This is a genomic window from Candidatus Thermokryptus mobilis (assembly GCF_900070205.1).
Classification (GTDB): domain Bacteria; phylum Bacteroidota; class Ignavibacteria; order Kryptoniales; family Kryptoniaceae; genus Kryptonium; species Kryptonium mobile.
The window spans coordinates 1-55009 of record NZ_FAOO01000002.1; the positions used below are offsets into that span (position 1 = coordinate 1).

The 55009-nt window shown below is 38.7% G+C and carries 66 protein-coding genes (1 of these 66 cut by a window edge); 31 read left to right on the forward strand and 35 right to left on the reverse strand.

Annotation, left to right across the window (positions count from 1 at the left end):
• Nucleotides 1-918, reverse strand: a 918-nt coding sequence (cas10, locus tag FKZ43_RS11575; protein ID WP_235894656.1) for a type III-B CRISPR-associated protein Cas10/Cmr2, incomplete at its 3' end; no start/stop codon positions are given.
• Nucleotides 902-1768, reverse strand: coding sequence for a CRISPR-associated endoribonuclease Cas6 (gene cas6, locus FKZ43_RS01120; protein WP_140944034.1), 867 nt, complete (start codon nt 1766-1768; stop codon nt 902-904). The genes cas10 and cas6, both read right to left, overlap by 17 nt.
• A gap of 219 nt (nt 1769-1987) precedes the next feature.
• Between cas6 and FKZ43_RS01125 the strand changes: the two genes are divergently transcribed.
• Genes FKZ43_RS01125 through FKZ43_RS01140 form a run of 4 tightly spaced genes read left to right on the forward strand, consistent with a single transcriptional unit; the run spans nt 1988 to nt 6530 of the window.
• A complete protein-coding gene (locus tag FKZ43_RS01125) occupies nt 1988-3256 on the forward strand; it encodes a metal-dependent hydrolase family protein (RefSeq protein ID WP_140944035.1) in 1269 nt (422 codons plus the stop codon).
• A complete protein-coding gene (gene hemH, locus FKZ43_RS01130; RefSeq protein ID WP_140944036.1) occupies nt 3228-4277 on the forward strand; it encodes a ferrochelatase in 1050 nt (349 codons plus the stop codon). Before FKZ43_RS01125 ends, hemH begins: the two co-directional genes overlap by 29 nt.
• On the forward strand, nt 4267-5628 hold the full coding sequence (hemG, locus tag FKZ43_RS01135; protein ID WP_140944037.1) for a protoporphyrinogen oxidase: 1362 nt from the start codon (nt 4267-4269) through the stop codon (nt 5626-5628). The genes hemH and hemG overlap by 11 nt, the downstream gene beginning before the upstream one ends.
• Entirely contained in the window at nt 5625-6530 is a 906-nt protein-coding gene (locus FKZ43_RS01140; protein WP_140944038.1) for a bifunctional enoyl-CoA hydratase/phosphate acetyltransferase, read from the forward strand. Before hemG ends, FKZ43_RS01140 begins: the two co-directional genes overlap by 4 nt.
• A 31-nt stretch (nt 6531-6561) precedes the next feature.
• Here FKZ43_RS01140 and FKZ43_RS01145 read toward each other — a convergent pair whose 3' ends face one another.
• The 10 genes from FKZ43_RS01145 to hrcA form a co-directional block, all read right to left on the reverse strand.
• Nucleotides 6562-6810 (reverse strand): FmdB family zinc ribbon protein, encoded by a 249-nt coding sequence (locus FKZ43_RS01145; RefSeq protein ID WP_140944039.1) that lies wholly within the window; start codon nt 6808-6810, stop codon nt 6562-6564.
• Nucleotides 6811-6881: 71 nt separating this feature from the next.
• Nucleotides 6882-8075, reverse strand: a complete 1194-nt coding sequence (locus FKZ43_RS01150) for a pyridoxal phosphate-dependent aminotransferase (RefSeq protein ID WP_140944040.1) — start codon at nt 8073-8075, stop codon at nt 6882-6884.
• Nucleotides 8075-8578, reverse strand: a complete 504-nt coding sequence (coaD, locus tag FKZ43_RS01155; protein ID WP_140944041.1) for a pantetheine-phosphate adenylyltransferase — start codon at nt 8576-8578, stop codon at nt 8075-8077. The genes FKZ43_RS01150 and coaD overlap by 1 nt, the downstream gene beginning before the upstream one ends.
• 6 nt (nt 8579-8584) lie before the next feature.
• Nucleotides 8585-9139 carry a 16S rRNA (guanine(966)-N(2))-methyltransferase RsmD gene (rsmD, locus tag FKZ43_RS01160; protein WP_140944042.1) on the reverse strand — a complete coding sequence of 185 codons (555 nt, stop codon included), beginning with the start codon at nt 9137-9139 and terminating at the stop codon, nt 8585-8587.
• On the reverse strand, nt 9127-10005 hold the full coding sequence (gene pilM, locus FKZ43_RS01165; protein ID WP_140944043.1) for a pilus assembly protein PilM: 879 nt from the start codon (nt 10003-10005) through the stop codon (nt 9127-9129). The genes rsmD and pilM overlap by 13 nt, the downstream gene beginning before the upstream one ends.
• Complete coding sequence (locus tag FKZ43_RS01170) at nt 10006-10446, reverse strand: hypothetical protein (protein WP_140944044.1); 441 nt, start codon at nt 10444-10446, stop codon at nt 10006-10008. It lies immediately after the preceding gene.
• A gap of 16 nt (nt 10447-10462) precedes the next feature.
• Entirely contained in the window at nt 10463-10912 is a 450-nt protein-coding gene (locus FKZ43_RS01175; protein ID WP_140944045.1) for a ComEA family DNA-binding protein, read from the reverse strand.
• Between the two features lie 50 nt (nt 10913-10962).
• Nucleotides 10963-12099: a molecular chaperone DnaJ gene (gene dnaJ, locus FKZ43_RS01180; protein WP_140944046.1), complete on the reverse strand. Its 1137-nt coding sequence runs from the start codon at nt 12097-12099 to the stop codon at nt 10963-10965.
• A 50-nt stretch (nt 12100-12149) separates the two neighbouring features.
• Nucleotides 12150-12770 carry a nucleotide exchange factor GrpE gene (gene grpE / locus FKZ43_RS01185; RefSeq protein ID WP_140944047.1) on the reverse strand — a complete coding sequence of 207 codons (621 nt, stop codon included), beginning with the start codon at nt 12768-12770 and terminating at the stop codon, nt 12150-12152.
• A gap of 22 nt (nt 12771-12792) precedes the next feature.
• Complete coding sequence (hrcA, locus tag FKZ43_RS01190; RefSeq protein WP_235894657.1) at nt 12793-13854, reverse strand: heat-inducible transcriptional repressor HrcA; 1062 nt, start codon at nt 13852-13854, stop codon at nt 12793-12795.
• 189 nt (nt 13855-14043) lie between these two features.
• On the opposite strand from hrcA, the gene FKZ43_RS01195 reads away from it, so the two are divergent.
• The 3 genes from FKZ43_RS01195 to FKZ43_RS01205 are packed head-to-tail and all read left to right on the forward strand — an operon-like array spanning nt 14044 to nt 16104.
• Nucleotides 14044-14649 carry a LemA family protein gene (locus tag FKZ43_RS01195; protein WP_140944049.1) on the forward strand — a complete coding sequence of 202 codons (606 nt, stop codon included), beginning with the start codon at nt 14044-14046 and terminating at the stop codon, nt 14647-14649.
• 20 nt (nt 14650-14669) lie between these two features.
• Nucleotides 14670-15707, forward strand: coding sequence for a TolB family protein (locus FKZ43_RS01200; protein WP_140944050.1), 1038 nt, complete (start codon nt 14670-14672; stop codon nt 15705-15707).
• Entirely contained in the window at nt 15700-16104 is a 405-nt protein-coding gene (locus FKZ43_RS01205; RefSeq protein ID WP_140944051.1) for a hypothetical protein, read from the forward strand. Before FKZ43_RS01200 ends, FKZ43_RS01205 begins: the two co-directional genes overlap by 8 nt.
• A gap of 4 nt (nt 16105-16108) precedes the next feature.
• Here FKZ43_RS01205 and atpG read toward each other — a convergent pair whose 3' ends face one another.
• From atpG to FKZ43_RS01255, 10 genes are read right to left on the reverse strand one after another with little or no spacing between them, the layout of a single operon-like run.
• Nucleotides 16109-17023, reverse strand: coding sequence for an ATP synthase F1 subunit gamma (atpG, locus tag FKZ43_RS01210; protein WP_140944052.1), 915 nt, complete (start codon nt 17021-17023; stop codon nt 16109-16111).
• 53 nt (nt 17024-17076) lie between these two features.
• Nucleotides 17077-18636 carry a F0F1 ATP synthase subunit alpha gene (gene atpA / locus FKZ43_RS01215; RefSeq protein ID WP_140944053.1) on the reverse strand — a complete coding sequence of 520 codons (1560 nt, stop codon included), beginning with the start codon at nt 18634-18636 and terminating at the stop codon, nt 17077-17079.
• Between the two features lie 23 nt (nt 18637-18659).
• Nucleotides 18660-19208, reverse strand: coding sequence for an ATP synthase F1 subunit delta (gene atpH, locus FKZ43_RS01220; RefSeq protein WP_140944054.1), 549 nt, complete (start codon nt 19206-19208; stop codon nt 18660-18662).
• A 21-nt stretch (nt 19209-19229) separates the two neighbouring features.
• A complete protein-coding gene (gene atpF / locus FKZ43_RS01225) occupies nt 19230-19724 on the reverse strand; it encodes a F0F1 ATP synthase subunit B (RefSeq protein ID WP_140944055.1) in 495 nt (164 codons plus the stop codon).
• Between the two features lie 22 nt (nt 19725-19746).
• Entirely contained in the window at nt 19747-19968 is a 222-nt protein-coding gene (gene atpE / locus FKZ43_RS01230) for an ATP synthase F0 subunit C (RefSeq protein WP_047134272.1), read from the reverse strand.
• A gap of 31 nt (nt 19969-19999) precedes the next feature.
• Nucleotides 20000-20860, reverse strand: a complete 861-nt coding sequence (atpB, locus tag FKZ43_RS01235) for a F0F1 ATP synthase subunit A (protein WP_235894658.1) — start codon at nt 20858-20860, stop codon at nt 20000-20002.
• A gap of 5 nt (nt 20861-20865) precedes the next feature.
• Nucleotides 20866-21255: a hypothetical protein gene (locus FKZ43_RS01240; protein WP_140944056.1), complete on the reverse strand. Its 390-nt coding sequence runs from the start codon at nt 21253-21255 to the stop codon at nt 20866-20868.
• Complete coding sequence (locus FKZ43_RS01245; protein WP_140944057.1) at nt 21245-21511, reverse strand: AtpZ/AtpI family protein; 267 nt, start codon at nt 21509-21511, stop codon at nt 21245-21247. Before FKZ43_RS01245 ends, FKZ43_RS01240 begins: the two co-directional genes overlap by 11 nt.
• A 1-nt stretch (nt 21512) precedes the next feature.
• Nucleotides 21513-21893, reverse strand: coding sequence for a bactofilin family protein (locus FKZ43_RS01250; RefSeq protein WP_140944058.1), 381 nt, complete (start codon nt 21891-21893; stop codon nt 21513-21515).
• Between the two features lie 15 nt (nt 21894-21908).
• Nucleotides 21909-22730 carry a murein hydrolase activator EnvC family protein gene (locus FKZ43_RS01255; RefSeq protein ID WP_140944059.1) on the reverse strand — a complete coding sequence of 274 codons (822 nt, stop codon included), beginning with the start codon at nt 22728-22730 and terminating at the stop codon, nt 21909-21911.
• 172 nt (nt 22731-22902) lie between these two features.
• On the opposite strand from FKZ43_RS01255, the gene FKZ43_RS01260 reads away from it, so the two are divergent.
• Complete coding sequence (locus tag FKZ43_RS01260; protein ID WP_140944060.1) at nt 22903-23610, forward strand: metallophosphoesterase family protein; 708 nt, start codon at nt 22903-22905, stop codon at nt 23608-23610.
• A gap of 6 nt (nt 23611-23616) precedes the next feature.
• On the opposite strand, the gene FKZ43_RS01265 is transcribed toward FKZ43_RS01260, so the two are convergent.
• The 4 genes from FKZ43_RS01265 to FKZ43_RS01280 are packed head-to-tail and all read right to left on the reverse strand — an operon-like array spanning nt 23617 to nt 27571.
• The gene (locus FKZ43_RS01265; RefSeq protein ID WP_140944061.1) at nt 23617-24723 is read right to left on the reverse strand and encodes a vWA domain-containing protein; all 1107 of its coding nucleotides are present in this window, start codon (nt 24721-24723) and stop codon (nt 23617-23619) included.
• A 22-nt stretch (nt 24724-24745) separates the two neighbouring features.
• Entirely contained in the window at nt 24746-25381 is a 636-nt protein-coding gene (locus FKZ43_RS01270; RefSeq protein ID WP_140944062.1) for a flavin reductase family protein, read from the reverse strand.
• The gene (locus tag FKZ43_RS01275; protein WP_140944063.1) at nt 25378-26037 is read right to left on the reverse strand and encodes an MBL fold metallo-hydrolase; all 660 of its coding nucleotides are present in this window, start codon (nt 26035-26037) and stop codon (nt 25378-25380) included. Before FKZ43_RS01275 ends, FKZ43_RS01270 begins: the two co-directional genes overlap by 4 nt.
• Before the next feature lie 22 nt (nt 26038-26059).
• On the reverse strand, nt 26060-27571 hold the full coding sequence (locus FKZ43_RS01280) for a sigma 54-interacting transcriptional regulator (RefSeq protein ID WP_140944064.1): 1512 nt from the start codon (nt 27569-27571) through the stop codon (nt 26060-26062).
• 62 nt (nt 27572-27633) lie between these two features.
• On the opposite strand from FKZ43_RS01280, the gene waaF reads away from it, so the two are divergent.
• Nucleotides 27634-28665, forward strand: a complete 1032-nt coding sequence (gene waaF, locus FKZ43_RS01285; protein ID WP_140944065.1) for a lipopolysaccharide heptosyltransferase II — start codon at nt 27634-27636, stop codon at nt 28663-28665.
• 3 nt (nt 28666-28668) lie between these two features.
• Here the strand turns inward: waaF and FKZ43_RS01290 are convergent, their stop codons facing one another.
• Genes FKZ43_RS01290 through murA form a run of 5 tightly spaced genes read right to left on the reverse strand, consistent with a single transcriptional unit; the run spans nt 28669 to nt 32662 of the window.
• Nucleotides 28669-29961, reverse strand: a complete 1293-nt coding sequence (locus tag FKZ43_RS01290; RefSeq protein ID WP_181180196.1) for an efflux RND transporter periplasmic adaptor subunit — start codon at nt 29959-29961, stop codon at nt 28669-28671.
• Nucleotides 29962-29965: 4 nt separating this feature from the next.
• A complete protein-coding gene (locus tag FKZ43_RS01295) occupies nt 29966-30331 on the reverse strand; it encodes a hypothetical protein (protein WP_140944067.1) in 366 nt (121 codons plus the stop codon).
• Nucleotides 30328-30786 carry an anti-sigma factor family protein gene (locus tag FKZ43_RS01300; protein ID WP_140944068.1) on the reverse strand — a complete coding sequence of 153 codons (459 nt, stop codon included), beginning with the start codon at nt 30784-30786 and terminating at the stop codon, nt 30328-30330. The genes FKZ43_RS01295 and FKZ43_RS01300 overlap by 4 nt, the downstream gene beginning before the upstream one ends.
• A complete protein-coding gene (locus FKZ43_RS01305; protein WP_140944069.1) occupies nt 30783-31367 on the reverse strand; it encodes an RNA polymerase sigma factor in 585 nt (194 codons plus the stop codon). The genes FKZ43_RS01300 and FKZ43_RS01305 overlap by 4 nt, the downstream gene beginning before the upstream one ends.
• 32 nt (nt 31368-31399) lie before the next feature.
• Nucleotides 31400-32662 (reverse strand): UDP-N-acetylglucosamine 1-carboxyvinyltransferase, encoded by a 1263-nt coding sequence (murA, locus tag FKZ43_RS01310; protein ID WP_140944070.1) that lies wholly within the window; start codon nt 32660-32662, stop codon nt 31400-31402.
• Between the two features lie 134 nt (nt 32663-32796).
• Here murA and FKZ43_RS01315 point away from each other — a divergent pair, with 134 nt between their 5' ends.
• Both FKZ43_RS01315 and FKZ43_RS01320 read left to right on the forward strand, forming a co-directional pair.
• On the forward strand, nt 32797-33921 hold the full coding sequence (locus FKZ43_RS01315; RefSeq protein WP_181180197.1) for an SH3 domain-containing C40 family peptidase: 1125 nt from the start codon (nt 32797-32799) through the stop codon (nt 33919-33921).
• A gap of 92 nt (nt 33922-34013) precedes the next feature.
• Entirely contained in the window at nt 34014-35108 is a 1095-nt protein-coding gene (locus FKZ43_RS01320; RefSeq protein ID WP_181180198.1) for a DUF819 family protein, read from the forward strand.
• Nucleotides 35109-35110: 2 nt separating this feature from the next.
• Here FKZ43_RS01320 and nusG read toward each other — a convergent pair whose 3' ends face one another.
• Together nusG and FKZ43_RS01330 are read right to left on the reverse strand one after the other, a co-directional pair.
• Nucleotides 35111-35635, reverse strand: coding sequence for a transcription termination/antitermination protein NusG (gene nusG, locus FKZ43_RS01325; protein WP_140944073.1), 525 nt, complete (start codon nt 35633-35635; stop codon nt 35111-35113).
• 155 nt (nt 35636-35790) lie between these two features.
• Nucleotides 35791-38115 carry a GumC family protein gene (locus FKZ43_RS01330; RefSeq protein ID WP_140944074.1) on the reverse strand — a complete coding sequence of 775 codons (2325 nt, stop codon included), beginning with the start codon at nt 38113-38115 and terminating at the stop codon, nt 35791-35793.
• A gap of 258 nt (nt 38116-38373) precedes the next feature.
• On the opposite strand from FKZ43_RS01330, the gene flhF reads away from it, so the two are divergent.
• The 20 genes from flhF (at nt 38374) to csrA (ending at nt 53791) form a co-directional block, all read left to right on the forward strand.
• A complete protein-coding gene (gene flhF / locus FKZ43_RS01335; RefSeq protein WP_140944075.1) occupies nt 38374-39558 on the forward strand; it encodes a flagellar biosynthesis GTPase FlhF in 1185 nt (394 codons plus the stop codon).
• Nucleotides 39555-40412: a MinD/ParA family protein gene (locus tag FKZ43_RS01340; protein ID WP_140944076.1), complete on the forward strand. Its 858-nt coding sequence runs from the start codon at nt 39555-39557 to the stop codon at nt 40410-40412. Before flhF ends, FKZ43_RS01340 begins: the two co-directional genes overlap by 4 nt.
• Nucleotides 40400-40603 (forward strand): hypothetical protein, encoded by a 204-nt coding sequence (locus tag FKZ43_RS01345; RefSeq protein ID WP_140944077.1) that lies wholly within the window; start codon nt 40400-40402, stop codon nt 40601-40603. Before FKZ43_RS01340 ends, FKZ43_RS01345 begins: the two co-directional genes overlap by 13 nt.
• A 26-nt stretch (nt 40604-40629) precedes the next feature.
• Nucleotides 40630-41388, forward strand: coding sequence for a sigma-70 family RNA polymerase sigma factor (locus FKZ43_RS01350; RefSeq protein WP_140944078.1), 759 nt, complete (start codon nt 40630-40632; stop codon nt 41386-41388).
• Between the two features lie 2 nt (nt 41389-41390).
• On the forward strand, nt 41391-42266 hold the full coding sequence (locus FKZ43_RS01355; protein WP_140944079.1) for an HDOD domain-containing protein: 876 nt from the start codon (nt 41391-41393) through the stop codon (nt 42264-42266).
• Nucleotides 42266-43615 carry a sensor histidine kinase gene (locus FKZ43_RS01360; RefSeq protein WP_181180199.1) on the forward strand — a complete coding sequence of 450 codons (1350 nt, stop codon included), beginning with the start codon at nt 42266-42268 and terminating at the stop codon, nt 43613-43615. The genes FKZ43_RS01355 and FKZ43_RS01360 overlap by 1 nt, the downstream gene beginning before the upstream one ends.
• A 9-nt stretch (nt 43616-43624) precedes the next feature.
• On the forward strand, nt 43625-44092 hold the full coding sequence (locus FKZ43_RS01365) for a hypothetical protein (protein WP_140944081.1): 468 nt from the start codon (nt 43625-43627) through the stop codon (nt 44090-44092).
• A 6-nt stretch (nt 44093-44098) separates the two neighbouring features.
• Nucleotides 44099-44842: a flagellar basal-body rod protein FlgF gene (gene flgF, locus FKZ43_RS01370; protein WP_140944082.1), complete on the forward strand. Its 744-nt coding sequence runs from the start codon at nt 44099-44101 to the stop codon at nt 44840-44842.
• A gap of 178 nt (nt 44843-45020) precedes the next feature.
• Nucleotides 45021-45812: a flagellar basal-body rod protein FlgG gene (flgG, locus tag FKZ43_RS01375; protein WP_140944083.1), complete on the forward strand. Its 792-nt coding sequence runs from the start codon at nt 45021-45023 to the stop codon at nt 45810-45812.
• A gap of 3 nt (nt 45813-45815) precedes the next feature.
• Nucleotides 45816-46502 carry a flagellar basal body P-ring formation chaperone FlgA gene (gene flgA / locus FKZ43_RS01380; RefSeq protein ID WP_140944084.1) on the forward strand — a complete coding sequence of 229 codons (687 nt, stop codon included), beginning with the start codon at nt 45816-45818 and terminating at the stop codon, nt 46500-46502.
• Complete coding sequence (locus tag FKZ43_RS01385) at nt 46492-47085, forward strand: flagellar basal body L-ring protein FlgH (RefSeq protein ID WP_140944085.1); 594 nt, start codon at nt 46492-46494, stop codon at nt 47083-47085. Before flgA ends, FKZ43_RS01385 begins: the two co-directional genes overlap by 11 nt.
• Nucleotides 47086-47103: 18 nt before the next feature.
• Nucleotides 47104-48195 (forward strand): flagellar basal body P-ring protein FlgI, encoded by a 1092-nt coding sequence (locus FKZ43_RS01390; protein ID WP_140944086.1) that lies wholly within the window; start codon nt 47104-47106, stop codon nt 48193-48195.
• Nucleotides 48196-48198: 3 nt separating this feature from the next.
• On the forward strand, nt 48199-49020 hold the full coding sequence (locus tag FKZ43_RS01395) for a transglycosylase SLT domain-containing protein (RefSeq protein ID WP_140944087.1): 822 nt from the start codon (nt 48199-48201) through the stop codon (nt 49018-49020).
• Nucleotides 49007-49348, forward strand: coding sequence for a flagellar protein FlgN (locus tag FKZ43_RS01400; RefSeq protein ID WP_140944088.1), 342 nt, complete (start codon nt 49007-49009; stop codon nt 49346-49348). The genes FKZ43_RS01395 and FKZ43_RS01400 overlap by 14 nt, the downstream gene beginning before the upstream one ends.
• 5 nt (nt 49349-49353) lie before the next feature.
• Entirely contained in the window at nt 49354-50697 is a 1344-nt protein-coding gene (gene flgK / locus FKZ43_RS01405; protein ID WP_140944089.1) for a flagellar hook-associated protein FlgK, read from the forward strand.
• A 19-nt stretch (nt 50698-50716) separates the two neighbouring features.
• Nucleotides 50717-51598 (forward strand): flagellar hook-associated protein FlgL, encoded by an 882-nt coding sequence (gene flgL, locus FKZ43_RS01410; RefSeq protein ID WP_140944090.1) that lies wholly within the window; start codon nt 50717-50719, stop codon nt 51596-51598.
• Nucleotides 51595-52380, forward strand: a complete 786-nt coding sequence (locus tag FKZ43_RS01415) for a motility protein A (protein WP_140944091.1) — start codon at nt 51595-51597, stop codon at nt 52378-52380. Before flgL ends, FKZ43_RS01415 begins: the two co-directional genes overlap by 4 nt.
• 2 nt (nt 52381-52382) lie before the next feature.
• Nucleotides 52383-53132, forward strand: coding sequence for an OmpA/MotB family protein (locus tag FKZ43_RS01420; protein WP_140944092.1), 750 nt, complete (start codon nt 52383-52385; stop codon nt 53130-53132).
• A 15-nt stretch (nt 53133-53147) separates the two neighbouring features.
• Complete coding sequence (gene fliW / locus FKZ43_RS01425) at nt 53148-53543, forward strand: flagellar assembly protein FliW (protein ID WP_140944093.1); 396 nt, start codon at nt 53148-53150, stop codon at nt 53541-53543.
• Between the two features lie 20 nt (nt 53544-53563).
• Complete coding sequence (gene csrA, locus FKZ43_RS01430) at nt 53564-53791, forward strand: carbon storage regulator CsrA (protein WP_140944094.1); 228 nt, start codon at nt 53564-53566, stop codon at nt 53789-53791.
• Between the two features lie 6 nt (nt 53792-53797).
• Here csrA and FKZ43_RS01435 read toward each other — a convergent pair whose 3' ends face one another.
• Both FKZ43_RS01435 and bshA read right to left on the reverse strand, forming a co-directional pair.
• A complete protein-coding gene (locus tag FKZ43_RS01435) occupies nt 53798-54097 on the reverse strand; it encodes a cupin domain-containing protein (protein ID WP_140944095.1) in 300 nt (99 codons plus the stop codon).
• An 8-nt stretch (nt 54098-54105) separates the two neighbouring features.
• Nucleotides 54106-55009 carry the 3' portion of an N-acetyl-alpha-D-glucosaminyl L-malate synthase BshA gene (gene bshA, locus FKZ43_RS01440; protein WP_140944096.1) on the reverse strand. The gene runs 218 nt beyond the window's last position, so the window shows 904 of its 1122 coding nt (coding positions 219-1122); the start codon falls outside the window, past its right edge; it ends in the stop codon at nt 54106-54108.

Consider the following 55009-nt stretch of genomic DNA (forward strand, 5'->3'; position numbering starts at 1 on the left):
ATCATCGGTTTTATTTTCCTTTTCTTTAATTTTCCATTTTTCAAACCATTCTTTAAACTTTGGTTCATCCAAATTTTCAAAAGAAGAATTCTTAGAAATTTCAAGGTAAAGCCATCTATCAACAAGTGGCTGTCTCAAAAGATTTGGAAATATAATAACATCAGGTCCAAGTTCTTCAACGAGCGGTTTCATACTATGCCAAATAAGATATGAAAGCATATAACTTCCTGCCCATAAATCAGATGTCTTTCTTGCTTTTGAAATAAAACTTTGAACAGGTCCAATAGTGAAGAGCAAAAAGGCAGGTTTTGGCAGAGCGGAAACAATAGCGGATGTTTGAACCAAATGATCGTAAATTGAATGATTAGGAGCTCTTGAATCAGCAGGGTGTTTATTTATTTCAGGGAAAATTTCCGGATAAAAACGCCATAAGAATAAAAAAATAAATTTTGCTCTTTCATCCTGTTTTGAAAAATTTAGTTTTCCAAGTTGCTCAAATAATTTTTGAACTTTCTCTGGATCTGGTGTTTGAATGTCCTCTTTATTTTCAGAAAAAATATCCATAAACTTACATTCAATGTAATCTACTTTTGACTTATCTTCAAATTCCTTTTCTTTTTGCTTATCTTGAAGTTGCGGTTTTACAACTATTCTACTCTGAGCTGATGCCAACGAATCAGCATTTTCAACTTCATCACTTTTCACACATTCGCCATCAAGAATGTAATTTAAAAGCTCTTCTGCCCAAATTTCGTGAAGCTCGTGACGATTAGGGTCTCCTTTCGGCTTAGTATTATATCCTATATGAGGTGCCTTTTGAAGATTTATTTTTTGAGTTATTTGTCTTGGTCCCCCAAAAGCCAGGATTTTATACGGCGGGTCGTGAAGTAAAGCTTTTAATTTAAGTTTCCAGTCCATAGTTTAGCCCTTTGACTTTATTTCTTTTTAAATCCCACATTCCAAAACCCATTGAATTTTTTTCGCCAAGACCTATTTCCCAAGAAAACTTCACTAATCGGCGGGTTCCTCTTAATGTAAATGGTGCAAGCATTCCCTTCACTTTCGTCTCCTCAGGGGTGCCCTCTTTTATTGCTATCAACTTCTGCCAGTCGTGCTTAATTAAATAATCCGTTGAAAAATTGAATTCAAAATAATCCTCCGGGATAAACTTGTAAAATGCATTAAATTTTTTGAAAAGGTTTTCCCTAACAAGATATTGAACCTCAGCGTCAAAACAGCCAAGATAAACTTTCCTCCCAAGCGAGTCAACTTTTGAAATAACAAGAGGCGATATAAAAACCCCTTTAACCTCAATCTCCTCTAATGGATCGCCACCAAAAATTTCCGGTTCAAAAACAAGCTCAACTGATTTTAATTCAAACAAATTGGATTTCTTTCCAATCCAAATCCTTGATGTTTTCGTCAAGCCAAGGGCAAAACTCTTAACAAATTCTTCATAAGGTGATGATACGAGAAAGGAAACCTCGCAATTTTGCGGAAGGATAAGATTACCGCCTTCAACATAAGCACCGTCAAAGTAGAAAATTTTTGAAAAAGTAAACGCCTTAAAAATCTTTCCATCGCTCTTGAAACCATCTCTGTGAAGTCTCATCGCAAATTTTCTTGAATGAGCCCCAACTATCCTGTATATCAAACTGGAAAGATAATAATTGTAATTCAAACTGATGCGATTGTCCCTTAAGGAATAAAGATTTACTTCAATCCTCATAAACGGATTTTTAAATGTTTTTATTTCGCCCTTCCCCATCTAATTAAGAAATGCACTGTCAAATCCCTCGCAAAAGCACCTTCGCTCTTTTGAAAGCAATTTTATCTTGCCACACCCAAAAATAAAAAATCAAATTAAAAAATTCAAGAGCAAATCCTGAAAAAACATCATCGCAAAACTATATAGTCGGTGGTTGAATTTATCTTAACGCTGAATTATATTTATCTGTGAAATTTAAAACTAAAAAACCAAGTCGCCATGAAAAGAATTTTGCTTTCCTTGCTAATCCTTGCAACTTCCCTCGGCATCTCCCAAGAGAAGATCAAAGTCATTAAATGTGGTTCATTAATTGATGTAAAAAATGAGCAGGTAAGGAAGAATGTATTAATTTTAATCAAGGAGAACAAAATTGAGAGGGTTGGGACATTTGAAATCCCACCGGAAGCCGAGGTAATTGATCTATCTGATATGACTGTTTTACCTGGTTTGATTGATTCCCATGTCCATCTGTTTTTACACGAGGGAAGCTATGACGAACAACTTTTGAAAGAATCAACACCGTATAGGACGATAAGAGCTGTTGTCCATGCAAAGCAGACACTTGAAGCAGGTTTTACGACCATACGAGATCTTGAAACTGAGGGCGCTGGATATGCTGATGTTGATTTAAAAACGGCAATAAACCAAGGGATCATCCCTGGTCCTCGGATGCAAGTTGCAACAAGGGCGCTATCCACAACGGGTGGTTATGCCTTAATGGGCTACTCTTGGGAAATACAAGTCCCAACCGGAGCCCAACTTGTTGATGGGGTTGATGAGGTTAGAAAGGCGGTTAGGGAACAGATAAAATATGGGGCTGATTGGATAAAAATTTACGCTGATTCAAGGAGGAGAAGAAACGAGGTTGCAGATTCACTGACATGGTATCTCACATTTTCAGATGATGAATTGAAAGCAATAGTTGAAGAGGCACAAAAGATGAATATTAAAGTTGCTGCTCATTGCTACTCATCAATTGCTGCACAAAGGGCGATAAATGCTGGCGTTGCATCCATTGAACATGGCTTGTATCTTGATGAAGCAACCCTCAAATTGATGAAAGAAAAAGGCGTTTATTACTGTCCAACGCTTGTGGCTTATTATCGCTGGTCAAAGAGAGAAGGTCTTTCTCCGGAGATGATAAAAATGATTGAAAACACGGTTAAACTTCACTCTGAGACATTTAAAAGGGCGCTTAAAGTTGGGGTTAAAATTGCCTTCGGTAGCGACTTAACAGAATCACATGGAACTAACGCTGAGGAATTTGAACTGATGGTCAAGTATGGAATGAAACCATTTGATGCAATAAAATCCGCCACTATAATATCAGCTGAACTTCTCGGCTGGCAAGACAAAATTGGAAGCATTGAACCGGGGAAACTTGCTGACATAATCGCAGTTAAAGGCGACCCGCTAAATGATATAAAAGTCCTTCGTGATGTCAAATTCGTCATGAAGGATGGTGAGATATACAAGTTCGCTAAGTAAAAAGGATTCAAAAATGCCAGAATATGGAATTATACTACTAAACCTCGGCGGACCTGATTCAATTAAAAATGTTCAAAAATTTCTTTACAACCTTTTTTCCGATCCTGACATCTTTAAGTTTCCCCTTTCATCAATTACACAAAAACCATTAGCATATCTTATCTCAAAAATAAGAGCCAAAAGAAGCAAGAAATATTATCTTAAAATCGGTGGTCGCTCCCCAATTTTAAGTTACACGCTTGTCCAAGCAAAGGGTCTTGAGAAGAAACTTTTAGACCACCTTGACTGTAAAGTTTACATCGGAATGAGATATTTTCACCCAATGATTGATGAAGCGGTTGAAGGAGCTTTGAAAGATGATGTTAAAACATTCATTTTGCTCCCGCTTTACCCTCAGTATTCAACGACAACGACTGGCTCAAGTTTTAATGAATTCTATCGCATCTTGAAAAAGCTAAACATCACCGATAGAAAAATAGTTGAAATCAAAAGTTATCCCGAGGACGAGCTTTATATAAAATCCGTTGCAGAAAGAATTGAAGAAGCGATGATTAATTTTAACGAAGATGAGATGGAAAATTTTGCAATCGTTTTCAGCGCTCACAGTTTGCCTTTAAAACTCGTTAAAAAGGGTGATCCTTATCCAATTGAAGTGAAAAAGTCCGTTGATGCGGTGCTTAAATATCTCAAAAATAACTCACCAAAGAGTGAATTTTACAAAAATGCCCGTGTTGAAATTTGTTTTCAAAGTAGAGTCGGACCTGTAAGATGGCTTGAACCGACGACAACCGATTTAGTCAAGAAATTAGCCAGAGAGGGAATGAAAAATCTTCTTGTTGTTCCGATAAGTTTTGTTTCGGATAATGTTGAAACACTCTACGAACTTGGTATATTTTTAAAAGAAATAGCAACTCAAAACGGTATAAGTAAATTTGTCGTTGCTGAGCCACCAAACGATTCAGATACTTTTATTGAAGCTTTAAAAAACATAGTTCTGGAGGCGGTCAAAAATGAAAGGTAAAGCAATCGTCATAGGCGCTGGCATCTCAGGTTTAACCACTGCCTATCTTTTAAAAAAGAACGGACTTGATGTAACTGTGCTTGAAGCTGAAAGTGAGGTTGGCGGAACTATGAAAAGCAAAAGGATAGATGAATATCTTGTTGAATATGGACCAAACAGTGCGCTTGAAACAACACCACTTTTCAAAGTTATAATTGAAGACCTTGGTCTTTTAAGCCAGATGGTTTATGCGAACGAGTCATCAAATAAACGCTACATTTTAAGGGATGGAAAACTTCATTTAATTCCGATGAAGCCACAGGAATTTTTCAAAAGTCGCTTATGGAGTTGGCGTGGGAAGTTAAGAGTTCTCCTTGAGCCATTTCACGGAAGAGCGAAGGAAGAAGAAACGCTTGCTCAATTCGTAAGGAGACGACTTGGCAAAGAATTTCTTGATTACACTATAAATCCATTTGTCGCCGGGGTTTATGCAGGTGACCCTGAAAAATTAAGCGTTCGCTCGGCTTTCCCACGACTTTATGCGCTTGAAGAAAAATACGGTGGGCTTATAATTGGAACAATTAGAGGAGCGAAAGAGAGAAAAAAGAGGGCTGAACAATCAAAGGTTTCAGCGAGGATGTTTTCCTTCACAGATGGTATGGGGACATTACCGAAAGCACTGGCTCAATTTCTGGGTGAGAGCGTCATTTTGAATGCAAGGGTTAAAAACATAAAAAAGGGTGAAAAATTCATCGTTGAATTTGAAAGTGAAGATAAAACTGAAAAGATTGAATCTGAAATCGTCGTCGTCTCAACGCCAGCATATGCAGCATCAAAACTCGTCAGCGAGCTTTCGGGAAGTTTATCAAACGAACTTCAAAAGATTCATTATCCGCCGGTCGCAGAGATCGTCTTCGGCTACAAAAAAGAGCAAGTTGGGATTGAACCCGATGGCTTTGGTTTTTTGATACCAGAAAAAGAGAATAGAAAAATTCTTGGCACGCTTTGGAACTCAAGCATATTTCCAAAAAGAGCGCCCGATGGCTTCGTTGAATTTACAACCTTCGTCGGAGGCACAAGACAACCCGAGATGGCGTTGAAAAGCAACGATGAACTTATAAGAATTGTCAGCAATGAACTTAAAGACATAATGAAAGTTAAAGGTGAACCGGAATTTGTTTGGATTTCCAGATGGGAAAAAGCAATACCGCAATATAACATCGGCCATTCAAAAATTATGGAGGCAATTGAAAAATTTGAAAATGAAAATCCCGGGATATACTTCTGTGCGAATTATCGCGGTGGTATTGCGGTGGGAGATTGTCTTATGAGTGCAGAAAAAATCGCAAATAAAATTTTAAGCAAAATATGATTAAAAACTTTTCCGAGCTACTTGAAAAAGTTAAAGGTTCAATGAAAAAAATAGTCGTTGTTTCAGCACATCAAGAAACAGCACTTTCAGCCGCTGTTGAAGCAAGGAAAAAAGAAATTGCGGAGTCAATTTTAATCGGAGATTCAAAAGCCATCTCTCAGATAATTGATGAACTTGGCGATGACCCAACAAAATTTGAAATAATTGATGAAAAAGATATTTCTAAGGCGATTTCAATCGCTGCATCTCTTATCAGGGATGGAGAAGCACATGTAATTTTAAAGGGGAAAGTTGACACGACAACGCTTATGAGGGGAATTTTGAGCAAAGAAGCCGGTTTGAGGACCGGCAGGTTGTTAAGCGATGTGTTTGTCTTTGAATATCCCGAAAAGAAAAGCGAATCAAAGTTTATATTGATGTCGGATGGTGGGGTTGTTTTAAATCCGACGCTTGAGCAAAAGGTTGAAATAATCAGAAACGCCGTTGAAGTTGCAAAAAAACTCGGTATTGAAGTTCCGAAAGTTGCTTTGCTTTCAGCAACTGAGATTGTAATTGATGAGCTTAAATCAACTACCGACGCAGTTAAAATAAAACAAATGAACCAATCGGGGGAAATAACCGGGTGCGTAATTGATGGACCTCTTGCGCTTGACCTTGCAATTTCTGAAGAGTCAGCAATTGAGAAGGGAGTAAAATCCGATGTCGCTGGAAAAGCAGATATATTAATAGTCCCTAACATAGAAAGCGGAAATATACTTGGGAAGAGTTTGACATATTTCGCAGGTTATAAAATTGGTCATGTGATAATCGGAGCTAAAACGCCCATTTTGATTCCGTCAAGGTCGGATAAGATGGAAGCGAAATTAAATTCAATTGCGCTTGGTGTTTTGATGGTGATGTGAAGGGCGGGCTACAAAAGCCCGCCTTTTTATTTTAATCTTTTTCCGATTTTGTTGTCTCTGAGCTTTTCTCCGGCTTTGTCCCATTCCCCGAGGAATTTGAACGCTTGTAATCAGTGATGTAAAATCCAGAACCTTTGAAGATTAGCCCAACGCCAGCACTTATCTTTTTGCTGACATTTCCCCCGCACTTGGGGCAAATTTTTATCGGCTCGTCGCTTATTTTTTGAAATTCCTCAAAAACATAACCGCAATTATTGCATACATATTCATAAGTTGGCATAGTTTCTCACTCCACCTCCTTTTGTTTTTGTTCTTCATTTTATTTAAACCGCAAAATCAAACAAACAAGTTTCAATCACCTAGTTTCTCAATTGCTTTTCTAAATCTCTCCACACCTTTCATAAGTTCTTCCATTGAAGCAGCATACGAAATTCTGACGCACTCATCCATTCCAAAGGCATCACCAGGGACAATAGCAAGTTTTTCCTCTTTCAAAAGAAACTCACAAAAATCGTTTGAATTTCTTATCTCAACACCCTTATATCTTCGTCCATAATAAGCAGATACCCTTGGGAAGACATAAAATGCACCAGATGGGACAAATACATCCACGCCTGGTATCTGCTTAAGTTCCGAGCACAAGAAATCCCGCCTTATTTTAAATTCGTTTACCATTTTTTTCACCGGTTCTTGCGGACCCGTTAAAGCCGCAAGCGCTGCTTTTTGAGAGATTGAGCTTGCATTTGAAGTAACCTGTCCTTGAACTTTATTCGCAAGTTTTATTATATCCTCCCTCGCTCCCATATAACCAATCCTCCAGCCGGTCATCGCATACGCCTTTGAAACCCCGTTTACGGTTATCACTAAATCTTTCAACTCGGGTATTGAAGCTATGCTGAAATGCTTTTCATCGTAAATTATTTTCTCATAAATCTCGTCCGATATGACAAATATATTTTTTTCGTAAACAACCTCTGCGATTTTTTTTATCTCGTCCTCTGTGTAAACTGCGCCGGTTGGATTTGAAGGTGTGTTAAAAATCAACGCTTTGGTTTTGCTCGTTATAGCCTCTTTAAGTTGCTCGGGCGTTATCTTAAAATTCGTCGCTATATCCGTTTTCAAGATTATGGGTTTGGCATCAACAAGAGCAACCATTGCGGGATAGCTTACCCAATAAGGTGCTGGTATTATAACTTCATCCCCGGGGTTACAAATCGCCTGTAAAGCATTAAAAATTGAATGTTTGGCACCGCTTGAAACAAGTATTTGACTTGGTCTATACTCAATGTTGTTATCACGCTTGAACTTTTCAACAACCGCATTTATAAGTTCAGGTATCCCCTGATTTTGAGTATACTTTGTGAAATCTTCCTTTATCGCTTGTATAGCTGCTTCTTTTATGTGATCAGGGGTTGGGAAATCTGGTTCACCGGCACTTAAAGAAACAACATCAATACCCTGTGCCTTCATCGTTTTGGCGATGGCAGATATACGCAATGTCTCTGACTCTGGAAGATTCATTATCTTTTCCGATAACCCTGGCATTATACCTTCCTTCTTAAATTTTGCGTGCTTTTAAATTTTTCTTTCAACATTTTTTCAACTATCTTTGGAACGAAATTACTCACATCCCCACCGAAGGAGGCAATCTCACGGACAATCGTTGAGTTCAAATAAGTATACTTCTCATGTGGGACGAGAAAAACTGTTGTTATGTCACATATTTTGCGATTCATTAATGCCATTTGAAATTCATATTCAAAGTCAGACACAGCTCTCAAACCCCTTATTATAGCAACTGCACCCTTCATCCGAGCATAATCCACAAGAAGCCCATCAAAGCTATCAACTTCAACATTCTCAAATTTTTTAACAACCTCTTTTATCATCTTGACCCTTTCCTCAACCGTGAAAAGTGGAGTTTTAGCGACATTTTTTGCAACTGTAACTATAACCTTGTCAAACAACCTTGATGCCCGCTCTATAACATCAATATGTCCATTCGTTATCGGATCAAATGTCCCCGGATAAATTGCAATCCTTTTCATGGCGGGTCACCTTTTATGTTTAAAAATTGTAATAGCCGTTTTTCCAAAATCACGCCTTGTTTCAATTGCAAAATTGATCATATCCTCAACAAAAACAATCCCCGAATCGTGTTCAAGGACGAAAAAACCAATTTTACTTAACAATTTCCTCTCCCAAATTTTATTCACAAGTTTATCAACATGTGGATACATATATGGCGGGTCAGCGAAAATCAAATCAAACTCAATATCTGCATAATCAATAAAATTCAAAGCGTCGTCTTTAATTAAAACAACTTTGTCAACACAGCCGAGATTCTGTGCATTTATCCTTATTATCTCCACCGCTCTATGATTATTATCAACGAAATAAACCCTTTCAGCTCCTCTGCTTATCGCTTCAAACCCAAGAGCTCCCGTGCCAGCGAATAGATCAAGGACGATGAAACTTTCAAATTCCACTCTGCTTGAAAGTATATTAAAAATCGTCTCCTTAACTCTATCAGCCGTTGGTCTTATATTTTCTCCCCTCGGTAACTTTATCAAACGCCCCTTATATTTTCCCGAAATTATCCTGACCACAGCATCCTCAACATAAGTCCTATATTAGGTGCAAACGCTGGAACGAGCCTGGGCTCAACCTTCACATCAAGAAATAAACCAGTGTCAATTGGATTTAAGACCGAAAATTTCTCCCCAAGCAAACTGCGGATGAAATTAAGAAAGTTCAAATCAAACTTTCCGTAAAAAACAAATTTCTCAAAGCCAGCGGATATATTATCGTTTATCAACTTCACCACAAAATACATCAGGTCTGATTCGCCTCCGATGATAAAGTAAAAATAATTGCGAAACTCATAATTCTTAAAAACGCTCACATCAATTCTCGTCGGTTTGACACCTATCAATATGAAATCACGATAAAAATACCTTGACCTTATCGGGCTAATCCTTTCTCTGAGGCAATTTTCACTTGCAAAGTGATCAATATCAATTATGCTGATTTTCAATTTTAATCTCTCAGCTATCGCTTTTATGAAAGAAATCATCTCCTTTCTAACTCCAACAAGCAACGCTTTACTTAGATTACCCTCGCCAAATTTATACCCTCTCACTGTAAACTTGTGTCCTGACTCGCCCGGGAAATATTGAGACACCTCCCAAAATAAATGCTCGCTTAATTCTTGATCGGAGAGATTCGCATCTACGGGTATAACATTTAAAAAAGCGAAATTTGAATCAATGCAAAAAGAAATTCTCGTGAGCTTTTCATTGATGCGAATTGAAGACGAAATAAAAGAAACTACCGAATCAATTTCCTCGTGCGAAAGCGGGTTGATGTTTAAATCTGCGCTGAAAAAATTTTTTAAAATTAACTTTTTTGAAAGTTCCTCTGCCTCTGCTACATCAACTTTATCCTTATTTAATCTAACGGAGATAAAAATCATTTACTCCCAAGACACTTTATTCACATCCTCTGGTTTATCTTTTGAACCGATGAATCCGTGACCAACTGGGCACTCAAGCCAATAGTATTTCCCTGCTGAGTCGGCACCAAAAATATAAAATGTTTGTGCCTTTGGACAACGGCGCAATGAATCAGGATTAAATTTTTCGGAAACTGTTGAAAAGAAAAGCGAATCGGGAAGATTTTTTGCCTTGATGAACGCAATTAACGAATCAATATTGCCTGTGTACTTGCCGTATTCGTCAAAATATTTGAGCTCCGCCTGTCTTATGTTTTTCATTCTGAAACGGCAAATCTTTTTTAGTTCCTCTTCGGCTCTTATCTTCATCGCCGGGTCATAAATCGTATAAACGAGGACAACCGTTAAAACAACGATTAAAATCTCAAGCAAGATTGAGCCCTTCGCTTTTACCTGCGCCATTTAACCTCCTTAATTTTTAGTTTGTTTTTAAATATCTTTTTATTTTTTCAAACTTCTTTTGCCCTATACCTTTAACATTCATTATGTCCTCAATCCTCTTGAAATCACCATAAAGTTTCCTATGCTGTATTATCCTCTCTGCCGTCTGCTCGCCAATGCCTGGGAGCTTCATCAATTCCTCTTTTGTCGCGGTATTTATATTAACTTTAAAAGTTGAAGCATCAGTTACGCTATCAACATCTTTTGAAACCTTAACATACTTTTCAATCTCCGCTGACCTTTTTTCAAACTCGGAGTCAAAAACAGAGTAATCAAACTTATTAGATGTTGCCTCGTTAACGACATCTCCACGCAAAAATTTGATCAACAACCCGAATACAAAAGCGATTATCAGAAACCAAAAAACAACGCTCTCCGATTTCGTCAAACCAATCACATCGTTTATCTTCTTTAAAAAAGATTTCATTTCAATTTCATTTTAACTTTTCACAAATTTAAAAAACGGATGCAATTAAATCAACCTGAAAGCCCGCGCTTTTTTAACTCTCCAGCGTCAGGTTTTATGTTCTTTCCTTCTTTAAGAAGTTTCTGGAGCAATTCTCTTTCAAAAGCGTTAACCTTATCGGGAACCCAAATATCAACTCTCACTATAAAATCACCTCTTGTGTTTTTATCAACGGATGGCAATCCCTTTCCCTTAAATCTTATCTCTTTTCCGGGTTGTGTCCCTGGTTCAACTTTAACTTTAATTTTTCCATAAAGGGATGGTACTTCAACTTCCGTTCCAAGCACAGCTTCTGGATAACTGATCAAAAGCGTGTAATAGACATCGTTTCCCTTTCTTTCAAAAAATGGATGCGCCTCCTCTTCAATCACAACGATCAAATCCCCAGGAGCTCCCCCCCTTATTCCAGCATCACCATAACCTCTGACGGTTAAATAATTCCCTTCCCTTACACCAGCTGGAATATCAACTTCAATGACGTTTTCACCATAAATCCTTCCTTCGCCACCGCAGACATTACATGGCTCTTTTATAACTTTCCCCTCACCGCCACAATTTGGACAAGTTGTGATGGTGACCATTTGACCGAAGAAAGATTTACGAACTTGTCTAATCTCACCAATGCCATTGCAAACACTACAGGTTGAATATCCACCTTTTGATCTTGCTCCCGTCCCACCACATTCAGGACAAGTCTTAAAATGCTTTATCTTCAACTTTTTTCTAACCCCGGTTGCGATTTCCTCAAGCGTAAGCTTGAGTTTCAATTTTCTATCTGAACCAGGTATGCCCCTTTGAGTTTTTCTCGTTTGTGTTCTCGTTCCAAAGAAATCATCAAAAAATCCCCCACCAAAAGAATCAAATATATCTCTGAACACATCAAATATATCGCGAACATCAGTGAAATGAATATAATCGCTTTCGCTTATCCCGGAGTGTCCATACATGTCATACCTTCTTCGTTTCTCAGGGTCGCTTAAAATCTGATATGCTTCGGTGATTTCCTTAAACTTTTCCTCGGCTTCCTTGTTCCCGGGGTTTCTATCGGGGTGGTATTCCATGGCGAGTTTTCTATACGCCCTCTTTATCTCATCAAGTGTTGCATCTCGCGAAACGCCAAGTATCTCATAATAATCCTTCTTAGCCATCACAATGAAATTTTAATTTCAAAAAGATAAAACCCCAGGGAGGCATGTTTTTAAGCCTCCCCCCGGTGGTCATCGCTGAAGTTAGTTTTTAAATCGTCCTTCTTATCCTCTGTAACCTGTTTCTCAACAGGACTTGAAACAATTACCTTTGCATGGCGCAATACTTTATCGTAATACATATATCCACGCTCAACTTCATCAATTACCGTATCAGGCGGGACATCATCTCTTGGGATTCTAAGCAACGCCTCGTGATAGTAAAAATCAAACGGTTTTCCAACGGATTCAAACGGTTTTACATTGTGAGATTCAAGAACTTTCATCAATTTTGAATATATCATCTTAACACCTTGATAAAACGAATCAAAGTCGGGTTTCTCCTTTCCGCTTGCAAGCGAGCGTTCAAGGTCATCAACTATCGGCAAAATTTCAAGGAAAAGTTTTTCATTGGCATATTTAACTGCATTTGAAAAGTCCGCCTCAAGACGCTTTTTGTAATTTTCAAATTCAGCAACTTTCCTCAACAATTTATCTTTATACTCTTCAACCTCTTTGCGCAAATTTTCAATCTCCGCTTTAAGAGCATCTATCTCCGACTGCGTCGTCCCCTCAACTTTTTCATTTACCTTTTCTTCGTTAGCCATCGCCTTTTCGTTTTCATCCTTTAACATTTTAATGTCTGAAATTTTGTTTTTAATCAATTCCCGTCAAAGATGAATCGGTGGTGCCTGAAAGAGCTTTGCATGTGTAATTAATGATAGAAATCACTCGGCTGTAATTCATCCTCTTCGGACCTATAACACCTATCACCCCAGAAACACCACCAATTCTATACTCCGAAGCAACCAAACTATAATTTTTAAACTTATCTTCTGGATTTTCCTCACCTATTGAAACAATCACCTTGTCTGACTCCATTGCTGATGTCCTTAACATTTGAAAAACTTTTATTATCTCATCCTCATTTTCAACAAGTTCCATTATATCGCGAATCTTTTCCGGACTTTTGAACTCCGGATGGTCCAAAACCTCTGGAACTCCACCGATATGAAGGCGATCAACAACATCATAAAAATCATAAAACAATTTATCAGCTGAACGGATGAAAACATTGATTATTCCACCGAGTTCGCTTTCAACATCGCGAATTCTCTCAATAAATGTCTCTTTTATCTGCCTGAGCGTTAAGCAAGAAAGGCGCTCATTTAAAACAGCCCGGACAAAATCAAGTTTATCCCTTGAAATTTCACTTGATACCTCAAGCACGATCGTTCTTACAAGCCCGGACTTCAAACTTATCACCACCAAAAGTTTCGTATCAGAAATGCTGATTATGTCAAGTTTCGTCAGAATTGCATCGTTAATTTGAGGGGTTGAAGCTATACTTAACTGTTTGGATATCTTCCCGATAAGCTTTGATATGTCCTTCAAAATTTCTTCAAGCTCCTCTTTGCCTTGGACGACGCTATTTATAGCTTCTTTTTCAGCTGGCGAAAGGTCTTTTATTTCAAGAAGATTATCAACATAAAACCGATATCCTTTGTCCGTGGGTATTCTTCCAGCCGATGTATGCGGATGCCATAGATAACCCATATCCTCAAGGTCTGCCATCACATTCCTTACCGTGGCAGGACTAAGCCCGAGATTGTATTTTTTGACAAGATATCTTGAGCCAACTGGTATAGCTGTCGTTATAAATTCCTGCACTATATATCCAAGGATCATTTTTTCCCGAGGTGTAAGCTCACGCTCCATCATCGCTACTTCACCTCCAATCGGTTAAAGTTAAAAATGTGCTTTTTGCATTACAAAAATACGAAAAATTAAGGAGTTTTTCAAGCCATTAAACTTGAGATTTTTTCAATTGCCCCGAAGAAACTTTGAAAATGCAAATGAAAATTCTTACATTTTACACGAGTGAAAACAAAAACGAGATGAACTTTTATGTCAAAAACTTTAATAGCAATACTCGGAACTTTAGGCGTTTTACTTGTCGTAGCCCTTTTGATAATCGGCTGGGTAAGTTCAACTTACAATAAGCTTGTTCAACTTGATGAGCAAATAAATCAAGCGTGGGCACAAGTTGAAAATCAATATCAAAGAAGATACGACCTGATACCAAACCTTGTTGAAACCGTCAAGGGCTACGCAAAACATGAAAGGGAGGTCTTCACGCAGGTTACAGAAGCGAGAGCGAAAGTTGGGCAACTGAACATAAACCCAGAGGTCTTAAAAGACCCACAGGCATTTGCAAGGTTTCAACAAGCGCAAGATGCATTAAGTTCAGCGCTGTCAAGATTACTTGCCGTTGCGGAAAATTACCCGCAACTTAAAGCAAATGAAAATTTCTTACAACTTCAAGCCCAACTTGAAGGGACCGAAAATAGAATCTCTGTGGAAAGGAGAAGATACAACGAGATTGTCCAGCAGTATAACATATATGTTAGAAGATTCCCGACGAATATAATTGCCGGGATGTTTGGCTTTAGAGAAAGACCATACTTTAGAGCCATTGAAGGAGCTCAACAAGCGCCAAAAGTTCAATTTTAAAAACAAAAAATTTGAACGAGATGAAACGCACTTTATTCTTAATTGCCATTTCATTTTTATTCTTCTCATTTGTCAATCGCCAAGATGAGCCACTTAGACATCCACTTGAAAAACACTTGAAGAATATCAAGCAATTGACATTCGGAGGCGAAAATGCCGAAGCATATTTTTCATTTGACGAGACAAAGTTAATTTTTCAATCAACGCGCGATAGTTTTGAATGCGATCAAATCTATATAATGAACATTGACGGGAGCAATTTAAAACTTGTCAGCACGGGCAAAGGGAAAACAACTTGTGCGTATTTCCTTCCAGGGGATACTGAAATAATTTACTCATCAACTCATCATATAAGTCCAAAATGTCCACCAAAACCAGATTATTCAAAAGGATATGTTTGGGGCTTGGATAACTATGATATTTTCAAAGCAAAGGCAGATGGTAGCAATTTAAGACAGTTGACAAATACCCCTGGATATGATGCTGAGGCGACCGTTTCTCCGAAGGGCGATAAAATCGTTTTCACATCAATTCGCGACGGAGATCTTGAAATTTACACGATGGACCTTAATGGCAAAAATGTTAAGCGACTGACATTTGAAAAAGGATATGACGGTGGTGCTTTCTTCTCGTGGGACGGGGAAAAAATTTGCTACAGAGCCTATCATCCGAAGGACTCATCTGAAATCGCCGAATATGATCAACTCTTGAAAGATGGTTACATAAAGCCGATGAAATTGCAAATTTTCGTCATGGATGCGGATGGCAAAAATAAAAGGCAGATAACAAATAACAACGCTGCTAACTTCGCACCATTTTTCCATCCCGATGGAAAAAGAATCATTTTCTCATCAAATATGCACGATCCAAAAGGGCGTGATTTTGACCTTTACATCGTAAACATTGAAACAGGTGAAATTGAAAGGGTGACTTATACACCAGATTTTGACGGCTTCCCGATGTTTACACACGATGGGAAAAAGCTCGTCTGGGCTTCAAACAGAAACAGCAAAAAAAGAGGTGAAACAAATATATTTATAGCCGACTGGGTTGATTGATTCAAACGAGATTAAAAAAATAGAAGAAACGCTTGAAGATGTAATCTTGGGCAAATTTAATGTCCCGAAGATTGAACTTCTATACGAGGGTAAAGATTTAGTGGAAATTTTCGTTCAAAAACTTATTAATTTGAACTTTCAGCCGAAGAAAGTAAACGAAGTTAATGTTGAAATTGGATTTCGCGTTCCTGCTTTCTACATCAAGGACAAAACTGCATATTTCGGGTGGGTCTTTTGGGAAATCTTCACTGAGACAAAAAAGAGGAAACTTTTTGGGTCAGCAATAAAAAATCAACGCGGTGATTGGGAAATTGAGATAACCGATAAAAGCGATGAGGTGATCTTCGTCAACGAATCAAAGAGCATTGAAATAGACCTATCAACAATGGCTTGGTGAAATTTTATGAAGCACCTGCTTTTCTCAATGCCTCAGCTCCACCTGCGATTTCAAGCATCTCTTTCGTGATCAAAGCTTGGCGCGTCTTGTTGAAAAGAAGTTGTAAATCGCGCAGTAATTCATTCGCATTCTCAGTTGCGTTATCCATAGCTGTCATCCTCGCAGCTTGCTCAGCTGCGTTTGACTCAAGAAGGACTCTTAAAATATGTGTCTCCAGATACTTGGGGAGTAAACTGTTAAGTATTTCAATCGGGGCAGGTTCGTAAATGTATTCAACTAACGGAACTTTAACTCCCTTTGATGGTTTTACAGCTTCAAACTTCGGAACTATCGGAAGGAAATCCTCAATTACGATTCTCTGCTGAACTATTGACTTAAACTCATTGTAAACTATTTCAACCTTATCAAATTCCCCACTCAAAAAACCACCAACGACTTTGGACATTATCTCTCTAACATCGGATATTTCAATCGTCCTTTTGAAGACACCCGGATAACCAGCGAATATCTCAATCCCCTTTCTATGTCTGCTAAAATAATCATAACCTTTCTTACCGACGCAAATAAGTTTTATTTTCCCATCCGGTGGTAATTCTTTTTTTCTTTTTTCTATCAAATTCAAAACCGCCCGGATAATATTTGTGTTAAACGAACCACATAACCCTCTATCTGCCGTGACTACAACAATGCCGATGTTTTTAACCTCCCTCTTTTTGAGCAATGGATTTTGTGAGGTTTCAAAAACTGAAACAAACCTTTGTATAATTTCTTCAATTCTTTTCGCATAAGGTCTTGCTGAAATTATTCTCTCCTGTGCTCTCCTCAAACGAGCAGCCGCAACCATCTTCATCGCCTTGGTGATCTTCTGGATACTTCTGACTGCATTTATCCGTCGTCTTATATCTCTAAGAGCTGGCATTTGTCAAACAATTTATTTTTTATAAAAAGCGGGGGAATTGCCCCCGCGGAAAATTACTGCAAGCTCGCTTTAAAAGCCGAGATGAACTCTTTTAAAATTCCGTGAAGTTTTTGCGTTGTTTCATCATCAAGGTCTCTCGTCTCTATAATTCTATCAAGTATGTCCTTATGTTTTGCCCTCATCAATGCAAGGAACTCCGTCTCAAATCTTCTCACAGCTTCAACTGGAAGCTCATCAAGATAACCTTGTGTCCCGGCGAAGATCAAAACAACTTGCTCTTCAACTGGCATCGGTTGATATTGATCTTGCTTTAAAAGCTCAACCAAGCGCTGACCTCGCCTCAACTGTGCCTGCGTCGCTTTGTCCAAATCGGAAGCAAATTTCGCAAACGCTTCAAGCTCCCTATATTGAGCAAGTTCAAGGCGCAATCTACCAGCGACTTTTTTCATCGCTTTGATTTGTGCGTTTCCACCAACTCGTGATACGGATATCCCGACATTTATTGCGGGTCTTACACCAGCGTTAAAAAGCCCTGGCTCAAGATAAATTTGTCCATCGGTGATGGAAATAACATTCGTCGGAATATACGCAGCAACATCACCCGCTTGTGTTTCAATTATAGGCAGAGCAGTTAAGCTTCCTCCACCGAGCTCATCGCTTAACTTTGAAGCCCTTTCAAGAAGTCGTGAATGAAGATAAAAAATATCTCCCGGATACGCTTCTCTCCCTGGTGGTCTTCTCAAAAGCAGGGACACCTGCCTGTATGCCCATGCGTGCTTACTCAAGTCATCATAAACTATCAAAGCATGCCTCCCCGAATCCCTGAAATACTCACCCATAGTGCAACCAGCGTAAGGAGCAATATACTGCAATGGCGCTGGATCACTTGCAGAAGCAACGACGATAATTGTGTAATCCATCGCCCCCTCCTCCTCAAGCTTGGCAACAACCTGAGCAACAGTTGACATCTTTTGACCTATCGCAACATAAATACAATAAACTGGCTTAATCCCTAACTGTTTTGCTCTTTCTGTGTGAGTAAATTTTTGATTTATTATCGTATCAATTGCTATTGCTGTTTTTCCCGTTTGCCTATCACCAATTATCAACTCCCTTTGCCCGCGACCTATCGGAATCATAGCATCAATTGCTTTTATCCCCGTTTGAAGCGGCTCTTTAACTGGCTGCCGATATATAACACCAAGCGCTTTCCTTTCAATTGGCATATACTTCTCAAATTCAACAGGTCCTTTACCATCAAGCGGTTGCCCAAGCGGATTTATAACCCTACCGAGAAGCTTTTCACCAACTGGCACCGAAAGAACTCTGCCAGTCCTACGAACTATATCTCCCTCCTTTACAAGCGTATCCTCACCGAAGAGAATGCATCCAACATTGTCCTCTTCAAGATTCATCGCAACTCCCATAACACCGTTTGGAAATTCAAGCAATTCACTCATCATAACTTTTGAAAGCCCATAAACACGCGCAATTCCATCCCCAACTTGCAAAACCGTTCCAACATCATAAATGTCAACTTCTTTTTCAAATCCAGTTAATTGCTTTCTCAAAATTGCGGATATTTCATCCGGTCTTATTTCAACTGTCGCCATAGCCAACCCCTTTAATTTTCTTTTTAACTTCCGTAAATCAATTGCTCACGCAAAAGTTGAATTCTCCTTCTTATGCTCGCATCATAAACAGTATCTCCAACCCTTATAACAATACCACCAATTATTGAAGGGTCCACCCTATAACTTGCCTTCACCTTTTTAGCCCCAGTCAATTCAAGAATTTTCTGTTCAATTTTCTTTTTCAACCTTTCACCAACTTCAACAGCTGTTATAACCTCAGCGCTAACGATACCCATCTTCTCATCGTAAATCTGCCGATAAACTTTAACTATGTCGTGCAAAATATCTTCCCTTTTCTTCTCAACAAGAAGCATTATAAATTTCAAAGTGACTGGGTCAACACGGCTGTCAGAAAAAATCTCCTTGAGAACCTCTCTTTTCTTGTCCTCTTTTATAATCGGACTTTTAAGAAAAAGTTGTAATTCACGGGAACTTCTTATCAACGAGTCAATGAAAACAACATCATTCGTGATCTTTTCAAGTTTTTTCATCTCCTCCGCGATTTCAAACAATGCCTTCGCATATCTTTTCGCTATTCTCAAATTCGCCATCTTCAAAATCCCGATTTTTTACTAAGCTCTACCACTTGAAGAAATCCCTTGTAAATACTTTTCAACAAGTTCCTTATGCTTTTGCGTTGAGAGCGTTTCATCAATCAATTTTGAAGCCACCTGAAGCGCAAGTTCAGCAACCTGAGCCCTGAGCTGTAACATCGCCTGTTCTCTCTGTCTTTCTATTTCTTCCTTCGCTCTCTCAATCATCATATCCGCTTCTTTTCTCGCTTTCTCAAGTATCTCATTTCTTATCTTTTCAGCTGTCTCTCTCCCTTCACGGATAATCCTTTGCACCTCCTCCTCAGCCCTTGCGAGATTACGCTTGTTTTCCTCCATCAATCTCTCCGCTTCTTCCCTCGCCCTTTGTGCATCTTCAAGCGCCTTTCTGATACTTTCCTCGCGTCTATTCAACGCCTCAGTTATCGGTCCCCAAGCGACTTTCTTCAAAACCGCAACAAGAATCAGAAATGTTACAATCGTCCATATCGCAACACCAGGATTTATCTCTAACATCTTTCTTTGAAAATTTTTTATTTTACTTCAAAGCAAGTATTATACAAATTACCTCAGCAAACAATGTAACGCCTTCAATTAAAGCTGCTGATATTATCATTGATGTCCTAACTTCACCAGCGACTTCTGGCTGACGACCGCTTGCCTCCATTGTCGCTGCTGCTAACTTGCTTATACCATAAGCTGCCCCTATAACCGATAATGCAGCACCGAAACCACCTGCGATGTGTGCTAATTCTGGCATGCTTTACCTCCTTTGTTTTTTATTTTTGTTTTTAATGTTGATGTATTGAAAGACCCACGAACAACGCCGTTAACATAGTGAAAATATATGCCTGGATGAACGCAACAAGTATTTCAAGAAGATTTATAAAAATTGCAAATCCAATTGAGATTGGAGCAACGAGAACGCTTTTGAAGACGAAAATCAAACCTATAAGCGATAAAATAACAATATGCCCTGCGGTCATATTAGCGAACAAACGAACTGTCAAGGCAAATGCTTTTGCAAATAAACCGAGAAATTCAACTATGAACATAATTGGCGCAACAAAACCAGGGACACCGTGTGGGACAAGCCCTTTGTAATAACCGATCAAACCATGTTTTTTTATTCCCGCAAGCTGTATCAAAATAAACGAAAGAAACGCAAGCCCACCTGTGACGGCAAGATTTCCAGTTGCTGTTGCACCATATGGTATCAAACCGAAAAGATTACAAAGAAGAATGAAAAAGAAAAGCGTCAAAAAATAATGAAGATACTTCAAACCCTCTTTACCAATGACCGACAAAACTATTTCATCCCTGATGAAAACGACAAAAACCTCAACTAAATTCGCCAAACCCCTCGGTACAACCTGCTTCCTATAACTTTTTGCAACAAGCGAAAGAACTACGACCAAAACAAGCGAGACAATCCACATAAAGAAAACATGTTTCGTAATTGAAAGGTCTATTTCAATTCCCCCGATGTGAATTGGTGGAAACTGCGGAAGATTTATATGTCCAAATGGCTCAAGGTCAATTGTCCTTGAATCAGCTATGTGGTGAAGCATCCAGCTTGAGCTTTCACCGCCGTGTGCTTCTTCAGCGTGTTTGAGTGTATCACTTGCGAACGCCAGATTACTTAAAAACACCTCGTCTAAAATTCCCTTTTTGTTTTTAATTTCGCAAAAAAGACGATTTCAACCGCAAGGAAAAGGAAATAAAAGAGAAGCAAAGAAATTACAAGCCCGTAAATTTCAAAATTCAAAAACTTCAACAAAATTAAAATTAAACCAGCTATCAAAAACAATCTCAAACCAATACTTCCTATCGTCAATTTAAAGAACTCTCTATCTGACTTCGCCATTCCGTGTTTTATCACAAGAAAACCAACAATGGAGTTAATTAAGCTTATCAAAGAACCGACCGCAAAAGAGGTTATAAATCCATCGCTTCCAAATTTAAAAAGCGGATATAAAATCAAAGCCCATGTAACAAGTGCAACAACCGATATATATTTAACAAATTTCCAGATGTTAATTCCCATCCTTCTTTTCTTTTTTCTTCCCGAGTTCAATCACCGACTTTATAAAGTTATACATCCCAACCGCTATTCCAACCATCGCTCCAACGATCATCCATAGAGGTTGTGTCCCATAATGTTCATCAATCATCTTCCCTATGAACCAGAACAAAACAACCGTAACCGCAAGCTGCAAACCAAGTCCACTATATGGAGCAATTTCTCTAACAGCTCGCCCTATGCTCTGAAGCGTCTTCTCCTTTTTCTCCTCATCTGACATCTTAAGTGGCTTTATTAACTGTTGAAGCGCTTGTCATCACACATTTACCATCAAATATCGCTCCTTCATCAACGACAAGTTTTGATGCTTTAACATCGCCTTTTATAACTGCTTTGCTTTCAAAAACGAGTTTCTCCGCCACGACAATTGTCCCGTTAACCTTCCCGCCTATGATGACATTCTTCGCCTCAATATCACCATTGACCTCCCCTGTTACCCCGATCGTCAAATTCCCGTTAACATGAACATTACCTATAACGCGACCATCAATCCTCATACTACCTTGACTTACAACCTTACCTTCAATCACTGTGCCGTTTGCGATAATGTTAATCTCTACGCTTGAACCCTTGCTTTCCTTGTTCCCTCCAAGCAAAGCCATCTTTAATTGACCTGATTAATTTGGGATGTAAAATTTCGGATTTAAAGGCTTTCCATCTCTCCAAAGCTCAAAATGAAGATGCGGCTCATTCCCCGTTTTACCAGTTCTCCCAACTAAAGCAATTGCGTCTCCTTGCCTGACAAAAACATTCCTTGCCTTTAAATTCATTTGAGCATGCTTATAAACGCTCATATATCCACCACTATGAACCATGATTACAACATAACCGTCATTATAAGTCCAATCTGAAAAAACAACATATCCATCATCAATTGCCCTTATCGGGTCCCCTTCCTTAGCTGCGATGTCAATTCCGTAATGTTGTTTTTCAGAATCGAAACCACGCGTCACAAAACCATTATAAACTGGAAAAATAAACTTCGGTCTGATCCTCTCGCTTTCAACAACTTGAAGGACTTCAAACCCATCCTCTGAAATTTCCCTAGGTCTACGGGAAAATTCCTCAAGGCGTCTCAGGTTAACCTCAATACTATCACCTGTCTTCTCCCCAAGTGCCTGCCTCAAAAGATTGTTATAAAGTTTTACCTTTTCAAGTTCATAAGCGAACATCTCAAGTCGCTGTGAAAGCTCTTGTAACCTTTTAGCCCTTTCTCTGCTCTCAGCAAATGTCTCCGGGAAAACTATGTATTTTATCGGAGTGTTTATCACAATCACAAGGACAACAGCAGAGATAAAAAACACAATTAAAAAAACATATAAAATCAACGCCTCACGGCTTAATTTTATGCCCTTTGGCTTCTCGTCGCTATTAGAAAAAAATAAAATCGTATAAAGTTTTTGCCTTTTTCTCCCAAAACCAAACCTGAATAATCTCATAAAAATCTCGTTTAGGATTTGTAAAATGGGTCTTGGGCTATGTGCCAACTTAAAACTTGTTTTAAATATAACCAAACAAGGCAAAAAAAACAAATAGAGATGTTTTTATTTTTCGCTTCAATTTGTGTAAATTAGAAAAGAATTGGGCTGTAATTAAATTCAAGCTCATCGGATGAGGATAGCTATAATATCGGATATACATTCCAATCTTGAGGCGCTGACAAAGGCGCTTGAAATAATTGATACGAAAAACATTGACGAGATCGTTTGCCTCGGGGATATCGTTGGATATGGAGCAAACCCAAACGAATGCGTTGAGATCATAAAAAAACGCGCAAAATATGTAGTGATGGGAAATCATGATTTCGCTGTGGCGGTTGACCCAACAGAACTCGCTTACTTTAACTCTTACGCCCGCGAAGCAAATCTATGGACGAGAAGTGTTTTGACAGAAGAAAATCTTGAGTTCTTACGTTCACTGCCTTTCACCATCTCACTTAAAAACTTGCTTTTCGTTCACTCTTCCCCAGCACAGCCAAGAGAATGGGAATACATCTTCACCGAAGCACAAGCGAAAGTTCAATTCAAATACTTTACGGAAAAAATTTGCTTTATCGGTCACTCACATCTTCCAGGAATTTTCCCCGAGACGGGCTTTTACAATGGAAAAATTGACAAAAATAACAGATACATAATAAATGTCGGAAGCATTGGACAACCAAGGGATGGCGATTGGAGATTAAGCTTTGGGATTTTTGATACAGATACCTGGACATATGAAAATATCCGCTCTGAATACGAAGTTGATAAGGCATCTTTAAAAATCCTCCAAAACGGCTTACCCGATTTCCTCGCAAGAAGGATAATAATCGGAAGATAAAAAACATCAAAGGTCATATTTCAGTCGCTTTCTTCTATTTCTTATATAATCAACAAACACAAACTCTCCAAGTTTATCAAGCGATGAATAATATGCCCTCCCACGATTAGCTTTGGTAAGTTCTTCAACAAAATTTATCAGATATGGATCTTTTGCCACCATAAAAGTGCAAATCGTTATTTTCTCCCTCCTACAAGCAACAGCTTCATCAAGCGTCCTGTTAACTATTTTAGGATCAAGACCGAAGGAGTTTTTATACAATCTCCCATCCGGCTCAAAAATTGCCGACGGTTTCCCATCGGTTACAAGGAAAATCTGCTTGTTCACACTTCCCTCTTTTCTTAAAATGTGTCTTGCGAGCCGAAGCGCTGCTTTTGTGTTCGTATGATACGGACCAACGCTTACAAAAGGAAGCTCTGACAAAGTTATCAACTTGGCATCGTCGCCAAATACAACTATGTAAAGCTTATCCTTTGGAAAACGCGTCGTTATAAGTTCAGCCAAAGCAAGGGAAACTTGCTTAGCGGGAGTTATCCTGTCCTCACCATACAAAATCATGCTGTGGCTTATATCAAGCAAAATAACAGTTGCACATGAAGTCATAAATTCCGTCTCATAAACTTGCAAGTCCTCTTCCCTTATCGTGAAATCGTCAATCCCATCCCTTATCAAAGCATTCGTAACAGTTGATGTCAAATCAATATTTGTAGGTTGATCACCAAATTGATACGGTCGCGTCTCGCTCAACCTGTCAATCCCCTCACCAGAGTGGGGCGTCTCGTGAAAACCTGAAAGCGGTCCCTTTTTCAAATTCGTGAAAATTTCATTCAATGCATCTTGCCTAATCCTTTGAACACCTTTCGTCGTCAAAATTAACATATCCTTCGCCTCATCTATATAACCGAGCTCCTTTAACTTCTGAACGAAATCCTCAAATGTAAATTTATCGTCAAAAAGTTCATTTTCTTCGCCTATTGCTCTCATCCACTCAAGCGCCTCACGAACATCACCGCTTGTCTTCAAAAGAAGATAACTGAAAAGGGATAACAATTGCTGTAACCTTTGTTCGTCAGTCATTGACTGTTCAGTCCATTTTGAATACCTTATGAACATCGCCAAGTTGAAAATTTAATTTTTAATCGCCAAGCCCATAAATTTGTTTGAATTCGCCATAACTCATTCGTTTCATCTCAAAAATGTTGTCAACCCTTGTGTAAAAATTTCCACCAAGTCGTCCTATAACTTTTAATTTCATCGGGTTCACAACTCCATCCTCAAAGACCTCATCTTTTATATGAAATAAAACGACTTCACCAAAAACAACGGAATTGGGCGAATCACCAAGTTCAACAATTTTTAAAACTTTACATTCAAGATTTATCGGCGATTCAGCGATTCTGGGGGATTTCACAATCTCAGATGCGACGGGCGTTAAGCCAGCAAACTCCGCTTCACTAACACCGAATGGAAAATCAACAGCACATATATTCATCTTCTCCGCTATGTTCTCAGTTACAATGTTAACCACAAAATCACCACTATATTCAATGTTTTTCAATGTATCCTTTTTGTCCCCATCTCTTTTACGATCAATTGAAATATAGATTATCGGTGGTTTTGAACTTATACCGCCAAAAAAACTAAAAGGAGCAACATTCACGAAACCATTCTCACCGATTGTTGAAACGAGTGCTATTGGTCTTGGAATAACCGCACTTATCAAAAGTTTATACACCTGCGACTTTGAAAGCGTCTTTGGATCAACTTTCATTTCCCCTCTTCCCCTTTGTTTATAACGATCTCATTAAAAAAGGGGTTATATCTTTTTTCCTTGCCGACAGTTGTTGATGGTCCATGTCCTGGGTAAACAACGACATCATCATCAAGGACGAAAATTTTATCTTGAATTGATTTTATTATCTCCTCAAACGAACCACCTGGTAAATCAGTCCTGCCGATCGTCCCGGAAAACAAGGTGTCACCGCTAAACAAGACTTTCTCCTTCTCCTCATATAGACAAATGCTCCCAAGCGTATGACCTGGCGTATGAATCACCTTTAAATTTAGGTTTCCAACCTCAATTATATCTCCATCATTTAAAATTATATCTGGCTTTATCCCTTCTATCCTGAAAGGAATTTCATAAACGACTGATTTAGGGTCTTCAAGAAGGCGAGCGTCTCTTTCATGGATTGCGACCTTGGCTGATGTCAAGCGGACAATTTCAGCGTCATCTGCGATGTGGTCCCAGTGCCCGTGTGTATTAATAAGGCAAAGTATTTCGCAATCATATTTCTTCGCTTCTTCAACTATAACTGAAGCTGAATCTTTTGGCGCATCAATCACAACCGCATACCCGCTTTTCTCATCAATAACAAGGTAACCGATAGTTAAAAGAGGTCCTGATTCAAACGCTTTAATTATCATCCGACTTAAACCAAATTTATTTTTAAAATTCCTCCCTCGTCCTGCTTGAAAAAATGCTAACAACCATATCTTTATAAGAGCTCACATTGTCAACCTCATCCTTCGCTATCCTTGAAAATTGATGCAATCCATCAAGAACAAATTCCATCGCCGTAGCCATCGCATATTTATCGCTTTCATCAATTTTCAAATACTTCTTCACGACTTCCTTCAAACCCTTAACTTTGCAAAGTTCAGAATAAAAATCATCTATAGGCATCTCATCTGAAATTTCAATTTTATTCCCATTTTCAAACCAAGCTATTATTTGAGCATACTCTTGATGGCTTGACTGCGTTTGCTGTTTTCCTTTTTCCTCATAGTGATACCTTGTCTTCGGCAGAGGGTCTGGGAAATATTTCCTGAAAACTTCCCGTATTGCCTTCCCTATCAACGCTTTACTCACCTTAACACTTCCCTCCTGCTCGCCCTCAAACACAAGCTCTATCTTCCCCGTTATCCCAGGTAAAACGAAATTCAAATCACAAATCCTCGGATAAACGATCTCCTCATCATACTTTATCGCTCTCCTTTCAGCGTTGCTAACAAGATTTTCCATGCACGAAATCGTTAATCTTGCGCTAACACCCGATTTTTGATCTACAAATTCACTCGTCCTGGCTTGAAAGGCGATCTGCTCTATTATCTCTTTGAAATAATGTGGTATCACAACTTTCTTACCCGAATCCCTATTTATCCATGCCTCCTGCTCAGTTATCTTGATCCCATCTTCAATTGTTCTTGGATAGTGAGTTAAAATTTGAGAGCCGATTCTGTCCTTCAGCGGAGTGATTATATTTCCACGGTTGGTGTAATCCTCTGGATTTGCCGTAAAAATTATCATTATGTCAAGCGGTATCCTTATATTGAAACCTCTTATTTGAATATCGCGCTCCTGCATTATATTGAACAGACCAACCTGTATCCTTGGTTGAAGATCAGGAAGTTCATTTATGACGAAAATCCCTCGGTTTGTCCTCGGAATTATACCCCAATGGATCACACCTTCATGAGAATAATAAAGTTTTTGCGTCGCTGCTTTTATAGGGTCAATGTCCCCAATCAGGTCAGCAATTGTCACATCGGGCGTCGCAAGTTTTTCACCATACCTTCTTTCCCTGGGAAGCCATTCAATTTCAACATCATCCCCGTATTCCTTTACAAGGTCAACACATCTTTTACAAAGCGGTTTGTAAGGATTATCGTTTATCTCACATCCTTTTATTATCGGTATAACCTCATCAAGCAAATTGACAAACATCCTTGCTATTTTTGTTTTCGCTTGCCCACGCAAGCCAAGTAAAATGATATCATGTTTTGAAAGTATTGCATTTATTATAGCAGGAATGACCGTCTTTTCATACCCAACAATCCCCGGGAAAAGAACCTCGTTGTTCTTTATCTTTTGAATGACATTTTTCCTCAATTCCTCCTTCACGGGAAGAACTTTATATCCAGACCTTTTTAACTCGCCTATGGTTGATGGAAGTTTCATCTTTAACTTTTAAATTTGTTTTGTTGTAAATTTTTTTAAACCAAAAAACGCTCAAAGTTGAAATGGATAAAATTTTAATCATAAGGTTAAGCTCAATCGGTGACATCGTCCTATCAAGCACACTTATAAGATTACTTCGCAAAAAATTTCCAAACGCAAAAATTAATTTCGTAGTCAAAAAGGAATTTTCAGAACTCCTGAAATTTAACCCTTATTTGACGAATGTTATTGAGTTTGATGCCAGCAAAGGTTTCAAAGAGCTGTTGAAATTAAAGAAGCAAATTTTAAAAGAAAGGTATGAGCTTATAATTGACATTCACAACAATTTAAGAAGCATTTTTCTTAGAACTTTTTCAGGTGCGAAGGTTGTGAAGATAAACAAGCGAATCTTCAAAAGATTTCTACTTGTAAAATTTAAAATCAATTTATACAAAAATGCAATTCCTGTCGTAGAAAGATACATTGAACCTGTCCAACAATTTTCTATCAAAAATGATAACCAAGGCGTTGAGCTTTTTGTTCCTAATGATGCGATTGAATCAGCAAAATCTAAAACTGCTTTTTCAAACTCAAATATTTACATCGCTATTGCGCCCTCAGCTAAACATGAAACAAAAAGATGGCTTGCTGAAAGATTCGCAGAGCTCGGAGATAAGCTTACAGAAAAGTTTAACGCCAAAATAATTTTGCTTGGAGCTTCTGAAGATACTGAAAGATGCAACAAGGTTGAAAATATGATGAAACATAAACCAATAAATCTATGTGGCAAGACGACACTACTTGAATCAGCTGCAATACTATCGCTGTGCAAGCTACTCGTCACAAATGATTCTGGGCTTATGCATATCGGTTCGGCCATGAAGACAAAAATAGTTGCAATCTTTGGTTCAACAGTCAAAGAATTTGGCTTCTTCCCGTATGGGACAGAAAGCATAGTTATTGAAAAACCCGTCAAATGCAGACCCTGCTCACATATTGGAAGGGATAAGTGTCCAAAGGGACACTTCAAGTGTATGATGGATATTGAAGTTGAAGAAGTATTTCAAGCGTGCGTGAAATTATTAAAGCCCGAGCTAGGGCAAAGCTCGGGCTAAACTCTAAAACGGCGTTCTGCCTCTGAACTGGAAGGGTTGTTGTGTTCGAGATGGATTGTTTGATGCCGTCGGGAAAATATATCCAGTTATAATCTCATCACCCTCCTTTAAATTCCCACCGACGACCTCAGTATAATTCCCATCCGTGATCCCAAGTCTAAGGAAAACGGGTTTGGGATTTTTATTTTCATCAATAACCCAAACAATGGCGCGACTGCCACCTAAAAATTGACCTTGTCTTTGAACATCTTGTCCACCAAATCCACCCTGTGGACCAAAAAACCCAGGGCTTCCACCTTCTTGTTGTCTTCTACGCATAAATTCCTCACGTCTCTTTTGCATTTCCTCCATCGCCTTTGCGAACCGCTTATCCTGTGGGTCTGGCTTAAATCTTAACGCAAGATTCGGTATCCGAAGAGCATTCTCACGCTTATCAATCAGTATTTTAACATTAGCTGTCATACCCGGCTTCAATTTTAACTCTTTATTCTCAACATCAATTATGACAGTGTAATTTATCACATTTTGAACGTTGATCGGTTGAAGGCGAACTTGAGAAACCCTCCCAACGAATTGTTCATCTGGATAAGCATCAACAGTGAAGTAAACAGTTTGACCTGGTTTTACTTTCCCTATATCTGCTTCATCAACATTTGCTTCAACCCTCATTTTCCTTAAGTCGTTTGCGATCGTGAAAAGGGTCGGCGCCTGTAAGCTTGCTGCAACAGTTTGACCGACATCAACATTCCTTGAAATAACTATACCATCTATAGGTGAATAAATCGTTGAATACTTCAGGTTAACGCGAGCCCTTTCAAGCTGAGCCTCAGCTGATTTCAACTGCGCAAGCGCCGTTTCATAATTCGTCAACGCCTGGTCGTAATCTGCTTGTGAGACGAGATTTTTCGCGTAAAGCTCTTTTATTCTGTTTAATTCACGCTGTGCTTGATTGACCTGTGCCCTTGCTCTCTCAACTTGCGCCTCAGCATCCCTGACCTGAGCAGCAAGGAAAGTTGAATCAATTTGAGCCAAAATCTGACCCTTTTTAACCGCATCATTAAAATCAACATAAATTTTAGCAATCGTCCCTGAAACCTGCGTCCCAACCTGAACAAGCGTAACAGGATTTAAAGTCCCTGTTGTCGTCACATAAACCTCAATATCTCCAACATCTACCTTTGCCGTCTTCAACGGATATTGCCCCGAGTTTCTATTATTCAAATAAAATGCAACTGCAAGCCCAGCTGCAACTAAAACCAAAACAAGTATCAAGACACGAATAATTTTTCTTTTCATCGCCTTACCTCCTACCATTTTTTTCTGTTTCTTTGATCATTTTTTCAAACTCATCTAACTGTTCCAGGGTCAAAATTGAACGAATTGAATCACGAACCACATTTCTTAAGGAATCAAACTTCGGCTTAAATTCCTTACTTAACTTTTTAAATTCCTTTTGCGACCACCCGAGTATCGTATCAAGCTGAACTTGTTGCTCTTTTGACAGGTTCAACCTCTTGATGAGTTCTCTTCTATACTCCTTTAACCCATCTCTTTTCTCACCATGATATATTCCCTTCAAAGCAACCCTGTCAATCACAACTCCAAGGGCAAACCCAATCAAAACACACACAATTATCAAAATTATAGCTTTCGTCTTATTGCTCATTTTTTCCTATCCCCGTTTATTGTCAATGTCAGCTCAAGTACTTCATCTTTTGTCAATTCCCCACCCGAGCTCATAACTTTCTGAATTGACGGTGTATCGCCCAAAACCGCTTCCTCAATTCTAACCCGAGTCCCTCTTGATATAAGCTCAAATCCAAGCAAAAGCAAGAAGATGAAAACCAAAGCGATCGCAATCTCACGAGCAAATCCAATTACATAATCCCAAACACCTTGCTTCAGTTTTCGTTCGCGAATCCTCGCCAGAACCTTTGTGAAAATATAAGGAGAAACCTCAACTATACCCTCACTCATAACCTCACGGACAAGATTATGAAGCTCAACCAATTGAGAACACTCATCACAAGATTTAAGATGCTCCTCAACAAGTTCAATATTCTTTTTCAATTCACCATCAATATACTCAGAGACCAACTTTTTAATTTTCTCGTGCTTCATTTCAAAATTTCCCTGTATTCTTTTAAATGTTCAGCCAAAAGTTTTCTTGCCCTGAAAATTCTTGATTTAACGGTTCCAACGCTGACCTTAAGTATTTTTGCGATCTCTTCATATTGAAGGTCTTCAAACTCACGAAGTATCAACGCAGTTTTGTATTCAATTGGAAGTTTTGAAACCGCCTTCTCAATTATTTCCCTTAACTCTCTTCTTTCCGCCGATTTCTCAACCGGAGAATAAGAAGGTTCAGCCTTCGGGTTTTGACTTACAACTTCAGAGAGTGACAAAGTCCTGTGTCGTTGTCTTCGTCTTATCTCGTCAATGCAAACATTAACTGTTATCCTGTAAATCCAAGTGTAAACGGCAGAACCGAATCTATAATCTTTCAGTGACTCAAAAACTTTTAAGAAAACCTCCTGGGTCAAATCATCAACAACGCTTGAATCTCCGACGATTTTAAAAATCAAATTTCCAACTTTGTTTTGGTATTTTTTAACTATAAACTCAAACGCTTTTTCGTCTCCTTCAATCGCCTTTTTTACGATTTCAACTTCATCAATTCCTTTAAATTCTTTCAATGTCATAGATTTTGACGCCTCAGTTTTATCAAAGTTCCTTAGTACTCATCTGTTTTCTCACGCCAAATTTGCGCCCCGAGGCGTTGCAATTTTTCCTCAATCCTTTCATATCCACGGTCAATGTGATAAATTCTCAAAACCTCGGTTTTCCCCTCTGCAACAAGTCCTGCGAGTATCAACGAGGCGCTCGCCCTTAGATCTGTTGACATAACCTTTGCGCCTTTAAGCTTTCGCACTCCGCGAACTATCGCCACATTTTCATTTACTTCTATATCCGCACCAAGTCGCACAAGCTCTGGTACATGCTTGAACCTGTCATAAAAAATCGTCTCCGTTACAACCGATGTCCCATTTGCAATTGACATAAGCGCAATCCATTGTGCCTGCATATCCGTTGGAAAACCAGGATAAACCGCGGTTGTGACATCAACCGGCTTTATCTCGTCGGGCGCTTCTATCTCAACAAAATCATCTCCAACATTTAGATAACATCCAGCATCTTCAAGTTTAAGGAGCACTGCCTCAAAATGTTTGGGGTTACATTTTTTAATTTTAACTTTACCTCCCGTTATCGCTCCGGCGATAAGAAAAGTCCCCGCTTCAATCCTGTCTGGAATTGTCGTGACATCCGCTGGCTTAAGTTCATCAACCCCTTCAATCTCAATTGTATCCGTCCCAAGCCCGGTAATTTTAGCTCCCATTGAAATCAGAAACTCGCCAAGTTGAACTATTTCCGGTTCTTTCGCCGCGTTCTCAATCAATGTAATCCCTTTAGCAAGGACAGATGCCATCATAACATTTCCCGTCGCTCCAACGCTTGGCTTATCAAAATGAATTTTAGCACCATGAAGTTTTTTCGCCCTCGCAACTATGTAACCGGAATCAAGTTCAACTTCAGCTCCGAGTTTCTTTATCCCCTCAATATGAAGGTCAACAGGCCTTGGTCCCCAAGCACAACCCCCGGGCAAGGAAACCTTCGCATAACCAAATCTACCTACCAAAGGTCCAAGGACATAAATTGATGCTCGCATCTTTTTGACAAGCTCATAAGGAGCTTCATACTTTGAAACATTTTCGGTATTGATCGTCAAGATGTGATTTTCAAAATTAACATTAACCCCAATTTCAATTAAAACTTGCGACATCGTCTTGACATCTCTTAGATCAGGGGTATTGTAAATTTTATAAGTTCCACTTGCGAGCAAAGTTGCAGGCATCAAAGCCAGAACTGAATTTTTTGCACCGCTTATCTCAACCTCTCCACTGAGTTTTTTCCCTCCGATGATGACAAATTTCTCCATCGCCTGTCGGTTTTTAATTTTTAGGGTCAATCAAATTTTCTAAAATAAAACCAAAAAACAAAAAATTTTACGCAACTCAATCTTGCAAAATTGAACCGACATTTTTAACTTCTACAAAAAATACGAGAATGGAAATGCGAAAACTTGTCTTGTTCCTCTTTCTAATCTCAATGACACTCAAAGCTCAATCCCAATACGATCAAATCATCTCCGAAATTTCAAACAAGTACATACCCGACAAGAGAACGGGGGTATTTGAAATTTTCATCCAAGAGGTTGACGGGAAAATCGTTGTAAAAGGCGAAACCACGAACATATCGGCGAAGGAATCATTGATAAACGCTTTGGTAAAATTTGAAAAGCAAATAATTGACAGCGTCCTGATTTTGCCTTCACCAGATCTAAAAGGTAAAATTTTCGGCATCATTTCAGTTAGTGTTGCTAATATGAGGGCGAAACCCTCTCATCAATCTGAACTTGTAAATCAAGTTCTTTTAGGTAGCACTGTCAAAATTTTAAAACGCAGTGGCTATTGGTATCTCGTTCAAACTGAACCACCCGAAAATTACATCGGCTGGATTGAAGAGGGCGGTTTAGCAATCAAAGATAAAACTGAATTTGAAAGTTGGCAAAGTAAAAAGAAGATAATTTTCACGGACTATTTCGGATTCGTCTACTCGCAAAAGGATAAAAACTCAACACCAGTGAGTGACCTCGCTCTTGGGAATCTACTCACAGTTGAAAACGAGGACAAAAATTGGTTTTTCGTCACACTGCCAGACGGAAGAAAAGGATATGTTGAGAAATCCAAAGCGATGAACTATGATGAATGGAAAAGAAGAGTTAATTTCAATGAGGTCAATTTAATTAACACAGCAAAAAAATTTGTCGGTTTCCCTTATCTTTGGGGTGGAACAAGTGTAAGAGGTTTTGATTGTTCAGGGTTCACAAAAATCGTCTTCAAATTGAATGGATTTGAACTTCCAAGGGATGCTGATCAACAAGCACAACTTGGAGTTGAAGTTAACCCCGGGGAAAATTTTGAAAATTTAAAACCCGGCGATCTTCTCTTCTTCGGGCAAAAAGCTGAGGATGGCAAACCAGAGAAGATAACCCATGTAGGGATTTACATCGGGAATAAAGAGTTCATCCATTGCTCTGGGAAGGTGAGCATTGATAGTTTTGACCCGAAGGCGCCAAATTTCAACGAATATAGATTTAAAACTTTCGTCAAGGCGAAACGACTTGTAAAAAATTAATTTCAAGCTAACACTTGATAACAAACCCAACGGAAATTTTTAGTTATTTCGCATTTATAATCTTTTTCATCTACAGGGTCTCACAAATCAAATTGTTTCAAAAATTCTTCAGGTATCTCCCGCCTGTTATTTGGATTTATTTCCTGCCAATGTTATCATCAGCCATTGGAATTATACCAAGGGAGTCAGAACTTTACGAATGGACAAAACTTTACATCTTGCCATCTGCTCTCGTTCTACTGTTACTTTCAGCAAACATTCCCGTGATAATGAAGCTTGGTTTTAAAGCGATAATTATGTTTCTAACGGGTTCTTTCGGCATAATAATTGGTGGTCCCATTGTTTTACTTGTCTTTAAACATTGGTTGCCCCCAGACGCATGGAAAGGCATTGCTGCTTTGTCTGGCAGTTGGATGGGTGGAAGCGCAACGATGCTCGCCATTGCACAAAGTATAAAAACACCCGAATCTTTACTTGCACCATTGATCGTTGTTGACACCGTCGTTGGCTACGGCTGGATGGGTGTCGTTATATTCCTATCCGCATTCCAAGATAAAGTTGATGAATTCAACCGAGTTGATAAAACAATTCTGATTGAACTGAACAAAAAAATGCAAAAACTGACTGAATCAAGAAAAAGATTTTTAAACTTCATTGATTTTGCAACAATGATATTTGTCGCGTTCGGTGTTGGAACCCTATCACTAAAACTCGGGAAACTACTTCCAGAGATTGGCGTAATCATCACGAATTACACTTGGGGTATTATAATCGCTACAACCATTGGCGTAGCTTTATCCTTCACAAAATTATCCGAGCTTGAATACTCTGGCTCAAGTCATGTTGGGAATTTTTTGCTTTATCTTCTCCTGGCTTCGGTCGGGGCAAGGGCAAACATATACGGTATATTTGAAACGCCAATCTTTATGTTGATGGGCGCTGTATGGATCTTAATCCATGCCAGTTGCTTATTCGTAGTCGGAAAGTTGATAAAAGCTCCAATGTTTCTGATGGCAACAAGCAGTCAAGCAAACATAGGTGGTCCGGTCACAGCTCCAATTGTCGCCTCTGTTTATCAGAGCGCACTTGCCCCAGTAGGACTTCTCATGGCTGTAGCCGGAAATATAATTGGAATCTATGGCGGATTGCTTTGCTCCCAACTTTGTTATCTTGTATCAAAATTATAGAGCTACTCTAAAACATCGGGTTCTATTTTTTTGAGAAGAAAATTATGAACTTCTGCCTTGACTTGATAATCCATTGAAATGAGAATGACGATTGATTTCAAACTATTGACTTTATCAACAATCCCAATGAAACCCTTCAAAGGTCCATCAACGACAAGGACATAATCGCCGGGTTTAACTGCAACGCTATCAAAATAGCTTTCAGACATATAAATATGTGCATCCCCATTTAACCTTTCCCTTATTGTTTCAATGATTGATTCCTTTATCGGCTTTGGTCTCCCATTTATACCGAGAATTTTTCTAACCCCCCTCGTGTAAACTACAATATCAAATAAACCCGGGTGTAACTTTGCAAACACATAGCACGGGAAAAGTGGAACAGCGATTTTTTTCTTCTTTCCATTAATTAACCGAACCTCTTGAATCTTAGGGTTAAAAACTTCAATCTTTGCAAAATTTAACCAAGCTTCAACACGATCTTCTTGCTTCGGCTTGGTTTGAAGGACATACCAATTTAAATCCATCTTTAAAGACAGCACCTCCCTGATGATTTTGTTTTATATTCCTTTTTAAAAGTTAAAAGCCACCCACCTTTAAAAAATCAAATGATTAAATCCCACCGCCGTAATAAATCACAACAAAATTTTAATGCAAGGTGCTCAAGAATCAAAACTATTTTTCATCCCCTACTTTTATCTCTATCCGCCCCGTAATAGTCATAATAACGATAGTAGCGATAGTATCTGTAATAGGTGCCGTATGTTGCGCTTGCGTCAAAGTTATTTAAAAGAACGCCTATAACATTACCACCGACGCGTTGGACCATTTCTCTAGCTTTTTCAAGGACATCAATTTCTGTTTTTCCAGCCGAGGCGACAAGTAAGACACTATCAACTTGGCTTGCAAGTATTAGCGCATCGGTGACAGCAACAAGCGGTGGCGTATCAAAGACGACAAAGTCATAATTTAACTTCAGATATTCAACGAATTCCTTCATCTTCTCGGAGCCAAGAAGTTCAGCTGGATTTGGTGGGACAACACCACAAGGGACAAGGTAAAGATTTTCAACTTCCGTTTGTTTGAAAATTTCTTGAACATCAGCTCTGTCAAAAAGATAATCTGTCAAGCCTGGTTCCCTTGGAACATTGAAGACACGATGCAAAACAGGTCTTCTAAGGTCAGTATCAACAAGTACTGTTTTTAATCCAGCTGTAGCCATCGTGATGGCAAGGTTTGATGCCGTGGTTGATTTCCCTTCCTTAGGAGCGCTACTTGCAACGACTATTGACTTAATTTTTTTATCAAGCTTCGCAAACTGAATTCCGGTTCGCATAACTCTGTATGCCTCAGCTACAGGTGACTTTGGGCTAAGGTGGGTGATTAGATGTGCTGCGATATTTCTTCCTTCATCTTTTCTAAGTTGTTTGCCGTCAAGTTTTGCTTCAATTTCAATGACAGGTATTGCGGACAGGACAGTGAAACCTCGCTTTTCAAGTTGCTCTGGGGTTTTAACACTTCTATCAAAGTATTCCTTCACGAAAACGATTCCAACACCAAGCCCAAGTCCTATGATTATGCTTAGGATAAGGTTCAAATGAACTTTCGGACTGACCGGTCTTACACCTGGCGTTGCATAGTCAATTATCTGAACATATCCAAACTGCGACTGCTCGGCTATCATCGCCTCTTGATATTTTTCCTCAATTAGAAGATAAAGTTTTTCAGCGCTCATCCTCGCCCTTTCAAGTCGTGCGTAATCAATCAATTTCGCTGGGATCGTCTCAAACTTCCTATTTAACTGCTCAATCAGTTTTTCAATTTCCTTTTTTCTCGCCTCGTAAGCGGAAAGCTCAATCTCCGTCAATAAAATTTTTTGCTTTAACTCTTTTACAAATCCAGTTGGGTCATATGTTTGAGTTCCCGGGCTACCCGAACTTGCAAAGCCTGTTTTCAAAAACTCTGCTATTTTTTCCTGAAGTTTTTTCCTAAGTGAAGCAAGTTGTTCATCTATTTCCCTCAAGCTTTTGTTCAAAACCTCTTGGCTCCCAACCTTCGGATTTTGAGCTATGATTTGATCGCGAGTGACCTCAAGCTTTGCAATTTCCTCTTGAAGATATTTTATATACGGGTCAAGAGCTTCGGTTGCAACTTTGACAAATTCCGGCTCAATTTGCTTTATTTGCTCAAGGTATGAGTCAAGTTTTTTCTTTGCCGCTGAGATATCAACAATTGCTTCACCTCTGGCTGATTCAAGATTTGAGAGCTGCTCTATAAGTTTTTTTGATTCCTCATCAAGGGCGACAACACCGGCTGATTTCATATAACTTTCAAGTTGATTCTCCGCCTGGTCAAGTTGCTTTCTTTTATCGGCGAGTTGTTCCTCAAGAAATTTTCTCACACTTCTTGATTCATTCCTGCTCATCATAAGGTTTCTTTCATAATAAGCATCCGCGAATGTATTCGCAATAAGAGCCGCCTCTTTGGGATTTTTGCTCCTCGCTGTAATTTTTATGATGTCCGCATCGCGTGGGGACTCAATTTTCACATTCTTTTCAAACCTCTCAATTATCGTTTCAATCTTCGCAAACGGCTTTATCCCCTCTTTTAATTCCTTTCTTGACGGGAGGATGACAAGTATCGTATCACTTTTTTTCTCAGGTTCAACATAAACCCTTTCAATTAATTTCTTTGCCACAGCTTCGGCAAGCGAACGGCTCTTGAGTATTTCTATCTCATTTTTTATGTTCCTCTGTTCAGAAAATCCTGTTATATCAAACGCTTGCGCTAAACCAAGCCCCTTTTTCCCCTTCTCTATCAAAATGACAGCGGTTGACTCATAAATTGGATCTTGCATAAATGTGAAAATTGCCGTCGCAAGCACAACAAGAATAAAAATAAGTATGATAAGCCATTTCCCTCTGTAAAGAACTTGAATTACCTCATATAAATTAATTGTTTCCTCTTCTTGAAAAAAAGTTTGTCCGTTTGTACCTATTTTCTCCATAGCTTTAAGAACTCAAAATTTATTTTCCCAAAGTTTGCAATTCAATATAAAAATTCCACAAATAAAAGTCAAGCATCACGCTGTGACCTATATTACAAATGTCCAATAATCCTCACCATTTGCTCAATATCAGCCATGCCTTTTATTATTTGACCAACCGAGAACGGGGTTACGGTTTAAAATTTTCAACTTCTCTTTTATGGCACAAGCTTTGAAACAAGTTTGTATTGAGAGAAAACAAAACGAGGAACGAATTAGATGAAATTTAAAAAGTTTGTCGCCCCAACCCTGAAAGAGGCAACTGAAATGATGAAAAAAGAGCTTGGGGGAAACGCAATCATCATTGGAACAAGAAGGATAAGGCAACCGGGTTTATTTGGATTTTTCAAGCCAGAGCTGATAGAAATCGTCGGAGCTGTAGAGGAAGAAATACCGCAGGAAAGGTCAAAAGTTAATAGCACGGTTGAGCTTTTGAAAAAGATGACGCAGGAAATTGAAACGCGGAGAAAATTAACGGGTGATGAGATTCCTAACTTTGACAGAACGATTGAAAGGTATGACTATAGCCAAATAAAAAACGAACTTGAGGAGGTAAAACAAGCTTTAAATGAAATAACGGAGCATTTGAAATATAAAGGAGCAAATCAATTCCCGTCAAACTTGAGAAAAGTTTTTATGAATTTGATTGAAAAGGAAGTTGAAGAGGAACTTGCAAATAAAATTGTTAGGTCTGTGCTTTTAAAATTAAGCGGGGATGAATTAAGAGATGAGAAAAGGGTTGAAGGTGAAGTTATAAATATCATCTCAGAGATTGTTAAATTTTCAAAGCCGATAAAACCATTGAGGAAAAAAACTTTTACACTTGCCTTTGTAGGTCCAACAGGGGTTGGTAAGACGACAACTGTAGCAAAGCTCGCGGCAATTTACAAGATATTTGAAAATGCAAGGGTTGCGTTGATCTCTGCCGATACTTATAGAATTGCTGGAATTGAACAGCTTCAGACATTTGCGAACATAGCTGGAATCCCAATGGATGTTGCATATACACCCGAGGATATGGCGCGACTTGTGAGAAAACATCAAGATAAGGATTTAATTTTGATCGACACGGTTGGGAGAAATCAAAAACAGGGGGAGCAAATTTCAGAGCTTGCAAAATTTATAAAAGGTGCGGACCCAGACGAGGTTCATCTTGTTTTGAGCGCAACATCAAGTTATAAAAATATGATTGATGTTTACAACAGGTTCAAAGTGCTTTTGCCGAACAGATTGATATTTTCAAAGGTTGACGAAGCAGTTTCACTTGGTCACATACTTAACATCGCTTATCGGACGAAGATCCCGCTTTCCTATATAACGACTGGTCAAACAGTCCCAGATGATATAGCTGTTGCTGAGCCAAAAGTTATAGCAAACTTAATTTACAAGGAAGTTCTCATATGATTGATCAAGCAGAAAGCTTAAGGAAAATAGTTAGCGAGAGAATAAAAGAGAAAAGAGCAAAAGCACATGTGATAGCGATAGGAAGTGGCAAGGGTGGATGTGGCAAGACAAATCTCACTTTAAATCTTGGTTTACTTCTCAGCAAGAACGGGAAAAGAACACTTATATTTGATGCTGATTTAAACCTTGCAAATGTTGACATCCTTTTGGGGATAACGCCGAAGTATAGATTCCTCAACTTTATCAACGGCGATGTTGATTTAAAAGATGTGATTGTAAAGGTAAGAGAGAAATTGGAACTTATACCTGCTAACTCAGGCATAGTTGATTTCCCAAAGGTTAGTGGTGAGAGGATTTTTCAAGTGATTGATGATGTTTTAAACCTTGAAGATAATTTTGATTTCATCTTGATTGATACTCCAGCGGGGATTTCGGAAGAGGTCGTTAAAGTGCTCGGTTACGCAGATGACTACATACTTGTTGTGACGCCAGAACCGACTTCAATAATAGATGCCTACGCAGTGATTAAAATTGTCTATTACCGAACCGGAAAACAAAGCGTAAAACTTGTTGTAAACAATGTCAATAGTCAAACCAACCCAAGTGAAATCGCCGAAAGATTATCAATCGCAGCTGATAAATTTCTGGGTGTTAAGGTAAATCACATTGGCTCAATCCCATATGATCCCGCTGTGCCAAAGTCGGTGATGATGCAAAAACCTTTTGTTGAATCATTTCCAAGGTCTAACGCTTCAATTGCCTTGATGAAAATAGCCGAAAATTTGCTTTCCCTTGATAAAGTAAAAAAACAAAATTCATTCTTCTGGAGGTTGACGCAAACATGCGGTCTTTAATTTTTCAAATAGGACTACTTCTGTTCTTCGTTTCAATAATATCGCTCTGGCTACAGGGGATGGATATTATAATCGCTGTTGTAAAGTCATTTATACTTTTCATCGCATCAACTTTCCTTATGTTTCTCATTGCGTATCTTTTCATCTATTTGAAAAAGGAAGGAAGCGGAAATAGTGGACAAGGAGTTTAAAAAATTCATAACGGAGGGATTTTAATATGTCAGTTGAAGTGAGCCAAACGGAAAAACTTTTCAACCTTTATAAGAGGACACATGACCCAAAGATAAAAGAAAAGTTGATGCTCTTCTACATTGATTTCGTCCGCGGGATCGTTAGAAAGATGAACCTCGCTTACTCTGGTGCGCTATTAAGCGAGGACGACCTTGTTGACATTGGGATGATCGGTTTAAGCGACGCAATTGAAAAATTTGACCCAAAGGTTGGAGTTAAGTTTGAGACATACGCATACACAAGGATAAGGGGATGCATAATTGATGAGATACGAAAACTTGATAACCTTCCAAGATCAGCCAGAAATAAAATAGGACTACTTGATAGAGCAAGGTCAAGGATTGAAAACGAGATCGGTGATAAAGTCCAGAGCTGGAAAATCGCTGATGAAGTTGGAATTTCAGCTGAAGAATACGAAAGGATTCTAAAACTTGAGAAGGAGAGCAAGACGATCTCGTTTAATTTAAATGTCGGGGAAAACATTGAACTTGGTGAACTGATAAAAAGTGAAGATAAAAACCCTGAGGAGACGCTTTTTGAAAACGAGATAAAGCAAGCGATCGCTGAAGAGTTGAAAAAGTTATCCGAAAGAGAACGGCTCGTTATAGTTCTCTATTATTACGAGGAATTGACATTCAAGGAGATAGCAGGGATTTTGAAACTAAGTGAATCAAGGGTCTCGCAAATCCACTCCGAGGCGGTGAGCAAAATCCGCAATTCATTGAAAAGCAAATTATCATTTTAAAAATGCCAGGGATAAAGCAAAGGATTCAGAACATACTTCAACTTGTTCCATTTCCAGCGGTTGCGATGGAAGTAGTTCAACTCGTTGACAACCCTAAAACAAGCGCAGCAAAGCTTGGGGAAGTTATATCAAAGGACCAAGCCCTTGCAGCTAAAGTTTTAAAAGTAGCCAACTCCCCATTTTACGGTTTCCCAAAGCAGATATCAACGATCAATTTCGCGATAGTTGTTCTCGGTTTTGAGACATTAAAGGAGATAGTTCTTAGCGTTTCACTTGCAAGTTCGCTTGCGAATAAACTTGACAAAGAATTTGACCTTGAAAAGTTTTGGAAACATTCACTTTTAACGGGTATAATTGCGAAACATCTTGCTAAGGATTTCGGCTACAGGGTCACTGGTGAAGCTTTTACGGCTGGCTTACTTCACGATGTTGGACTTCTTGTGATAGCGCAGTATTTCAAAAAGGAATTTCAAAGCATAGTTCAAATTGGGAAGAGGGAGGAGTTTCAGTTTGAGCAAATTGAGAGAAGATTCCTTGAAAATTCAACTCATTTTGAGATCGGGGCATGGCTTGCTGAAAAATGGAACTTCCCGGATCAACTGGTTGAAGCGATATCGTTTCACCACCAACCTCATCTTGCTCCGAGAAACCCGCAACTGCCAGCACTTGTTTTTCTTGCAGAATTAATTTGCCATAAACTCGGAATTGAAAACATTGAATATGCAGACCACGATAGAACGTTTACAGAAAATCTGAAAGATGTTTTAAACATCTTAAAACTTGACGAGAGTTTTCTCAACGATGGCTTCATTGAAACATACAAAGCAAGAATCCAAGCAGACATAGTTAAGAATCAAATCTATCTCAGCCAAACATGATGCAGAAGTTAAACAGAAAGAACACAGAAATAGTTGAAGAACTTTTACCTCAAATTGAAAAGTTCATTGAGTCGAGAGAGACATATATAAAAGCGCTTGAAAAAACGATTGAACTTCTAAAGAGAGAGATTGAATTTAAAAGCAAAACAACAACTGACTTCAAGGACTCAATTGATGAGATCCTTTTAATTCAAAGGTTGGCAACAAAGATAAGCACATCTTTGAATTATGAGGATATAGTCACCGAGCTAATTGAATTGACGCGCCAAATCATACCTGTGATTGATTGCAATGTTTACATCTATGACGATGAGAAGAGGAAGTTTACAAAGCTTTCAAGTCGTGGTTCAGAGTATCTTGATGAAGTTATGGAGACATACATTGAAGATGGTATAATTGATTATGTCTTGAGGGAGAAGAGGAGCATAGTTTTGCCAGATATAAATAGTTTTGAAGAAAGGAATTTTATCGTTGTTCCATTGATTTTAAGGAACGAGGGGATCGGTGTTTATCTGGTTCACACAAGTAAAAAACAGATGGAGTTTACAAATCAAATTTTGCTTTTGCTTTCAATTCTTGCAAATCAAACCGCTGTAGCGGTTGAAAATTCAAGAAATTACAACGCCCTTTTAAAGACGACGGAGGAATTGAAGCTAACGCAGGCGCAGATGATACAAGCGGCAAAACTTGCAGCCGTTGGGGAGCTTGCCGGCGGGATAGCGCACGAGATCAATAACCCACTACAAATTTTGCTTGGTCATATACAACTTATTCAACTTGGGCGCGATTTACCGAAGAGAATTGAGATAGTGAAAGAGCAAGTTGAAAAAATCAGTCAGATAGTAAGGCGTCTTCTCAATTTCTCAAGGAAAGTCCCGGAGGATTTCAAGCTTGAGCCAGTGAACATAAATTTTGCAATCCAGGAGATGATAACTTTTATGAGCTATCAATTCAAATACAACGATATAGAACTCACCTTAAAGCTTGACCCAGCGCTTCCGTTAGTTTATGGGAATAAAATCTATTTACAGCAGGTGTTCTTAAACTTAATGATAAATGCCAAGGATGCAATGCCAGAGGGCGGGAAACTTGTGATTGAAACAAAACTTGAAAATGGAAATGTCATAATAAAATTTTCTGACACAGGTGTTGGGATACCTGATGATATAAAGGATAAAATTTTTGAGCCCTTCTTCACAACAAAAGGTGCAAAAGGCACTGGGCTTGGTCTTTCAATAAGCAGATGGATAGTTCGCAAGCACAACGGAGAAATTAAAGTTGAAAGTCAACAGGATAAGGGTTCAACATTTATAATTATACTGCCGTTAAATCCAGAACAACAAATTTGAGACGAGAAAATGGCAAACCCGATTTATATAATGATTTTAATTACGATTTCAATCACGCTTTTATTTCTGCTAGGTTTTAGATTCGCTTTGAAATTTCTAAACAGGCATGCCGAAGTAAAGGAAGCAGTTAAAGAAAATTTAATTTATGCCGATAAAAGTTTTGAAGAACAATTAAACGAGGAAATGTTAACCGAAAGCGTTAAAGATGAAAACCTTAACGAAGAATTTAACGAAAATGAGCTTATAAAACTTGCAAAAAGATATAATATCGGTCAGGGTGAAGTTGAACTTCTATTGAATTTGAGAGCCAAGGAAGTGGAAAGATTGAAAGGATATGAAAAGATAATTGATGAAATTGAGAAGGGCTCGGAAATGAAAAAAGTCGCTAAAAAATACAAAGTTGGCTATGGTGAAATTGAACTTCTTATGAATTTAAAAAACTTTGGTCGGAACAATTTAATTAAGAAATGGAAATAAAAAGTCATGATAAAAGGGATTTACACATCAGCTGTTGGTATGATGCCAAACAAGCTTAAAATTGATGTCATTGCGAACAATCTCGCAAACATTGATACAACGGGATTTAAAAAAGACAACATATTCGTCAGGATACTTCATAGTGCGGTGCTTGACATAAACAGAAACGGCGGAAATGAACTGAGCGGTCTTTACATAACTGAATACACAAGTTTTGACCAGGGAAATTTAAAGCAAACTGGCAATCCTTTTGACATAGCGATAAATGGCATGGGATTTTTTGTCATTCAAACAAAAAGTGGTCCAAGATATACGAGGAATGGGAATTTCACGATCACATCAGATGGTAAAATCGTAAATGCAAATGGAGATGCTTTGGTTGGAAACGGTGGGGAAATAAAATTACCCGATGTTGATAAGCTCAAAGATGCCGACATAAAGATAACTCAAAAAGGCGAACTTTACATCAAAGATAAGTTGATTGACAAGATCAAAATCGTTTGGTTTAACGATTTAAGCAAGCTTAGAAAAGAATCGGGGACATATTTCAGGGCGGATGATGAAGCTGGGGAAGTTGAAATCTCAGAGGGATTTGAAATTTACCAGGGCTTTCTTGAGGAGTCAAATGTCAATGCAATAGAGGAAATGGTGAGGATGATAGAAGCGAACAGAAGTTATGAATCAAGTTACAAGGCGGTTCAGCATCAGGAGGAAACACTGACAAAGGCAAATGAACTTGGAAAGTTATAAAAATGATTTACTTAACGAGTTACAAAGAGGGAGAGAGGATATTTTGCTGTGTCAAGTTTCAGAGCGAGGATTTTGAGGTTGAAGGTTACGGCTCAAGTTTTTGGCGGACGCTTTTGTTCTGTTTATTCAAGGGTTTTCTTTTAAAGATCAAATTGAAAACAAAAAAATTGATAACGCAATGGAAAGGGCATTAAGGACAGCAGCTTCTGGGATGTTCGCACAACAATTGAACATTGATGTCATAGCTCATAATCTTGCTAATGTGAACACGACATCGTTTAAAAGGAGCAGAGCCGAGTTTCAAGATTTGATGTATCAAATTTTAAAGGCTCCCGTTTCTGCCAATCAAAACGAGAACACACAAAGCCCCGGGGAAATTCAAATTGGGACAGGCGTACAAGTGGTGGCAACATTGAGGGATTTCAAGCAAGGGGACCTTCAGCCGACGGACAATCCACTTGATGTTGCGATAAATGGCGACGGTTTCTTCCAAGTCAGAAAGCCCGACGGGACAATTGCCTACACAAGGGATGGCTCTTTTAAACTCTCACGCGACGGACGACTTGTTAACTCCACAGGTTATATTCTTGAGCCAGAAATTATCATACCTGAGACAGCCGTCGCAATAAGCATAAGCAGAGATGGAATAGTTGAAATTTTAAATTCGGGAGAAACTGAACCTGTTGAGATAGGAAGAATTGAACTCGTCAAGTTTGTAAACCCAGCTGGTTTGAGAAGCATTGGCAATAACCTTTATGTTGAAACGCAGGCATCGGGTCAACCGATATTCGGAACCCCAGGAAGTGAAGGGTTTGGCGAGTTGATGCAAGGATATCTTGAAACTTCAAATGTTGACATCGTTGAGGAAATGGTCAATATGATAATCGCCCAGCGTGCTTACGAAATTAACTCAAAGACGATAAAGACAGTTGAAGAAATGCTTCAAATGGCAAACAATTTGAAACGATGAAAGATGATCTATTTTCTTTTTCAAATAGCTTTGCTACAAGCGGTATTGACAAGATGTGATGTTGAAGCCCTGAAAAGTGAAATTGTTAAGTTTCTGAACCAAAGGTTTGCTTACGATAAGATTGAATTCGTTGTTGAGATAAAAAGCGATGTTAGAAGATTTCTCAAATGCGACAGCTGTAGATTTGAAATCGTGCAAAAAAACATAATTAAACCACGCCTTTATCAAACTTTTAAAGTGAGGTCTTACACCAAAGACAGCTTGTGCGAGGATTTCACGGTTCAAACCTTTATCAGAACATTTGAGGATGTCCTGATAGCCAAAAGGGACTTGAAAAGGGGTGAGATTGTTGATGAAAATATGTTTACAGTTGAAAGGGTTGAAACAACTTTTTTAAGGGGTGACCTCATAAAGGACAAAAGAGATGTCTTGGGTAAAAGATTGAAAAAATTTTTAAGGGAAGGTGAGATAGCCTTTGAAAGCTACTTTGAGGATTTGCCAATTGTCGTTTCCGGTGAAAAAGTAAAAATCCTTGCAATAGTTGGGAATGTAAAAGTTGAAACCGAGGGTATAGCAAAGGGAAGCGGAAGATTAAATGATAACGTCAGGGTTTTAAACATTAGCTCTGGGAAATTGATTTTTGGAAGGGTCATTGGTAGAGGAGTCGTTGCGGTTGAGATTGAAAATTAAAAAAATAGGTTTAAACATGGTGAAGAAAATTCTCGCTTTGTTTTTCGCATTTGCTTCGCTTAATCTAAAATCACAAGAGGTAATTCAGAGGTCAATTTTTTCCGATCATAAAGCCTTTAAAGTCGGTGATGTCATAACGATAATTGTGATAGAGGTTTCATCCGCTGAGAACAACATCAAGAGAAGTACTTCAAGGTCAGGAAATATAAATGGTTCTGTTTCTGGTAGCGGGGCTTTGAGCTTCATACCTGAATCAGGTTTTTCAATTGGGACCGAGAATGAATTCAAAGGTCAAGGTTCAACTTCATCACGCGGGGCTGTCAAGGCAAAGATAAGTGCTAAAGTCGTCGGAATTGATTCGGCTGGAAATTTGGTGATTGAGGGGAAGAGAAAAGTTAGTATAAATGGTGATGCTCAAATCATAAGGATAAAAGGTGTTGTGCGACCAAGCGATGTGAATTGGGACAACAGTGTTTTCTCTTATAACATTGCAAACGCTGAGATTGAATTTTCTGGCAAGGGGATGACTTACAGAAATCAGAGCCCAAGTTGGATAACGAGATTATTGCACTGGCTATTTTAAATAAAATTTTTAACCGAGATGCGTAGGTTAATTTTTCTAATTTTACTTTGTCAAAGTTTATCTTTCAGCACGAGGATAAAAGACATCGCTTATATTAAAGGTACAGCTGGCTATCAAGTTATAGGTTATGGTCTCGTTGTCGGTCTTAACGGGACTGGGGATACAAGGAGGGCAAGTTTTACTGTTCAATCTGTTGTAAGTATGTTGAAAAGGTTTGGGATAACTGTGACGGACGAAAATCTCAGGACGAGAAATGTCGCAGCTGTGATGGTCATAGCGACGATCCCACCATTTGCAAAGGAAGGTTCGTCTGTTGATGTAATCGTTTCATCAATTGGGGACGCGACGAGTTTACACGGTGGGAGTTTGCTTATGACCCCACTTGCTGGAGCCGACGGCACGGTTTATGCAGTAGCTCAAGGTCCAATATCAATTGGTGGATTTGGCATCATCACAGCAACGGGAACCGAATACAGAAGAAATGTAACTACAACTGGACGAATTCCAAACGGAGCTATAATTGAGAAGCCAATACCTGTTAATCTCTTTAACGACGATAAGATTGAGCTTGTCCTAAGACAGGCGGATTTCACAACTGCCAAGAGAATTGCCGATTCAATTAACTCAAAATTTAATTTAAACATCGCTTATGCAATTGATGCTTCATCCATTTTTATAAAAGTGCCTGAAAATTTCAAAAGTAATGATAAAATTGTTGACTTCATATCTCAAATTGAATCAATTGATGTTCAACCTGATGCTGTTGCGAAGGTTGTGATAAACGAGAGGACGGGGACAATTGTCGTAGGCGAAAATGTCACAATTTCCCCAGTTGCGATCTCTCACGGTGGGATACATATTGAAATACAAGCTGTTCCTGTGATCTCACAGCCAGCTCCTTTCTCATTGGGACGAACCGTTGTAACGCAACTTACAACAGTAAATGTTTATCAAGACACTACAATTGTCAGCGCGATTGAGGGTGTTGCAACCGTTCAAGACATAGCAAGAGCTTTGAACGCCTTAAAAGTTTTGCCAAGGGATATAATTGCGATTTTCCAAGCGCTTAAAGAAGCTGGTGCATTGAAGGCAGAACTAATCATAATGTGAAGAATGAAAATTTACACAGGTGAACTAAATAAAGTCATTCAAAGCGAAAAAATTCAAGACCAAGGCGGAAAACTTCGCCTCAAGGAAACAGCGGAGAATTTTGAAGCGATATTTTTAAACTTTATGCTCAAGTCAATGATGAAACTCGGCGACGATAAAAATTCAATCTTCGGCGGTGACGATTTCGGCTCCGATGTCTTGGATAGCATATTTTACATTGAGATGTCAAAACATTTAGCCAAAAATGGGAAATTTGGTATAGCTGAACTTATCTACAAAGAGCTTGAAAAACGAGACGCGAAAATCACCGCCGATAACCCACAGCAAACTGAAAAAGACGAGATGAAAAAACCCACAAATCTACAAAAGCAAAAAAGCAAATCAATCAATTATGGCGAACCGTTGATTAAAAAAATCAATCGCTTTGACGAAATAATCAAAAGGGCTTCGTCGGAGTTTAACATTCCAGCTGAGATTATTAAAGCGATAATCGCGGTTGAATCGTCCGGGGATCTCTTTGCAATCTCACCGAAGGGCGCAAAGGGTTTAATGCAACTTATTGATTCAACTGCCCAACTCGTCGGTGTAAAGAATATATGGCATCCTGCCGAAAATATATACGGTGGCGTTAAATATCTTCGCTACCTGCTTGACAGATTTAACGGCGATATAAAACTTGCGATAGCAGGTTACAATGCCGGACCTGAAAATGTGGAAAAATTTGGTGGTATTCCACCTTTCCCAGAGACGATAGAGTATGTCGGGAAAGTTATGAGGTATTTAAAATTTTTTGAACAAACCAGAGATAAGAATGAAGGGCAATGAGAAGCCGACAGAGATTTTGACCAAATTGAAATGGAAATTGAAAGCATTGAAGGAAACGCTTGAGGAAAAACAAAAGGCGATCGTATCATTAAACTACGATGAGATTGAAAAAAGAACAAGAGAAGCTGAAGCGATTGTTTCTGAGATATCTTTTAATGTGGACATGATCAAAGGGTTAGGAAATGAAAAGGATGAGTTGATTTCACTTTTAAGCGATATAAAGCGAATAAACTTTGAGAATAGATATTTGATTTCACACTCACTTGCGTTCACTAAAAAGCTACTTGAATTTTTTGATGAGGCAAACAAAGTAAATAAAAAGGTTTAATTCTTATGGCTGGATTGTTCAGTATAATTGAGAGTGCAAAGAAAGGGATTCATTCGTCAAGAATTGGGCTTGAGGTTACAAGCCACAATGTTTCAAATGCAAACACACCAGGTTACACAAGGCAAAGGGTTGAATTAAGCAGTAGCGATGTTTTGTCATCAAAGCTCGGAATGATAAACCCGGGCGTAAAAGTCGTCGGCATAAAACAAATCCGAGACATCTTCATTGAAGGTGAGATAAGAAAAACTCTAAACTCACTTGGGAATCATTCCGTTGAGCGTGAAATTTTCTCAAGGATTGAAACTATAATAAATGAACCCAGCGAGGTTGGGCTTGGGCGGTTAATTGAAAAATTTTTCAACGCTTTTGATGATTTAGCCAAAAATCCCGAGGACAGGGCTTTACGTGTCACCGTCGTTCAAAGCGCGAAGGCACTTTCACAAAGGTTTAACGACATTTTCAACTCTATGCTTGGGATGAAAAAAGACATATTGTCCGAAATGGATGCGAAGGTTAAAAATCTGAACGAAATCATCGCTGAAATTGGCAAATTAAACCGAGAAGCTGTGAATCTTTACAACTCTGGTGCTGAAACGAACGATATAAAGGACAAGATAAATCAAAAATTAAATGAACTTTCAAAACTTGTGGATTTCGTTGCATCATTTGACGAAAGCGGTGCCGTAAAAATTAACGCCGGTGGCGTCACCATTGTGAATAGGGAACAGGTTAAAAAGATTGAGATGAAATTCTTTGACGGTAAAGTTAAATTAATCTCAACCGACGATGGGATAGAAGCGAAGCTTAATTCTGGGGAGATTTTCATGCTTCAGAATTCGTTCAATGACCTGATCCCGGATGTGATTGAGGGATTTGATCGTCTCGCTTTGAACTTGATAAAAAAGATTAACGATATACATCGGCTTGGATATGGCATTAACGGGGCTACGGGTCTTGATTTCTTTGTCGGGACTGGTTCGGGAAGCATTCAAGTTAACAAAGCAATCCTTGAAAATCCGAATAAAATTGCAACTTCAATTGATGGAAACCCCGGTGATAATCAGGTGGCGCTCGCAATCGCAGGACTGAGAAAGGATGAAAACATAACCAACTTTTATAATTCAATTGTAAGCGATATCGGCTTAAGGTCAAAAATAAGCTCGGATAATGAGAACTTACAAAAGATGATTTTAAATCAACTTGAATCACAGCGAGATTCCGCTTCTGGTGTTTCAATTGATGAAGAGATGTTGAATATGATAAAGTTTCAAAAAATGTTTGAAGCCTCAGCAAGGGTGATACAAAGCGTAAATGAAATGATTGACACTATACTTTCAATGGTTAGATAAAACAAAATTGATCTCGGATATGCGAATCACCGAATTAACAGTGATAAAAAATTTGATCGACAACATAGACAAGACGAGAGAAAAGATAAATCAAGTTCAGCTTAAAATTGCAACTGGCAAAGAAATCAACACCGTATCAGACAACCCTTATATCGCAAATTCAATAATGAATTTGAAAGCGATGATAAACAGAAATGAACAATTTCAAAAAAACATTGACGACGCCATTGACTTCTTAACCGCAACTGGTGATGCACTTGACAATTTCATCAACACTTTGATTGATATAAAATCCCTACTCGTTGAGATCTCAAACTCAGCAAGGGAGCCAGATTACGAAACTTATGCGAACAGGTTGGGAGAACTTTTCAAGCAGTTGCTTGATTCTGCGAATACAAATTTCAAGGGGAAATATATTTTCAACGGGACGAATACAAAGGTCAAACCATTTTCATACGATGAAAAAAACGACCTATTGATTTCGGACTTGTCAAACGGTGAGATAAAGTTTGAGGTCAACGATGGCGTGTATGAGAAAGTAAATTTCACAGTTGAGGAGATCTTCGGTGGGAGGGAGATTTTTGACCTCGTGCATCAAATCAAAAATTCTTTGAAAAACAAAATCAAACCTGACATCTCCCTATTGCAAAGGTTTGAGCAACTCTTTGAAAACATTGTGAGCAATTCATCTGAGGTCGGGGCTTTGGTGAATAGATTTAATCTTTTGAGAAAGCAAATTGAAAAACAAAACCTTATTCTCACAGAACTTCTATCAATAAGGCAAGATACCGACATAGCACAACAAGCTATAAATTTACAAAAGGGTCAATTAATACTTGAATCAGCATATATGCTCGCTGGGAAAATAATTCAAAAGTCAATAATTGATTATCTGCGATGAAGAACAACTCTACATTTGAATTCGGAACGATTGCTGGTTTAATACTTGGGGTGTTGTCAATTTTCGGTTCGTTTCTTCTTGAAGGTGGAACGCTTGGGGCTCTGATTTTGATCCCTGCGATGTTGATCGTCTTTGGTGGGACAATCGCAACAGCTATGATCGGCTCACCTGCGAAGATATTTTTTAAGATACCCAGCTTTATAAAACTTGCGCTTATACCACCTAAATTCAATGTAGTTGAGACAATAGAGACGATAGTAAATTATGCAATCATAGCTAGGAAAGATGGGATACTTGCACTTGAAAAGGAAGTAAACAATGTGTCTCATCCTTTTTTAAAAAAGATGTTGCGACTTGCCATAGATGGAACTGACCCGGAGACAATCCGTGAAATAGCAGATGTTGAGATAAACTACATAACCGAGCGACACATGGCGAATGCAACTGTATTTCAAAAGATGGGTGGATACGCCCCAACAATGGGAATAATTGGAACTGTTATGGGATTAATTTCAACACTTGCGAATGCTGGAGGCGATCCAAATGAACTAATACGTCATATAGCGAGTGCTTTCATAGCGACGCTTTGGGGTGTCTTTAGTGCAAATATAATTTGGCTTCCGATAGCTGATAGATTAAAAGCGATTCACGCCGAAGAAAAAATCCTGTTAGAAATAATCGTTGAGGGTGTCTTAGCAATTCAAGCAGGTGAGGTCCCAACAATCATCAAGACGAAACTTTACTCAATGTTTCCGATAAGCGAGCAAAAAATAGAGGACTGAAAATGTCAAGGAAGAAGAAAGGACATCACGAGGAACATGAAAACCTTGAACGATGGCTCATAACTTATGCTGACTTGATCACGCTTTTGCTTGGTCTTTTCGTTGTGCTTTATTCAATGTCACAAATAGATCTGAACAAGTATCAGCAATGGATTTCCGCATTTAGCCAGTTGTTCGGTGGTGGCGGGGTTCTCTCCGGTGGTAAGGGTCTTCTCGTCACACCCGCTCCACAGCGGTCGGGCTCAGAGGCACAAGCAAGCACCTATCAAACAAGTTCAACCCAGCAAAAGCTTGAAGTTCAAATCAATGCAATTTTAAGCACAAACATTCAATCAAGGAAAATCATAGTTACAACATCCCCAGAGGGATTGACAATACATTTGCTTGAGCGATTGCTCTTTGAGTCAGGCAGTGCAGAACTCAAACCGGAGGCAAAGGCGGTCCTTGATACAATAGCTGAAATACTAAAACTTTTGCCAAATAAAATAAAAATTGAAGGGCACACGGACGATAGACCTATAAGAAGTGCAAGGTTTCCGTCAAACTGGCATCTTTCCGTAGCAAGAGCATTAAACACAGCATATTATCTTATGAGCAAAGGTGTAAACCCCGAGAAAATTTCAATCGCTGGATACTCAGAATATAGACCTATAGCTCCAAACAATTCGGAGGAAAACAGAGCAAAAAATAGAAGGGTTGACATCGTCATAGTTTCAACACAAAGTGGGATTTTAAGCAAAATCTCAAATTAAATCGTTCAAATTAAGATGAAGATAAAAAATTCACAGTTTGGTGAAATTGAATTTGACGATGAAATGATACTCTCATTCCCAAACGGGATTATTGGGTTTGAGGAGTTAAAAAAATTTATCATAGTTGAAGATGAAGAATGCAAACCATTCCGCTGGTTGTTCTCCATTGATGAGCCAGAAATCGGCTTTGCGGTACTTGAGCCAACGTTCGTGATTGAAAATTATTATCAAAGAATCGGATTTGATCCACAAATTTTTGCCCTCTTCACAATAGTGACACTGAACAGGGATATTTTAAAGATCAGTGTGAATTTGAAAGCTCCTATTGTGATTGACAAGTTAAAAAAACTTGGAAAACAGATAATACTTGATGACCCCGAACTTGAGGTAACGCACCAACTATTCACATAGAAAACTTAATGAGTTTTAAAATGCTTGTGCTTTCAAGGAAACCCGGAGAGTCAGTGATAATTCAAAACAACATAAAAATAACCGTGCTTGAAATCTCGGGCAATCAAATCAAACTTGGATTTGAAGCACCAGAGGATATCTTGATATATCGTCAGGAAGTTTATGAGCAAATAATTAGTGAAAACAAATCAGCGGTTAAAGTTGATCGCAACTTGCTGAAAAAATTTGCAATCGGATTCAAAAGATAAGGTCTTTTACTTTGAAGCGCAAAGATAAACTACCGGCTCATTCCCCTCAACCTTAGCCCAATGAACTGTTCCAGCTGGAAGATCAAGCCGATCGCCCGGACCGAGGACGAATTCCTCTTCACCAACGCCATATCTCATCCTGCCACTTACAACCCATCTGATTTCATTAAATGCGTGAGAGTGATTCCCGTAATAAGTCCCGGGTTCATCAATCCAGACAAATGGATATGTCCCCTCTTGATAGAGGATATTTTTGAGTTCTTCAATGTCGGGTTTATACGGTTTGTCCCAGCGTGTGATTTTCATTTTGACATTCAATTTTGGTTTAAAATTTTTTCATAAAACTGTTCATATTTCGGGACGATGAGGTTTTTGTCAAAGTATTTTTCGGCTCTTTCTCTTGCTTTTTCGGAAAATTCACGGTATCTGTTTCTATCTTCAAGGAGTTCAACAATATATGAAGCCATCCTATTGATGTTTCCTACCTCTGTGAGATAACCCGTCTCACCATGCAAGACAACCTCTGGCAAACCACCGACATTTGTAGCTACCACTGGCAGTCCACAGCTCATCGCTTCAAGCGCCGAAAGCCCAAAACTTTCCATCTGACTTGGGAGAATGAAAATATCAGCCGAGCACAAAATTTCATTCAATGCCTCTTGCTTCCCAAGGAAAATGACATCGTCACATAAATTTAGCGTTCGGCAAAGGTTCTCAACATCGCCTCTTTCTGGACCATCACCTACAAAGACAAGCTTACAAGGTAATTTAGTTCTTACAATTTCAAAAACTCTAACGACATCCTGAACCCTTTTAACCTTTCTAAAATTTGAGACATGTATTAAAACCTTTTCTCCATTTGGAGCTATTTTCTTTCGCAAGGGCGCATCTTTAATTGGCTTAAAAAGTTCAGTATCAACGAAGTTCGGTATGACCTCTATTTCGCGGGAGATGTTATAAGTTGAGATTGTCACCTCCCGAAGATACCTTGACACAGCTGTAACACCATCGCTTGATTCAATCCCAAATCTTACGACAGGTGTAAAACTCGGTTCAAGCCCCACAAGAGTGATGTCAGTCCCGTGAAGCGTAGTTATAACCTTGATCTTATCCCCAAGTATCATCTTTGCCAAGATAGCGCTTGTTGCGTGAGGGATAGCATAATGAACATGGATTATGTCTATTTTATTGAATCTCGCAACATCAATAATTCTGCTT

What these genes read in the sequence shown, in the direction of transcription:
- cas6 (WP_140944034.1), bottom strand. Translation starts at nt 1,768, where the DNA reads ATGGGGAAGGGCGAAATAAAAACATTTAAAAATCCGTTTATGAGGATT.
- FKZ43_RS01125 (WP_140944035.1), top strand. Translation starts at nt 1,988, where the DNA reads ATGAAAAGAATTTTGCTTTCCTTGCTAATCCTTGCAACTTCCCTCGGC.
- hemH (WP_140944036.1), top strand. Translation starts at nt 3,228, where the DNA reads ATGGTGAGATATACAAGTTCGCTAAGTAAAAAGGATTCAAAAATGCCA.
- hemG (WP_140944037.1), top strand. Translation starts at nt 4,267, where the DNA reads ATGAAAGGTAAAGCAATCGTCATAGGCGCTGGCATCTCAGGTTTAACC.
- FKZ43_RS01140 (WP_140944038.1), top strand. Translation starts at nt 5,625, where the DNA reads ATGATTAAAAACTTTTCCGAGCTACTTGAAAAAGTTAAAGGTTCAATG.
- FKZ43_RS01145 (WP_140944039.1), bottom strand. Translation starts at nt 6,810, where the DNA reads ATGCCAACTTATGAATATGTATGCAATAATTGCGGTTATGTTTTTGAG.
- FKZ43_RS01150 (WP_140944040.1), bottom strand. Translation starts at nt 8,075, where the DNA reads ATGCCAGGGTTATCGGAAAAGATAATGAATCTTCCAGAGTCAGAGACA.
- coaD (WP_140944041.1), bottom strand. Translation starts at nt 8,578, where the DNA reads ATGAAAAGGATTGCAATTTATCCGGGGACATTTGATCCGATAACGAAT.
- pilM (WP_140944043.1), bottom strand. Translation starts at nt 10,005, where the DNA reads ATGATTTTTATCTCCGTTAGATTAAATAAGGATAAAGTTGATGTAGCA.
- FKZ43_RS01170 (WP_140944044.1), bottom strand. Translation starts at nt 10,446, where the DNA reads ATGGCGCAGGTAAAAGCGAAGGGCTCAATCTTGCTTGAGATTTTAATC.
- FKZ43_RS01175 (WP_140944045.1), bottom strand. Translation starts at nt 10,912, where the DNA reads ATGAAATCTTTTTTAAAGAAGATAAACGATGTGATTGGTTTGACGAAA.
- dnaJ (WP_140944046.1), bottom strand. Translation starts at nt 12,099, where the DNA reads ATGGCTAAGAAGGATTATTATGAGATACTTGGCGTTTCGCGAGATGCA.
- grpE (WP_140944047.1), bottom strand. Translation starts at nt 12,770, where the DNA reads ATGTTAAAGGATGAAAACGAAAAGGCGATGGCTAACGAAGAAAAGGTA.
- hrcA (WP_235894657.1), bottom strand. Translation starts at nt 13,854, where the DNA reads ATGGAGCGTGAGCTTACACCTCGGGAAAAAATGATCCTTGGATATATA.
- FKZ43_RS01195 (WP_140944049.1), top strand. Translation starts at nt 14,044, where the DNA reads ATGTCAAAAACTTTAATAGCAATACTCGGAACTTTAGGCGTTTTACTT.
- FKZ43_RS01200 (WP_140944050.1), top strand. Translation starts at nt 14,670, where the DNA reads ATGAAACGCACTTTATTCTTAATTGCCATTTCATTTTTATTCTTCTCA.
- atpG (WP_140944052.1), bottom strand. Translation starts at nt 17,023, where the DNA reads ATGCCAGCTCTTAGAGATATAAGACGACGGATAAATGCAGTCAGAAGT.
- atpA (WP_140944053.1), bottom strand. Translation starts at nt 18,636, where the DNA reads ATGGCGACAGTTGAAATAAGACCGGATGAAATATCCGCAATTTTGAGA.
- atpH (WP_140944054.1), bottom strand. Translation starts at nt 19,208, where the DNA reads ATGGCGAATTTGAGAATAGCGAAAAGATATGCGAAGGCATTGTTTGAA.
- atpF (WP_140944055.1), bottom strand. Translation starts at nt 19,724, where the DNA reads ATGTTAGAGATAAATCCTGGTGTTGCGATATGGACGATTGTAACATTT.
- atpE (WP_047134272.1), bottom strand. Translation starts at nt 19,968, where the DNA reads ATGCCAGAATTAGCACACATCGCAGGTGGTTTCGGTGCTGCATTATCG.
- FKZ43_RS01240 (WP_140944056.1), bottom strand. Translation starts at nt 21,255, where the DNA reads ATGGGAATTAACATCTGGAAATTTGTTAAATATATATCGGTTGTTGCA.
- FKZ43_RS01245 (WP_140944057.1), bottom strand. Translation starts at nt 21,511, where the DNA reads ATGTCAGATGAGGAGAAAAAGGAGAAGACGCTTCAGAGCATAGGGCGA.
- FKZ43_RS01250 (WP_140944058.1), bottom strand. Translation starts at nt 21,893, where the DNA reads ATGGCTTTGCTTGGAGGGAACAAGGAAAGCAAGGGTTCAAGCGTAGAG.
- FKZ43_RS01255 (WP_140944059.1), bottom strand. Translation starts at nt 22,730, where the DNA reads ATGAGATTATTCAGGTTTGGTTTTGGGAGAAAAAGGCAAAAACTTTAT.
- FKZ43_RS01260 (WP_140944060.1), top strand. Translation starts at nt 22,903, where the DNA reads ATGAGGATAGCTATAATATCGGATATACATTCCAATCTTGAGGCGCTG.
- FKZ43_RS01265 (WP_140944061.1), bottom strand. Translation starts at nt 24,723, where the DNA reads ATGTTCATAAGGTATTCAAAATGGACTGAACAGTCAATGACTGACGAA.
- FKZ43_RS01270 (WP_140944062.1), bottom strand. Translation starts at nt 25,381, where the DNA reads ATGAAAGTTGATCCAAAGACGCTTTCAAAGTCGCAGGTGTATAAACTT.
- FKZ43_RS01275 (WP_140944063.1), bottom strand. Translation starts at nt 26,037, where the DNA reads ATGATAATTAAAGCGTTTGAATCAGGACCTCTTTTAACTATCGGTTAC.
- FKZ43_RS01280 (WP_140944064.1), bottom strand. Translation starts at nt 27,571, where the DNA reads ATGAAACTTCCATCAACCATAGGCGAGTTAAAAAGGTCTGGATATAAA.
- waaF (WP_140944065.1), top strand. Translation starts at nt 27,634, where the DNA reads ATGGATAAAATTTTAATCATAAGGTTAAGCTCAATCGGTGACATCGTC.
- FKZ43_RS01290 (WP_181180196.1), bottom strand. Translation starts at nt 29,961, where the DNA reads ATGAAAAGAAAAATTATTCGTGTCTTGATACTTGTTTTGGTTTTAGTT.
- FKZ43_RS01295 (WP_140944067.1), bottom strand. Translation starts at nt 30,331, where the DNA reads ATGAGCAATAAGACGAAAGCTATAATTTTGATAATTGTGTGTGTTTTG.
- FKZ43_RS01300 (WP_140944068.1), bottom strand. Translation starts at nt 30,786, where the DNA reads ATGAAGCACGAGAAAATTAAAAAGTTGGTCTCTGAGTATATTGATGGT.
- FKZ43_RS01305 (WP_140944069.1), bottom strand. Translation starts at nt 31,367, where the DNA reads ATGACATTGAAAGAATTTAAAGGAATTGATGAAGTTGAAATCGTAAAA.
- murA (WP_140944070.1), bottom strand. Translation starts at nt 32,662, where the DNA reads ATGGAGAAATTTGTCATCATCGGAGGGAAAAAACTCAGTGGAGAGGTT.
- FKZ43_RS01315 (WP_181180197.1), top strand. Translation starts at nt 32,797, where the DNA reads ATGCGAAAACTTGTCTTGTTCCTCTTTCTAATCTCAATGACACTCAAA.
- nusG (WP_140944073.1), bottom strand. Translation starts at nt 35,635, where the DNA reads ATGGATTTAAATTGGTATGTCCTTCAAACCAAGCCGAAGCAAGAAGAT.
- FKZ43_RS01330 (WP_140944074.1), bottom strand. Translation starts at nt 38,115, where the DNA reads ATGGAGAAAATAGGTACAAACGGACAAACTTTTTTTCAAGAAGAGGAA.
- flhF (WP_140944075.1), top strand. Translation starts at nt 38,374, where the DNA reads ATGAAATTTAAAAAGTTTGTCGCCCCAACCCTGAAAGAGGCAACTGAA.
- FKZ43_RS01340 (WP_140944076.1), top strand. Translation starts at nt 39,555, where the DNA reads ATGATTGATCAAGCAGAAAGCTTAAGGAAAATAGTTAGCGAGAGAATA.
- FKZ43_RS01345 (WP_140944077.1), top strand. Translation starts at nt 40,400, where the DNA reads ATGCGGTCTTTAATTTTTCAAATAGGACTACTTCTGTTCTTCGTTTCA.
- FKZ43_RS01350 (WP_140944078.1), top strand. Translation starts at nt 40,630, where the DNA reads ATGTCAGTTGAAGTGAGCCAAACGGAAAAACTTTTCAACCTTTATAAG.
- FKZ43_RS01355 (WP_140944079.1), top strand. Translation starts at nt 41,391, where the DNA reads ATGCCAGGGATAAAGCAAAGGATTCAGAACATACTTCAACTTGTTCCA.
- FKZ43_RS01360 (WP_181180199.1), top strand. Translation starts at nt 42,266, where the DNA reads ATGCAGAAGTTAAACAGAAAGAACACAGAAATAGTTGAAGAACTTTTA.
- FKZ43_RS01365 (WP_140944081.1), top strand. Translation starts at nt 43,625, where the DNA reads ATGGCAAACCCGATTTATATAATGATTTTAATTACGATTTCAATCACG.
- flgF (WP_140944082.1), top strand. Translation starts at nt 44,099, where the DNA reads ATGATAAAAGGGATTTACACATCAGCTGTTGGTATGATGCCAAACAAG.
- flgG (WP_140944083.1), top strand. Translation starts at nt 45,021, where the DNA reads ATGGAAAGGGCATTAAGGACAGCAGCTTCTGGGATGTTCGCACAACAA.
- flgA (WP_140944084.1), top strand. Translation starts at nt 45,816, where the DNA reads ATGATCTATTTTCTTTTTCAAATAGCTTTGCTACAAGCGGTATTGACA.
- FKZ43_RS01390 (WP_140944086.1), top strand. Translation starts at nt 47,104, where the DNA reads ATGCGTAGGTTAATTTTTCTAATTTTACTTTGTCAAAGTTTATCTTTC.
- FKZ43_RS01395 (WP_140944087.1), top strand. Translation starts at nt 48,199, where the DNA reads ATGAAAATTTACACAGGTGAACTAAATAAAGTCATTCAAAGCGAAAAA.
- FKZ43_RS01400 (WP_140944088.1), top strand. Translation starts at nt 49,007, where the DNA reads ATGAAGGGCAATGAGAAGCCGACAGAGATTTTGACCAAATTGAAATGG.
- flgK (WP_140944089.1), top strand. Translation starts at nt 49,354, where the DNA reads ATGGCTGGATTGTTCAGTATAATTGAGAGTGCAAAGAAAGGGATTCAT.
- flgL (WP_140944090.1), top strand. Translation starts at nt 50,717, where the DNA reads ATGCGAATCACCGAATTAACAGTGATAAAAAATTTGATCGACAACATA.
- FKZ43_RS01415 (WP_140944091.1), top strand. Translation starts at nt 51,595, where the DNA reads ATGAAGAACAACTCTACATTTGAATTCGGAACGATTGCTGGTTTAATA.
- FKZ43_RS01420 (WP_140944092.1), top strand. Translation starts at nt 52,383, where the DNA reads ATGTCAAGGAAGAAGAAAGGACATCACGAGGAACATGAAAACCTTGAA.
- fliW (WP_140944093.1), top strand. Translation starts at nt 53,148, where the DNA reads ATGAAGATAAAAAATTCACAGTTTGGTGAAATTGAATTTGACGATGAA.
- csrA (WP_140944094.1), top strand. Translation starts at nt 53,564, where the DNA reads ATGCTTGTGCTTTCAAGGAAACCCGGAGAGTCAGTGATAATTCAAAAC.
- FKZ43_RS01435 (WP_140944095.1), bottom strand. Translation starts at nt 54,097, where the DNA reads ATGAAAATCACACGCTGGGACAAACCGTATAAACCCGACATTGAAGAA.